A 40,877-nucleotide genomic window follows, 5' to 3' on the forward strand; every position below is an offset into this window, starting at 1 on the left:
GGACCCCCCGGGGTATTTTTGCCAAGATGAAAGGCATGGACGGCGCGGGCTGGCCCGCCTAGAGAGCGCGCATGAGAGAACGCCCTGACATCCTGTGCATCGGGTCCGTCCTGTGGGACATCATCGGACGCACCGATCTGCCCATGGCGGCCGGAAACGACAAGCCCGGTCGCATCACCCGGCTGCCCGGTGGGGTGGCACTGAATATTGCCATGACGCTGGTGGGGCAGGGGCTGCGGCCCTCTCTGCTCAGTGTCGTGGGGGATGATGCGGCGGGCACCGCGTTGCTGGTGGAATGCGCGCGGATGGGGATCGAGGTGGACCATGTGCTGGTCGATCACGATCTGCCGACCGATCAATACATGGCGATCGAGGCGCAGGGGACGCTGCTGGCCGCGCTTGCCGATGCGCAGTCGCTGGAAACCGCAGGCGCGCGGATTCTGGAGCCGTTGGAAAATGGCGGGCTGGCCTCTGTGGATGCGCCATGGGCGGGGCCGATGGCGATTGACGGGAACCTGACGGTTGAGCTTCTGACCCGGATCGCGCAGAGTCCGCTTTTTGCACATGCCGATCTGCGGCTTGCCCCAGCCTCGCCCGGCAAGGCCGAGCGGTTGAGGCCCTTCCTGACCCATCCCGGTGCCACGATCTATGTGAATGCCGAGGAAGCCGGGTTGATTTCAGGTGCCCCGACCGGGTGCGCTGAAACCGGGGCCGAGGCTCTGCTCAAGGCGGGCGCGCGCCGGGTGCTGGTCACCGATGGCGGCAGGCTGGCCGTGGATGCGACGCCGGATCGGACTCTCTCGCTCGCGCCCCCGCAGATTACCCCGCGCCGGATCACCGGGGCAGGGGACACGTTCATGGCGGCCCATATCGCCGCTGAAATCCGCGGTGACACGCCCGAGGCCGCGCTGGCCCACGCGCTGACCACCGCTGCCACCTATGTTGCCGGATAGCCCATGACACCTGATTATCTGACCCTCTCGCCCGACGTGGCTGAGGCCATTGCCGCCAATGCCCCGATCGTGGCGCTGGAAAGCACCATCATCACCCATGGCATGCCCTACCCGCAGAACCTGGAGACCGCCCGCCAGGTCGAGGACGAGGTGCGCGCCGCCGGGGCGGTGCCTGCCACGATTGCGATCCTTGAGGGGCGCTTGCATGTGGGCCTGACGCGTACCGAGCTGGAGGCGCTGGCGCAGGCCAAAGACGTGATGAAGTTGAGCCGCGCCGATCTTGCGGTGGCTCTGGCCACGGGCCGGACCGGGGCTACCACCGTGGCCGCAACGATGATCGCGGCGAATCTGGCGGGAATTGGCGTCTTTGCCACGGGTGGGATCGGCGGCGTTCACAAGGGGGCGGAAGCCAGTTTCGATATCTCCGCCGACCTGATGGAACTGGCGCAGACCGCCGTTACCGTGGTGGCTGCCGGTGCCAAGGCCATTCTCGACATCCCCAAGACGTTGGAGGTTCTGGAAACGCAAGGCGTGCCTGTCATTGCCTTCGGACAGGACGGATTCCCGGCCTTCTGGTCGCGCGAGTCCGGCCTGAGCGCCCCGCTGCGGATGGACAGGGCCGAGGACATCGCCGCCTCTGCGATGATGCGCGCGCGGCTTGGTCTGCCGGGGGGGCAACTGGTGGCGAACCCGATTCCCGAATCCGACGAGATCGCCGCCGAAACCCTCGCCCCCATCATCGCGCAGGCCCAGGCTGAGGCCGATGCACAGGGGATCACCGGCAAATCGGTGACACCCTTCCTGTTGCAGCGGATATTCGAACTGACCGAAGGACGGTCTCTGACGGCCAATATCGCCCTCGTTCTGAACAATGCCCGCCTTGCAGCGGCAATTGCCTGCGCCATGGTCGCGCAGGATTGAAGACACTCTCTTGTTTGGCGTGAAACGCGCCCTTAGTAACAGGGAAGAGAGTTTAACAGGGACGACCGGCAAGAATGGAATTGCCCGAACCGCCACCGCCGCCACGGCGCGGCTGGATATCCTCGCTACAGGCCAGTTTTCTGACCGGCCTCGTGGTGATTGCGCCTATTGGTCTGACAGTCTGGCTGATCTGGTCGATCATCGGCTGGATCGATTCCTGGGTGCTGCCGTTTCTGCCCAATGCCTATAATCCCGCCATCCTGATCCGGGAATATTTCAACATCGACGTCGATATTCGCGGCATCGGCGTTGGCATGTTCCTTCTGTTCACGATCATCGTGGGCTGGATCGCGAAGGGGCTGATCGGGCGGTCGCTGATCCGCACCTCGGAAAGCGTGGTTCTGTCGATTCCCGGTGTGCGGTCGCTCTATTCGGGTCTGAAGCAGATCACCGAAACCGTGTTGGCGCAGTCCAAGGGGTCGTTCGACAAGGCCTGCCTCGTGGAATATCCGCGCAAGGGCATCTGGGCGATCGCCTTCATCTCGACCGATGCGAAGGGCGAGATTGCGGATAGCCACGAAAAGCACATGATATCGGTCTTCCTGCCGACCACGCCGAACCCGACCTCGGGCTTTCTGCTGTTCGTTCCGAAGGAAGATGTGCAGATCCTGAAGATGTCGGTCGAGGACGCCGCGAAGCTGGTGATCTCGGCGGGGCTGGTTTACCCGAGCACCGGCGACAAGGATGGTGACCGGGTTCCGGACGAGGCCGAGATTGTGGAGGTCGAAGGCACGGCTGCCGCTCTGCTGGACAGGCCGCGTGCACCCGAAGCGGACCCGGATCGCCGCACCGAAGACGCCTGACGCGCCTTCTTGCCCCGATTTCGCGGTCGGATGGGGCAGGGGGGTTGCATTCCCCCCGGCTCTGCCTTAATGGCGCGCTTACTTCACAGGCAGAGGCGGGCCCTCGGGGGAGACATCCCTGAACGGTCCACCGGTTGGGTTCAGTCCCTAAACCTCTGCCAAGGCGCAAACCGGAAAAGGATACTAGGACATGGCGCTTCCTGATTTCACCATGCGTCAGCTGCTTGAAGCTGGCGTTCACTTCGGCCACCAGACGCAACGCTGGAACCCCCGCATGGGCGAGTTCATCTATGGCGAGCGCAACGGCATCCACATTCTCGATCTGACCCAGACCGTTCCGATGCTGGACCAGGCGCTGCAGGTCGTGCGCGAAACCGTCGCCAAGGGCGGCAGCATCCTGTTCGTCGGCACCAAGCGTCAGGCCCAAAAGCCCGTCGCCGAAGCGGCAGAGCGTTGCGCGCAGTATTACATGAACCACCGCTGGCTTGGCGGCACGCTGACCAACTGGAAAACCGTGTCGAACTCGATCTCTCGTCTGAAGCAGATCGACGAGGCGATGGAAAACGGTCTGGAAGGTCTGACCAAGAAAGAACGTCTTGGCATGGAACGCGACCAGGCGAAGCTGCAGGCTTCGCTCGGCGGTATCCGTGAAATGGGCGGCCTGCCCGACCTGATCTTCGTCATCGACGTCAAGAAAGAAGACCTGGCCATCGCGGAAGCCAAGAAACTGGGCATCCCGGTCGTGGCCGTGGTCGACACCAACTGCTCGCCCGATGGCGTGGATTACATCATCCCCGGCAACGACGACGCGGCGCGCGCCATCTCGCTCTATTGCGATCTGGTCTCCCGCGCGGCGCTGGACGGCATGACCGCCCAGATGGAAGGCGCAGGCGTTGACCTGGGCGCACTGGAAGAGGGCAATATCGAAGAGGCCATCGCCGCCGAAGCCCCGACCGAGGAAGCCGCTGAAGGCTGATCGCCGTCACGCATCTGATACATGGACCGGCTATGGGCCGGTCCACCCCATACCCCGAATAAAGGAGCAGACCGATGGCAATTACCGCTGCAATGGTCAAAGAGCTGCGCGAAGCCACCGCCGCAGGCATGATGGACGCCAAGAAGGCACTTGTCGAAACCAATGGCGATTTCGACGCTGCCGTTGACTGGCTGCGCACCAAGGGTCTGGCGAAAGCCGCCAAGAAATCCGGTCGCATCGCCGCCGAGGGCCTGGTGGCCGTCGCGGTTGACGGTGGCGTTGGCGTCGCCGTCGAAGTGAACTCGGAAACCGATTTCGTCGGCAAGAACGCCGAGTTCCAGAAAATGGTGGGCGACATCGCCAATGCCGCGACCGGTGTCGCGGATATCGAGGCTCTGGCCGCCGCCGATCTGGGTGGCAAGACCGTTGCCGACACGCTGACCGACAAGATCGCCACCATCGGCGAGAACATGACCCTGCGCCGCATGGCCCGCCTGGAAGGCGACACCGTTGTGACCTATGTCCACAACGCTGCCGCGCCCGGCATGGGCAAGATCGGCGTTCTGGTCGCGATGACCGGTGGCGACGAGGCGCTTGGCAAGCAGGTCGCGATGCATATCGCCGCTGTCAATCCCGCAGCCCTGAACGAAGACGACATGGACCCGGCCGTTGTTGAAAAAGAACGCCAGATCCAGATCGACATCGCCCGTGAATCCGGCAAGCCCGAGCAGGTGATCGAGAAGATGATCGAAGGCCGCATGAAGAAATTCGTGGCCGAGTCGACCCTGCTGAACCAGGCGTTCGTCATCAACCCCGATCTGACCGTCGGTGCCGCTGCAGCCGAGGCTGGCGCAACCGTCACCGGTTTCGTTCGCATCGAAGTGGGCGAAGGCATCGAGAAGAAGGAAGAAGACTTCGCAGCCGAGGTTGCGAAGGCTGCCCAGGGCTAAGGCCCTTGGAAGAGGGGCAGGGGTGTTGGGAGGCGCCCCTGCCACCTACCCAGATTGAAAAAGCGGTGCTGCCAGGGACAAAGGGGCAGCACCGCTTTCTTTTTGTCACCACGCATGCCGGAATGGGGATGGGCAGGCGCGGCCCAGGACGTCGGGGTTATGGCCACCGGGTCTTGGGGTGAACTGGACCGCCAGGCCGGAAATGTTCCTGACGGTCCGATGCTCCTGACCGAAGAAATCTCAGCCATCACTCACGGAACAGGGTTAACTTGACGCAAAGTCAGGCCCCGGAAAAGTAGGGAATCCTTTACCTTTTGGCCAAATACCGCCGATCAGCCTGTCTGAGCACCCGGATCGACGATGAAAATCTGGTTCAGGACCGAGGCTTTGCGCACTGCCTGCGCCGTTGTTTCAACGCCAAGCGACTCCCGCGCGCCGCGCAGATGCTTGTCCACCGTCGCGGCCTTGCGGCCAAGCAACAACGCAATGTCACGCACCGATTTGCCATCGGCCACCAGCTCCAGTACCTCGGACTGGCGCGGCGTCAGGACACGGCTCTGACCGGTTGCGGGAAGCTGGGTGATCGCCAGATGGGCCACCTGGTTGATGATCTCCAGCTCTTCGCCCTTGTCCTGCCACAGCGCATCCACGTCTTGCTGGCTCAGGCCGCTGCGGGCCACCAGCCCGATACCGGCAGCCGATCGCTTGATCGCCATCGGGAAGGACATTGTATAGCCTGCGGAAATTCCGAACCGCTTGTTCAACGCCATCAGTTCCCGCCGTTCAGGGCCGTTCGGGCTGTCGTCGAATTTATCCCACATATGCCGCCAACTAATGGACCCGACATTGCGGGACGCCCATTTCATCATCGGTGCAGCCCGGTACAGGCCGTGGCCGATATAGGCTTCGATATAGTCCGAAGGGTAGTTCGTCAGGATCAGCGCATCCTCGGGATTGCTGAGCGATTTTGCGGACTGAAAGCATGTATAGGCGTAGATGAGACGATCGAAGCCATAGGCGCCCATCTGTTCCGTGTGATATTCCCACAACTCCTCGACAGAGCGCGCCTTCAGATAGGGCTGCAGGCGCTTCATGCCGGTTCACCGTAGCGAAAACGGCGCTTTTGTCTTCTGCATGGTCCCGCCATGTCCTGCAAAGGAAAGCGTAAAGTCTTGCTTGGCATCGTTGTCCCCGAAATCTCTTTCAAGATATGCGCGGCACATCCAAACTGTCGAGGCACAATTTTACGCAAAATCAGGATGTTGCAGAGATATTGCGCTTGGGCATCTCGGGTGTGGCAACCGTGGGACAGTGATCTTGGTGGCTCAAGGGCGGTGCACAAGTCTCAACTGGTTTTTCAACAATTCGTCGTAAGGTGTTGATTATTCGAACGTACTGGGGCAAATAACGGGTTTCCTGGTTGCTGATATATTAACATAATCATGATTACTGGCCATACTGCTTGGTCAGATCTGTCAGGATGAAGCCGAAGTAACAATCACTTAGCCTAGTGCGTAGCCTGCGCCGCGAACCGTCCGTATCGGGTCCCCCTCGCCGTGCGCAGCTTTCAGGGCTTTGCGCAAACGGCCCACATGCACATCGACCGTCCGGCTATCGACATAGATGTCACGGCCCCAGACCCGGTCGAGCAACTGCTCGCGGCTCCAGACGCGGCCCGGCCGTTCCATGAAAGCCGTCAATAGCCGGAACTCCGTCGGACCAAGCGAAACCTGCTGGCCCGCGCGGTAGACGCGGTGTTCTTCCATATCCAGCAGGATATCCTCGAAAGTCAGATGTTCGCCCACGGAGGCCGGTCGCGTCCGGCGCAGCTGCGTGCGCAGCCGGGCCAGCAGTTCAGCCACGGAATAAGGCTTGACCACATAGTCATCCGCGCCGGTTTCCAGGCCGCGCACCCGGTCCACCTCTTCCGACCGGGCAGACAGCATGATCACCGGGATCTTGCGCGTTTCGTCAGAGGCCTTGAGTTGCCTGCACACCTCGATGCCAGAGACATTGGGCAGCATCCAGTCCAGCACGATCACGTCAGGCGGGGTTTCACGCACCATGACCAGTGCTTCGTCCCCTGCCCCCGCGGCCATGACCGCATAGCCCTCGGCGCGGATATTATAGGCCAGCACTTCGCGTTGCGCGGGCTCATCCTCGACAATCAGAACCAGGGGCTCGCCAGCCATCGCTCACTCCTCCTCGACACCCAGATCATGCGAGGATCGGTCGCCCTTCTCCCGCTCATCATCCGGGTATTCGCCGGTCACGAGGTAGATCACCTGCTCGGCGATGGTGGTCACGTGGTCGCCCATCCGTTCGATGTTCTTGGCCATGAAATGCAGGTGCATGCAGGCGGTGATGTTGCGCGGATCTTCCATCATGAAGGTCAGGTATTCGCGGAACAAAGCCGAATACATCTGGTCGACTTCCAGATCCCGCTCGCGCACATCGGCGGCCAGGTCCGGGTCGCGCTGAATATAGGCGTCGAGCGCGTCTTTCAGCATCAGCTCCACCTGCCGGGCCATGCGGCGCAGACCGGCACCAGCGCCGTCGATCTGCTGCATCTGCATGATGACCCCTGCCCGCTTGGCCATGTTCTTGGCGTAGTCGCCAATGCGTTCAAGGCTGGCAGCCAGACGGAAGACGGTCAGAACCGTGCGCAGATCGCCCGCCGTCGGCTGGCGCAGGGCAAGCACCAGTGCGGCCTCTTCGTTCAGGCGCTCTTCCATCTCGTCGATGGCCCGATCACCTTTGCGCACCTTCAGGGCCAGCTCCTCATCGCGGGTTTCCAGAGCCGTGGTGGCATCGACGATGGCCTCTTCGACCAATCCGCCCATCTTCATGATCAGGGCCTGGATCGCCTCCAGGTCACGGTCGAAGGACGCAACGATATGTGATTTGTTTTCCATGGCTTACAGCTCTTTCCTCAACCGATACGACCGGTGATATAGGATTCGGTGCGCGGGTCTTTGGGGTTGGTGAATATCTGGCTCGTGTCGCCGAATTCCACCAGTTCCCCCAGATGGAAGAACGCGGTCTTCTGGCTGACGCGCGCCGCCTGCTGCATCGAGTGGGTCACGATCACCACCGAGAACCGTTCGCGCAACTCGTCGATCAACTCCTCGACCTGCGCCGTTGCAATCGGGTCGAGCGCCGAACAGGGTTCGTCCATCAGCAGAACCTCGGGGCTGGTGGCCACGGCCCGCGCGATGCACAGGCGCTGCTGCTGGCCGCCGGACAGGCCGGTTCCGGGGGCGGTCAGACGGTCCTTGACCTCGTCCCACAGTGCCGCGCGGCGCAGGGATTTTTCAACGATTTCATCGAGTTCCGACTTGTTCCTTGCAAGCCCGTGGATGCGCGGACCGTAAGAGACATTGTCATAGATCGACTTCGGAAACGGGTTGGGTTTCTGGAACACCATCCCCACCTTGGCGCGCAGCTGCACCGGGTCGACCTTGGGGTGATAGATATCCTCGCCATCGAGCAGGATATTCCCGGTCACGCGACAGACATCAATGGTGTCATTCATCCGGTTCAGGCAGCGCAGGAAGGTCGATTTCCCGCAGCCGGAAGGACCGATGAAGGCCGTTACGGTCTTGTCGAGGATGTTCACATCCACGGCCTTGATGGCATGCGTGTCCCCATAGAACACGTCTACCCCGTCGGCCGCAATCTTCAGCTCTTTATCGTCCACGGCACGCTCCACCAATCTCATATCGTTCATGTCATCCATCCCCGGACTACCAGCGGCGTTCAAAGCGGCGGCGCAGGATTACGGCCATCGCATTCATGAAAAGCAGGAACACAAGCAGCACGATTGTCGCCCCCGAGGCCCGTTCCACAAAAGCCGGGTCCGAACGCTGTGTCCAGTTATAGACCTGCACCGGCAGCGCCGATGTCGGGTCGAAGAAGCCTTCCGGCGGCGCATCCGGGAATTCGCGGACGAAGGCCACCATTCCGATAAGCAGCAGCGGCGCGGTTTCCCCTAGCGCCTGCGCCAGCCCGATGATGGTGCCCGTCAGAATGCCCGGCGCGGCCAGCGGCAGCACATGGTGGAACACCGACTGCATCTTCGATGCCCCGAGACCAAGTGCGGCATCGCGGATCGAGGGCGGAACGGCCCGAAGGCTCGCGCGGGTTGCGATAATGATCGTGGGCAGGGTCATCAGGGTCAGCACAAGGCCGCCCACGATGGGGGCCGATTGCGGCAGACCCGCGAAGTTGATGAAGATCGCCAGCCCCAGGATGCCGAACACGATGGACGGAACCGCGGCGAGGTTCGAGATATTGACCTCGATCGCGTCGGTGAAGCGGTTCTGCGGTGCGAATTCCTCCAGGTAGATCGAGGCGGCCACGCCAATCGGCAGCGCCAGCACCAGCACCACGATCATCATGTAGAAAGAGCCAAGGATCGCGATGCCAAGCCCGGCGGCCTCGGGGCGTTGGTCTGAAGCATCCGGCCCGGTGATGAAGGCCCAGTTGAAGCGGGTTTCGATCAGTCCCGCCTCGGCCATACGCTCGGCCAGCAGCAATTGCGCAGGGCTGACATTGCTGTCGCGCTCGGCGCTTTCCAGCGTCACGCGGCCCTTGAAATATCCGTCGATCCGGCCCCCGGCCAGCATCTCCATCGTCACGGTCTGGCCCACGATCTCGGGATTGGCGAGCACGAGGGCACGCACCTGTGCGGGCGCTTCCTGGCTGATCATCGCCATCAGGTCGCGGGGCGTGACACCCTCCATCGAGATCCCCTGCCCTTGCAGATGCTGTTGCAGCGCCTGCGCCAGCAGCGGCGCGTAGCCGAAGGTCGTGACACGGGCCATTTCCGCCGGATCGCGGTTGCCCGCCGGGTCAAGCCGCGCTTCGGTCAGTTCCACGGGGATGGTGATGTATGTCTGACGAAAGGCGCTGGCACCGTTGCTGACAATCGAGATCACCAGCAGGATCAGGGCCAGAACCCCGACCGTGATCGCGGCAAAGCCGTAGGCGCGGAACCGGGTCTCGCTGCGATTGCGGCGCTTGACGCGGTCCGACGTCGCGTAGAGCGAGCTTTTCGGCGGCACGGGGGTGGAAGCGTCGGTCATTCGTACTGTTCCCGGTATTTGCGCACGATATAGAGGGCGAGGATATTGAGCCCGAGCGTAATGGCGAAGAGCGTCAGGCCAAGGGCGAAGGCGACCAGCGCCTCGGGGCTGGAAAAGTCGGTGTCGCCGGTCAGCTGACCCACGATTTTCACGGTCACGGTGGTCATCGCCTCAAACGGGTTGAGGCTGAGCGTCGCCGCCGCCCCTGCCCCCATCACCACGATCATGGTTTCGCCAATGGCGCGGCTGGCAGCCAGCAGGATCGCGCCGACGATGCCAGGCAGCGCGGCGGGCAGGATCACCTGTTTCACGGTTTCCGACTGGGTCGCGCCAAGCCCGTAGCTGCCGTCGCGCAAGCTTTGCGGCACCGCGTTGATGATATCGTCAGACAGCGACGACACGAACGGGATCAGCATGATGCCCATGACGATCCCCGCCGTCATGACGGAAGAGGACGAAGTGCCAAGCCCGAGCGGTTCCGCGAAGTAGTCCCGCAGCATCGGGCCCACGGTGATCAGCGCGAAGAGACCGTAGACGATGGTGGGGATGCCCGCGAGCACCTCGATCATCGGCTTGGCAATGCCGCGCATCCTGCGGCCTGCATATTCTGCCAGGTATATGGCCGAGAACAGCCCGACAGGGACAGCCACCAGAAGCGCGATGAAAGTGATGTAAAGCGTGCCCCAGAGAAGCGGCAACAGGCCAAGGTGAGAGCCGCCTTCGAAAGACGGGATCCATTCGGTCCCGAAGAAGAATTCACGCGCGGGATAGAGGTGGAAGAAATCCCGCGTCTCCAACACCATCGACAGCACGATCCCGACCGTGGTCAGGATGGCGATGGTGGACGCGAGGATCAGGATCGACAGAACCGCGCGTTCCACCGTGTTGCGGGCGCGGAAATCCTTGTGAGTGCGGCTATAGGCATAGCCAAGGCCGAGCGCGGCAAGGATCAGAACCGCCGCCGCCATGACAGTGTTTCCGGCGCTCTGTAGCGCGCGATAGCGCTGTGCGGCGGCCAGAACATCGGCATTCACATCGTCCCCGAGGGCCACGCCGATACTGGCAAGCGTCTCTCGGATATTGGTGAATTCGGTGCGGATCATCCGCGCTTCTTCGCGGCTCAACGCCCCCTGCTCTACCGCGCGGTCCAGGCCATCGGCCACGCGCCGGACATCGGACATGATCAGGCTGAGCTCGCCTGACTCCATGATGTCATTGTCCGGGATCAACTGCGTTACCTGCCGCTGGATGACAGTGGGTTGCACCAGAAGCCAGACCACCAGCACCAGAAGCGCGGGCACAACGGCAGTCAGAAAGACGTTCATGCCGTAGTAGTTGGGCAGGGAATGCAGGATGCGAATATCGCCCCCCGCGCTGCTGACCGCGCGTTTGCGGCCCAGAACATAGCCTGCGGCGCCAAGCGCCAGAACGGCCAGGATGATCCAGATCAGGGGCATATCGGGTCTTTCAGATCCGTTCAGTCAGAAAACGGGGCGGCCTTATGGTTCAGGCCGCCCCGCAGATGGGTCAGGCGATTACATGTCGCCCATGGTCACACGCTCGCGCACGATGCGCTGCGTCTCGGCCAGTTCCGGGTCGGACACCAGGCCATAGGCGGCCAGCGGACCCCAGGGGCCTGCAATGTCGTCAGAGATGAAGAAATCCGCGTATTCCTGCAGGCCGGGGATCACGTCCAGATGGGCTGCCTTGATGTAGAAGAACAGCGGACGCGACACCGGGTATTCGCCCGACGCGATGGATTCGGTCGAGGGAACGATGCCGTTCATGGTGGCAACCTGCAGAACCGCAGTGTTGTTCTGGTAGAAGCTCAGACCGAACACGCCGATGCCTTCGGGGTTGGCAGAGATACGGGCCAGGGTCTCGGTATAGTCGCCGTCGATATCGACAGACACACCGTCACCGCGGATCGCCATGCAGGCCTCTTCGGCTGCATCTTCGTCGCCGCCGTTGATTTCCATGATCGCTTCCATCGCGCCGCTGTCTTCGCAGCCCTGAAGGATCACATTTTCGTCGAAGACCTCACGGGTGCCGTGGCGGGTGCCGGGGATGAAGGCCGCGATATCCTGGTCGGGAAGCTCTGCACGGACTTCGTTCCAGTTGGTGTTCGGGTTGGCAACCATGGCACCGTCAACGGGCAGTTCGGCGGCCAGCGCCAGGTACCAGTCGGCAGGGGTGAATTCGAAGGAGTTGCCGTTGATGTCGGAGGCGAAGACGATGCCGTCATAGCCGATGCGGACCTCGATGATGTCGGTCACGCCGTTGGCGGCACAGGTTTCGATCTCGGAAGGACGGATCGAGCGCGATGAGTTTGCGATATCGGTGGTGTTTTCGCCAACGCCTTCACAGAAACGGCGCAGACCGGTCGAAGAGCCGCCCGATTCAACGACCGGGGTCGGGAAGTCGAAGTTTTCGCCGAAGGCTTCAGCCACGATGGTGGCGTAGGGCAGAACGGTCGAGGAGCCGGCGATCTGGACGTTGTCGCGGCCCTGGGCAGATGCGACGGTGGCGGACATTGCGGCCAGCGCGAGTGCGGACACGGTCAGCTTTGCGAAAGACATGGTGGATTTCTCCGTTTGGTTATCCTGTCGGAACGCGGTTGGTCGCGCTCTCAGGGGGCCGTCTATCGAGGGCGCGCTATGCTTTTGTGACAGTTGCGTAACGGTTTTATGACAGTGCGGGTGGCGCAGGATTTTACGGGTGGGCATAAATGAATAAACTCAATGCCTTGCCCTTCCGGGCCGCAAAAAAGACTGCTGTTAAAGTCATTGCCGCCCGGTTTTTTCGAAGCGGACGGACCCCTGGGCCACCCTGCCCCGCGTGATTGCAGCCAGGGGGCAGAATCGATTCTCTTGCAAAGCACCGCCATCATCGTCAGAACCGCCCGCAACACGAGCGGAAGGGCAGTCCAATGGGTAATTTCGAACGCTATCTGACCGTCTGGGTCGCTTTGGCCATGGTTGGCGGCATCTTTCTGGGGCTTGTCGCGCCATCGCTGGTCTTTGCGGTCTCGGTGGCAGAGGTTGCCTCGGTCAACCTCGTGGTTGCGGTGCTGATCTGGGCGATGGTCTATCCGATGATGGTGGGCGTCGATCCATCCTCGCTGAAAGGCGTCGCGCGCCAGCCCACGGGGCTGATCATCACCCTTGCGGTCAACTGGCTGATCAAACCCTTCACCATGGCGGCCCTTGCCGTTCTGTTCTTCGAGACCATCTTCGCCCCCTGGATCAGCCCCGAGGATGCCAGCCAGTACATCGCGGGCCTCATCCTGCTTGGCGCCGCGCCCTGTACGGCCATGGTCTTCGTCTGGTCGCAACTGACCAAGGGCGATGAGACCTACACGCTGGTGCAGGTCAGCGTGAATGACGTGATCATGGTCTTCGCCTTCGCCCCGATCGTGGCCTTCCTGCTTGGGGTCACCGACATTGCCGTGCCGTGGCAGACGCTGCTTTTATCGGTGGTGCTCTATGTGGTGCTGCCGCTGGTCGCCGGGCTGATCACCCGCGCGCGGCTTGGGTCCCCTGCGGCCATTGAGCTTTTCAAGGAACAGGTGAAGCCCTGGTCGGTTCTGGGGCTGATCGTGACCGTCGTCATTCTCTTCGCGCTTCAGGGACAGACGATCCTGGACCGGCCCCTGATCATCGCCCTGATCGCGGTGCCGATCCTGTTGCAAAGCTATGGCATCTTTGCGCTGGCCTATGGCGCGGCATATGTCATGAAAGTCCCGCACCGCGTCGCCGCCCCCTGCGCCATGATCGGCACGTCGAATTTCTTCGAACTGGCCGTGGCGGTGGCCATCAGCCTCTTCGGCCTGCAATCGGGCGCGGCGCTGGCCACGGTGGTGGGCGTGCTGGTCGAGGTGCCGGTGATGCTGTCGCTGGTTGCCTTCGCGAACCGAACGCGCAACCGGTTCGGATGACTACCGGGGCAGCACCACGGTAAATGTACTGCCCACGCCCTTGTCAGAACTGATGCGCAGCCGCCCGCGATGGCGGTTCACGATATGCTTGACGATAGCCAGCCCCAGTCCGGTGCCGCCCATTTCCCGGCTTCGGTGTGAATCGATGCGGTAGAACCGTTCCGTCAGGCGCGGCAGGTGCAGCGGGTCGATTCCATCGCCCCGGTCGATCACCTCGGCGCGCACCACCGGCCCGCGCATGGACCCCCTGCCCTCGCCGGTTTCCATCCGTACCGTAACCGGTCTCCCCTTGCCCCCGTATTTCAGGGCGTTCTCGGCAAGGTTGGTGAAAACCTGCGTAAGCTGGTCCCGGTCGCCCCGGATTCGGTAGTCACCCGGCTCGGACACCAGCTCCAACGCGCTGCCCTGATCCTCGGCCTGCGGGCGCAGCGTGGTCAGCACGCCCGAGATCACATCGCGCAGGTCCACCTCATCCGAAGGGCGCACCCGTTCCTCCGCCTCAACCCGAGACAGAGACAGCAAATCCCCCACCAGACGGTTCATCCTCAGGGCCTGCTGCTCCATGATCTCAAGGAACCGGTCACGGGCCTCGGCGTCATCTCGGGCCGGGCCGCGCAGGGTTTCGACGAATCCCAGAACGGCCGTCAGGGGCGAGCGGAGTTCATGGCTTACATTGGCCACGAAATCGCGGCGCATCTCTTCGGCCTCGCGCAGATGGGTGATATCGGTGAAATGCAAAATCACCCCGGCCTGTCCCGCATCCGTTTCCGCAATCGGAGAGATCATCACCCGAAACTGGGTTTCCCCGGTCTGGTCGGACTTGATGTAGCGGGTCTCCGACGGGCGGTTGCCGCGCAGAACGAGGTCGATTTCCCCAAGCAAGGCGGGCTGGCGCAGGGCGGTGACATAGCTGCGCCCCCTGATCCACGCGCCGAACAGCGCTTCGCCAGCCGGATTGCTCAGCTCGATCATGCCGCCGGAGCCGATGAACAGCATCGGGTCGGGCACGGCGTTCAGGGCTGCGGACAGCGTGTTTCGGGCCATGTTGAGAACCTTCCGAAGGAATCAAGGCCCGCCTAGCGCTTGCCGACCCGATTCGACAACAGGCGCGGTGTCAGCCTGCTGCGGCCGCCGCCGCACATCCCGCCGCGAAATCGGCTTTCAGAATCTCGATATCCTCGATCCCGACGGACACCCGGAAAAAGCCTTCCGTGATGCCGATGGCTTCGCGCTCCGCGACAGGCACCAGCCGGTGGGATGACGTCGCCGAATGGCTGACCGTGGTGCCCACATCGCCGAGCGTGGGCGCAAAGGCCATGTCGGGCATGGCCCGGATCATGGCATTGGCGGCAGCGCGCCCGCCCTCGATCTCGAAGCTGACCATGTTGCCGAACTGGCCCCGCAGCAGATGCGCGGCGCGGGCGTGGTCGGGGTGATCGGCCCGGCCCGGATATACGACGCGTTTCACACCCGGCAGGCTGGACAGGTAATCGGCCAGCAGCGCGGCATTCTCCTGCGATTTCTCGTAACGCAGGTCGAAGGTGTAGATCCCGCGTTCGGCCAGCCAGCAATCATGCGGGCTCGGCGTCGCGCCCATGGTGATCCAGAAAACCTTCATCTTTTCCGTCAGTTCCGGGTCTTTCGCGGACACATAGCCAAGCGTCACATCCGCGTGACCGGCCAGCAGCTTGGTCACCGAATGGATGACGATATCGGCGCCGTGATCATAGGGCCGGTAGGCCGTCGGCGTTGTAAACGTGTTGTCGACCGCCAGCAGGATGCCCTTGTCGCGGCAGAGCGCGGCGATGCCCTCCATATCCGCGATGGCAAGCGTGGGATTGGCCATGACCTCGACAAGGATCATCTTGGTTTCAGGCCGGATCGCGGCAGTGACGGCCTCCACATCGCCGGTATCGACCAGCGTCGTGGCGATACCGAAGCGCGGCAGGTCCTGCGTCATCATGCGAAGCGACCGGCCATAAAGCTGATCGCCCCCGATCACATGGTCGCCCTGGCCGAGCAGCCCCATCAGCGCGGTGCCAACGGCAGCCATGCCAGAGGCGCAGATGATGCCCCCCTGCCCGCCTTCCAGCATGTCGATCTTTGCAGCCAGCAGATCGGCATTCGGATGGCCCTCTCGGCTATAGGTATAGCCATGTTCCTTGCCCTCGTACTGGCCCTCCAACTGGTCGGGGCTTTCCGAGGAATAGACGACGGAGGGTTGGATCGGCGTCACCACAGGGCGGCTGACGCCGGGTTCCAGTGGCATGCGGCGCACGAGCGTTTTGGGCAGGTTGGATCCGTCGGTCATGGGCTGGCCTTTCATGGTCTGGAAGCAAGACTGACCTAAATTCACTCCGCAGGAAACGTCAAGCCCGACACATTGGTCGGGCTTGACGAGTTTGTGCGAAAGTAGGTCAGCAACCCTTACGGGCGCGTCGTGCCATCCCCGGTGACCAGGTATTTGAACGAGGTCAGCTGCTCTGCCCCGACTGGCCCGCGCGCATGCATCTTGCCGGTGGCAATCCCGATCTCACCGCCCATGCCGAACTCGCCGCCATCGGCGAATTGAGTCGAGGCATTGCGCATCAGGATCGCGCTGTCGAGCCGCTGGAAGAAGCGGGCGGCCGCCTCGTCATCCTCGGTCAGGATGCTTTCCGTATGGCTCGATCCGTAGCGCCGGATATGGTCAATCGCCGCGTCGATGTCGTCCACCACCTTCGCCGCGATGATCATGTCGAGGAATTCCTTGCCGTAATCCTCATCGCTCGCCGCCGTCACGCCTTCGATGGATTGAAGGGTTTCATCCCCGCGCACCTCGACACCGGCGTTCACAAGCGCGCGCACCACGCCCTGCCCGATCGTGTCCAGCACGTCACGATGGATCAGCAGGCATTCCGCAGCGCCGCAGATGCCGGTGCGCCTTGTCTTGGCATTCAGCACCACATCAAGCGCCTTCACCGGGTCGGCGTCCTTGTCGATATAGACGTGGCAAATGCCCTCCAGATGGGCGAAGACAGGCACCCGCGCCTCGCGCTGGACAAGCCCTACCAGCCCCTTGCCGCCGCGCGGCACGATCACGTCGACCGTATCGGTCATGGTCAGCAGTTCCTTGACGGCGGCCCGGTCCCGCGTCGGCACCAGTTGCACCGCATCCTCGGGCAGACCCGCCGCGCGCAGCCCGTCCTTCAGGCAATCGGTCAGCAGGCCGGAGCTGTGGAAGCTCTCTGACCCACCCCTCAGGATCACCGCATTGCCCGACTTGAGGCACAGCGCGCCCGCATCCGCCGTCACATTGGGGCGGCTTTCGTAGATCACACCGATGACGCCGAGCGGCGTACGCACGCGTTGGATATGCAGGCCCGAGGGCATGTCCCATTCCGAGATCACGGCACCCACGGGGTCGGTTTGCGCAGCGACCGCGCGCAGGCCGTTAACGATCCCCTCGATCCGCGCCTCGTCCAGCATCAACCGATCCAGCATGGCCGCCGAAAGGCCCTTGTCGCGGCCAAACGCCATGTCCTTCTCATTGGCGGAAATGATCTCCGCCCGCCGCGCCCACACGGCATCCGCCGCTGCGGTCAGGGCCTGCGATTTCTGCTCGGCTGGGGCGAAGGCCAACTCCGCAGCCGCCGCTTTCGCGCGGGCACCCATCTCGACCATGAGGGCGGGGATGTTGGACTGGTCGGTCATGTCAGCCTCCGTTGAGGGGTTGGTTAAGAATGCGTTTATCAGGAAGTGGCGTTACAGCGCCATATCGTCGCGATGGATAAGCGCCGCACGGCCCGGATAGCCCAGAATTGGCTCGATCTCATCCGACCGGTGTCCGGCAATGGCGGTCGCTTCTTCGGATGTGTAGCGGATAAGGCCAAGCCCGAGTCGCGCCCCGTCGGGGCCTTCCACGGCCACGGGATCGCCACGCAGGAACTGGCCCGAGACCTTCGTCACTCCGGCAGGCAGCAGCGATTTCCCCCGGCCAAGCGCCGCGACCGCTCCGGCATCCACGCGGACAGAGCCCCTGGCCTTCATCGCCGCAATCCAGTGCTTGCGCGCGGTCTGCGGATCCTGTGTTGCCGTGAACCAGGTTGCGTTTGCGCCTTTATTCAACGCAGACAAGGGGTTGAGAACCGATCCTTCCGTGATCGCCATGGCGCAGCCAGCCGCCGTAGCGGTGCGCGCGGCCATCAGTTTCGTCTTCATACCGCCCTTGGACAGCCCCGAACCGGCATCGCCTGCCATTGCCTCGATCTCGGGCGTGATCTGGGCAATCACGTCATAGCGCGTGGCGTTCGGGTCATCCTTGGGATTGCCGGAGTAAAACCCGTCCACATCGGACAGCAGCACCAGCTGATCGGCCCCCACCATCGCGGCCATATTCGCAGCCAGCCGGTCATTGTCGCCATAGCGGATTTCGTCGGTGGCGATGGTGTCGTTCTCATTCACAATGGGCAGCACGCCAAGGCCAAGCAGCGTGGCCATCGTGTTGCGGGTATTCAGGTAGCGGCGGCGGTCGGCGCTGTCTTCCAGCGTGACGAGGATCTGTGCGGTGGAAATGCCGTGGGGGGCCATTGCCTCTTCATAGGCGCGGGCAAGCCGGATCTGACCGACGGCAGCCGCAGCCTGTGCCTGTTCCAGCGCCAAAACCCCCCGCCCCAGACCAAGGACAGACCGGCCTAGCGCGATGGAGCCGGAGGAGACCAGAACCACATCGACACCCCGCGCCTTGATCGTTGCCACGTCGGCGGCCAGCGAATGCAGCCAGTCCGTGCGCAACGCGCCGGTGTCCTTGTCGACCAGCAGGGCCGAACCGATCTTGACCACCAGACGCCGCGCGTCCGACAGGCTTACGGCTCCCATTTCGCGGGTGCCTCCTGTGCACCTTTTTTCTCGCGCAGGCGGCCTGCGTCGATCTTGCTGCGCAGGGCACGCAGCACATCGGTCACACCCATCTGGGCGACGCCCGACATGGTCATGACGGGACCGGCAGCAGCCTCCAGCGCGGCTTTCTTCTCGGCCAGTTCTTCTTCATCCAGCGCGTCGATCTTGTTCAGAACGGTGATGCGTGGCTTGTCGGCCAGACCCGCCCCGTATTGTTCGACCTCGTGAATGATCGTCTGGTAGTCCTCGACCACATCCTCCGCAGTGCCATCGACCAGATGCAGCAGCACCGCGCAGCGTTCCACATGGCCAAGGAAGAGATCACCCAACCCCCTGCCCTCATGCGCGCCTTCGATGAGGCCGGGAATATCAGCGACCACGAATTCCACCCCGTCCACGCCGACAACGCCCAGATTGGGATGCAGGGTGGTAAAGGGATAATCCGCGATCTTGGGCCGGGCGTTGGATGTCGCGGCGAGGAAGGTGGACTTGCCCGCATTTGGCAAACCCAAGAGGCCCACATCCGCGATCAGCTTCAGCCGCAGCCAGATGGTGCGTTCAATCGCAGGCTGGCCGGAATTGGCGCGGCGCGGCGCCTGGTTGGTGGAGCTTTTGAAATGCAGGTTGCCGAAACCGCCATTGCCGCCACGTGCCAGCACCACGCGCTGACCCAGTTCAGTGAGGTCCGCGATAACGGTCTCCTCATCCTCCTCCAGCACCTCGGTGCCGACGGGAACCCGCAGGATGATATCGTCGCCATCCTTGCCAGTGCGCTGGTTGCCCATGCCGGGCTGGCCGTTCTTGGCAAAGAAATGCTGCTGGTAGCGGAAGTCGATAAGCGTGTTTAGCCCGTCGACGGTTTCCACCACGACATCGCCGCCACGACCGCCATCGCCGCCATCCGGGCCGCCATATTCGATGAATTTTTCGCGCCGGAAGGACACGCAGCCGTTTCCGCCCGCGCCCGAGCGGATGTAAACCTTGGCTAGATCGAGGAATTTCATGATGTCGGTTCCCCGCGGGGTCGTCCCGCATGGTCAGAGGGATTAGAGGGAACCGGGCCGGGGCTCAAGCCCCGGCACGCGCCCTCAGCTGAGTTTGCGCAAATAGGTCCAGGTTGGCACCTTGGCATTGCGCGCGACGGAAAACGCCTCGGCATCGCCCAGATAGCTGAACTTGGCATTGGTCAGAACGCGGGCAGAGCCCGGATTGTCCTGGAACACGCTGGCGAAGATCGTGTCGCTCATCAGCGGGTTGGCCCCGACCAATGCCTTCACAGCCTCGGAGGCCAGGCCGGTGTTCCACATCGTCGGCGCGACCCAATAGCTGATTTCGGACTGGTTCCGATCCATCTGCTGAAGGGAAATCACGCCCATCAGTTCGGACCCGCCCTGTTCGGTGGCATCCATGGCCCAGACATGTTCACGCCGGTCCTCGCGTTGCGCCTTGGCGACCAGCGCCTCGGCCGCGCCCGGTGGCAGCGGGTGCGGGATCGAAGTGGTCTGCTCGGCCACCCGGCGATCGGACGCGTACATGTTTAACAGCCCGGCATCCGAGGTCCGCAAGGGCCGCAGCACGAAGCGCGGGGTATCGACGGCGGTCTGTTGAACGATCGTCTCCTGTTTCATTCTGCTCCTCCTCAGAACAGTGGTCTTTTCGGGGTCGGGCCCGCCACCTGCCCCTTTCACTTGGGGCCTTCGGTCGGGCACCTCAAGGCCATGGCCCCGAAAAGTGAAAGGGGGACCGGCCCTGATGCCGATCCCCCTTTAAGTCTTGCAAAAGGTCCGGCGTTACTCGGCGGCTTCCGCCTCCGGCAGTACGGAGATAAAGGTGCGGCCCTTCAGTCCCTTGTGGAACTTCACGGCGCCGTCGACGGTTGCAAAGATGGTGTGATCCTTGCCCATGCCGACGCCCTCGCCCGGCCACCACTTGGTGCCACGCTGGCGCGCGATGATGTTGCCCGGAATGACGGCTTCGCCACCGAACTTCTTGATGCCGAGACGGCGACCGGCAGAGTCGCGACCGTTACGGGAGCTACCGCCTGCTTTTTTATGTGCCATGGGTGTCTCTCCTTATTCTGCGATTTTGGCTTGAGCCTGAGCGACCCAGCCTTCGCGTTCGATGCGGCCCTTGAACGACAGTTTTTCGTCCATGGCTGCGATGTCGTCAGCATTCCACGCGGCGATCTGAGCGAAGGTGGTCACGCCAGCTTCGTGCAGTTTCTTTTCCAGCGCGGGGCCGACACCGGACAGCTGCTTGAGGTCGTCGGCGCCGGTTGCAGCGGCTGCTGCGGGGGCGGCTTCGGCCTTGGCGGCTTTCTTGGCGGGCTTGGCGGCGGGGGCTGCGTCTGCTGCGGTCGAGACCGAGCCTGCGCCCACGGCTGCTTTCACACCGGTTGCATCCGCGCCAGAGGCGAGAATGTCGGTGATCCGCACGAGGGTCAGCTTCTGGCGGTGGCCCTTGGTCCGCTTCGAGCTGTGCTTACGGCGACGCTTGACGAAGTGGATGAGCTTTTCGCCCTTGATCTGGTCGATAACGGTGGCCTGAACGGCAGCACCGGCAACGGTCGGCGCGCCCAGAACGGTGTTTTCGCCACCGAGCATGAGAACGTCGTTGAATTGGATGGTTTCGCCAGCATCGGCAGCCAGTTTCTCGACGCGCAGAACGTCACCGGACTGAACCTTGTACTGCTTGCCACCGGTCTTGAGGACCGCAAACATAGGCATCTTCCTTTTTCTCCCGCGCCCTGTGGCCCCCGCTTCGGGTGTTCCTGCGACCGGTGTCGCGCCTCGGACAGCGTGCCCCGCTTCGGGACATCGGTTGTAAATAGCAAGCGCCGCCCGAGTCGTCATGGGCGGCGAATGAGGCCTGCTGATGCCTGAGGCTGCGGGTGAAGTCAAGCGACAAAGGCCGAATTTGCAGCTTATCCGCCGTCATCCTCCGCTGGCGCATGACCGGCGGCAACCGCCTGCCCCAGACGGTACATGCTCTGCCTGTAGGCTTCACGATATCCGGCCTGAAATGCGTCCTCGAACGCCTGCGCCCAGGGCTGTTCGGCCCGCGTCACCCATTCATCCACTTCATCGCTTGTAAAGCCATCTGTCACCAGAAAGAACATCTGCCGATAGGATAGGGTCACATCGTCTTGGATATCGTCAAAATAGGTTTCCCAGTCGGCCATGTAGGCGTTCAGATCGGCCGAAACCGACGCCGGAAGTTCGGTCTGATTCAGGGGGGCATCGTTCAGGCCCAGGTAATAGGCCTGCTCTGACGCCCGCAGAAAGGTGAAATGCGTCTCGATCGAGCCCCGCAGGTCCAGAACCCTGTCTGCGGCGATGACCCGCGGATCATTGGTCAGCTCTGCCCCGGCGAACGCCCCTTGCAGGTTCTCGGCTTCGGCCAGGCGGGTCGAGATCGTCTGGCCGATCTCGGTCAGGCGTTGTCCGAACGGTGTTTGCAGCGCCGCAATCGCTGTCTCCATATCCTCGGGCGAAAACGGCACGGTCACAAAGCCGCGCCGGAAATCGGCGGCGATCTGCGCCGGATCGGTGGCTGCCTCCATGGCGTCTGTCCAGGCCGCAGGGATCGCCTCCGGATAGAGACCGCCCCCGGTGCCCTGCCATTCCGACAATGCGGCCCCTCGAAGACTGGCGAGGTTCGCTTGGAACCCGGCCGCGTCGAACAAGGCATCGACCAGTTCGGCGTCAGGGCCTTGATCCTGCGCGGCCGCAGGCACGGACAGGCACAGCAATGCGCAGAGTGAAATCCGGGCAAACATACCAACCTCCTTTAGAAATCCGATCCGTCGAGAATAGACCAAATCCTAAAGCAAAGCGGGCCCCAAGACCACCTGTCAGGTCGGCTCGCCCGTCATGAACAGCGCTGCGGCATTCCCCAGACGATAGCTCATCTCGGAAAACACCGCGTCATAGCCCGCGAAAACGGTCGAGTTGTAGAGCTGCCCGGCATCGGATTCCGAGAACGCGATATAGGCTTCCAGCTCCTCATCCGTCAGGTCGGCATAGGCCATCAACTGGAAGGAATAGAGCCACAGGATCGTGTCCTCGCGGATATCGGGTTCCGATTGCCAGACCTGGGTCAGGATCATGTCCTCGGGGATCGGGCGTTCATAGGCACCGCCATCGGACATGCCGCGCAGAAAGGCGAAATTGGCGTTCAGCGCGCCCATCACGTTGAAGTCCACGAACCCGTTCACCTCGGTGAAGCGGTCCAGCAGTTCAAGCCGCGGATTCGCCTCGGCAAGGTGCTGGAAATAGACCTCGTTCGCGGCATCTTCCACGGCCTGATCGGTGATGGCTTCCCACGCGGTCAGTTCGCCTTCGACAATCCGTTCACCAAGATCGGAGGAGAAAAAGGCCGTGATCTCCGCCGCGCGATCCTCGGCGAGACGGTCTTCGGGAAAGCCCTCGTAGAAATACGCGCGCAAGGTGTCAGGGGCATACAGCCTGTCGACAACGCTGCCCCATGCCGCACCACCGCGCCCGGGGAACAGGTCATCCTCCAGCCCGCGCCCGTCGCGCACCCCTGCCTGCACCATGATATTGATGCTCTGTTCCATGCCGATCGCGTCCAGCATGGCCAGCGTGTCCTCTCGCAACGGGGGTGCGGACTGGGCCAGGGCCGGGCCCGCGCCGATGACAAGAGACACAGAGAGGCAAATCGCACGCAGCATGAACGGTCCTTTCGCTGGAAACCCGTATTGGTCCTGTGCAGGACAATGGGGGGCACCGCGCGGGATTTCCAGCCATGCCCCGGACAAATCCGCTTGATCGGCGGGAAACCGTCACTTCCCCCCTTGCACGCCCGGAAAGGACCGTCTAAATCCCCGCCTCACGACCCCTGATAAAGCGCGGAGAGGTGCCGGAGTGGTCGAACGGGGCGGTCTCGAAAACCGTTGTGGGCGCAAGTCCACCCAGGGTTCGAATCCCTGTCTCTCCGCCATGATTCCCTAGGATTGCCTCTGCAAATCAAAGCGTTACAGGCCAGTTGCTCCGGGCGCTTGATACTCTACCCACTCCCCGCACACGCCGCGCCCCAGGATTTTGACGGACAAACGGCCCCGCATTCGCTCACGAAGACGTGATCGCGTATCACACCCGGCGACGGCCTGCGGGTCAGTTCGCAGGCTCAAAACCATCGCGGTCCAGCGTGCAAAGTTCGTCTGCCTCTAACGCTGTGTCCATGGGAACGTCGTAGAGGCGGCAGTATTGGCCCCGGCTAGCGTGAAGGCAACCGCTGCAACCGGCCACCAAGGCTTCATGGTCGCCCTTGGCATGAATTCGATCGTGGCAGTCGCCGCACAGCGCGACAAGTTCAAACAGGAATTCATGGCCCCAATGCTCATAGCTTAGGTGATGAACTTCCTTCGCAGGCGATAGTCTACACCCTTCGCAAAGCCCGTTCGCCCGCTCCATCACGCGTTGGCGTCGGTCGCGCCATTCCGGCGACGCAAGATAGGCGTTGTGGGCTTGGATGTAGTAGCTGTCGCCCTTTTCCTTGGCCTTCCATCGCCGCAACTGAACTTCGACGTATTTTAGGTCAATCTTTTCTCTAGCCGCTTTCCGCGTAGCCAAGTAGGCGTCGTGCATAGCATCATCGAAGTCGGGCAGTTCGTCGGCGTTTGGCGGCGCTTTCAAGGCGTTGCCCACACGAAGCCCACAATCCAAGCATTGCATTCGTGTGACGGGGTGCCCGCCCTTATTCGTGCCATGCCGCAGTTCTTGGCTTTCGTGGTCGCATTCCTTTTGCGAATGGTCCGAAAACTCTTTCGCCCATCGTTGGGCCAAATCCATGTCGATAGTTAATTGCTTGCCGTTGCGCGGGTCTGTTAGCCGCATATTCTTCTCCTGCCTTCTTCCAAGCTTGAAGCTAGACGATTGCGATGTTTCGTGCCGCAAAAAAAAGCCGCCCCCCGTATTCCACAAAACGAACGAAGGATTTCCGAACCTTCCCCCGGAGGAGCTCTGACTCACGTCGATCCGTCGCCTGAACCCGTCAAAGGTGTCAATGGTGCGTCGATCTTCGCGGGCAAATCGGACATTATCGGCGTGTCATCTCGCATTTCTACCATACCGCTCGGTTTCAACTCGAAATCCGCAATGAAGAATGCGTTGGAATACATGACCAGCAAAGAATAGCGCCGGTTTCCGTCCGGTGTCGTTCCAAAACCACGAGGCGATTGATAGCGAGCCTCAAACATCGCCCTCAGGTTCTTGTCGTTATTTGCCCCGGCGCCAAGTTGACTGATCAAATACGGCGCATCAAGAGAGTTGACCACATAGAACGGTCCCTCCTTGCCGCGCACGAAGAAACAGAAGAAATGGAGGTACTCCAGAGCGTTCTCGTCCGTTAGTGCAATGTTCCCTGCTCCGTTGAACTGATGAATACCCGGTGATGTGCCATTGAGCCAAACAACATCCTCGCCCTTTCTCAGCGCGTAGATGAAAAGATTCGAAGGCACCCAACTGGGATTCTTGAACATGAGGAACGCGCAATCCGGATAGAACGACAATGTCTGCGCCTTTATGGTCAATCCATCGCCGAAATCGAGCTGTGGCAACGCCATGCGCAGCGCTTCTGGAACCCCATTCTCGTAGTCCTGCCAGCCCGAATATCGGGGATGAAAGAAATCCAGGGCTGGTGTCACTTTCTGAACATTCTCCAAGATCTGCCCTTTCCTTTGCTGTCACCATTCTTCTGAAGCTTGAGTACCGCAGCCTGCAGGGTATCGGGAACGAAATCGGCCGGCATCCGTCCCCAATTGTCCGGGAACGTGCCTTCTGGCAGGGACTTTAACAGTTGTCGGATCTTCGACAGATCGCCCGCCGCCAGAACGCTCCGGTAGTCGGGGGTAGGCGCTGGAGGAGATGCCGCTTTACCTGAGCTGGCAGCTTTGGCCGATGCACCGGCAACTGCGTCTGCGCGGTTGGCTCTGATGAAGTCGCTTGCACGCGCCATCACGTCGCGTCCCCAATCGTCCGTCTCCTTGGGATCGGCGCCTTCGGCCAGCATGCGGTCGAACAACGCAAGATTCCCCATCTGTGCGGCGCGGAGCATGATAATGGTCCGGGCTTTGAGGGGGTCGGGGCAGCGGGCGATGCAGGTCGAAAGGACGGAAAACTCCGGGTCAAAGGCATTCATCAGATTGGGCGCTTTGACGTCGCTCAGGACGGCGGCCAGGCTAGTGGCCTGTTCCAAGCTGACAGTTTCCGGCAAGGGGTTTGTGGCTGCCCTGATCAGGCCCGCGTGCTGATATTGCCATGCCGCAGGAAGGATCGCGGCTCCGGGCGCTTTTGGCCAGGGGGCAACCTTACCTGCGTCGATCAAGGCCAGGATGTCGTCGCCGAGACCGAGTTTGATCAGTTCGATCACCGGAACACTGTGTTCAGCCCCGGGCTGAAACAGGATGTCGAGGTATCGCGCATCTGCCAACATCTCTTTGATGAGAGCCGCGCGATCGGATTGGGCCTGCACGTCTTTTTCGCTTTTGGCCTTGGCGAACGACTTGATTGCCGAATGCAGCGGTGTGTCCGTTCCCGCCGGGATCGCGGCAGGCGCGAAGTTGGGATGCTCCGCCAGCAACGCCTGGATACCCGCGTGATGGCGGGCCATCTCAAATGCCGTTTTGCCCTTCCCGTCGGCAAGGCCGACATCGAGCTTCGGGCTCTTCAGAAGGGTTCGAAGCGTATTGCGCGTTTCGTCTGCCACGAAGCGCGGGGCCGGGCCGCCATGCCTTGCCAGCCAGTCCAGGGCAAAATGCAGCGCCGCACGACCTTTGGAGTCCTCTGCTTCGGACTGCTCGTTCGGGTTGACGCCGGCCTTGAGCAGGAAGTCAACGGCGCTTGGTTGCAAGGCACCTGCCGCTCGCATGAGAGGGCCGACCCCATCGGGCCCCTTGTCCAGGCAGGAGGCCCCGGAAGGACGTTGCAGGATCGACAGCATCCGCCCCGTGTGGCCGTTTGACGCCGAGAAGTCGAAGGCCGTCAGACCCTGATCCGACCGTCGCGTCACGTCGCAACGCTCAAGGCAATACTCGAAAACAGCCGCATCACCGCCCATTGCCGCGCCCATCAGGGAGTCGAGGTTGTGGAGAGACGGCGCATCGTGCCGGAAACCGTGTTGCTCGAGCTTCAGGATATAGTCGAGCCGACCGCAGCGGGCGGCCGAATAGAGCGGGTCCATCCGTTGTTCCGGAGCCTTTTGCGGATCAGTCTTCCCAAGAAGCAGGCCGAAGACGGCATCGTTGCCGCCCCAGATTGCGGAATCTATCGACGTGAAACCGGCATTGTCCGGCAGGTGTGGGTCGGCGTTCCTCTCAAGCAGAAATGCCACCGTTTCATGACAGTTCCATGCGGCGTTCGCGAGGGGCGTCCGTTTGTCGTCGCGCTGCAGATTGACACTGTCGGGTGCCTTGTCGAGCATTCGACGTAGCTGATCTATCATGCCGTAGTTGGCGGCAATGTGGATGTAGCGGCTGCCTGTTTCGCTGCTCTCGACCGGAAGATCCGCCTCATCGGAGGTTGCAAACACGGCCATCACGAAATCGCGTTCGCGCTGATCCTCGTCGGCAAGGATCGCTGACGTCACGGCCCAATCAACGGCACGAAGCGAAAGATAACTGGCCGCCAGTGCAACGTCCTCTTCCGTAGCGGCCTGAATGTCGGGCCGTCCGTTCCGGTCCCACTCTTCGGCACGTTGCAACAGCAAGCCCTGACGCAGGATGCTTTTCGCTTCCTTCCGAAACCAGGCCGCTGCAAAGGGCCATCTGTGAATGACAGCCTGATGCGTCAGACGGTAGCCGCCGGGGGTTGGCACGATAAGACGGCGCTGCAGAAACGCCGCCTGCCGGTTGGCGGTGATGTAGAACGGTCGTGCTGGCACGGAGTTGAGTACAAGCCGCCCGGTCTGTGCATCGCCACCATCCTCGCCGGGGACAACCGAAATGAAGGGGCGCAGGAATGCGCCCAGGTCGGCTTCCGTGCCACCGTCCGTCTCGGCCCAAGCCTGATCTGCCAGGTTCTTGATTTCTTCGGTTATGCTGAGCGGGAAGGGCTCAATATCGTTCAAGGTTATGGCGGCTCCGCCTTCGCCGAAAACCCGCTTGGCTGATTTCGCAGCAAGTTCCGGCGTGCGGCACACGTGATCGAACAGGCTGTAGAGCTTCAGCGCCAACAGCGGCAAGGACGATGCTCCCGCACCGCCCGCGTCGCTTTCGCCTTCGGGATGCGTGTGGAACTCCGACAACAACCGCTCCACGACCTCATCGTGGAGAATGAAGCCCGCATCGGCGAAGGGGGCCGTGACGATCGCGCGGACGAAGTCTTCGTCATCGTCTGCCAGGCTGATTTCACTGGCACCGTGATAGACCGTGCCAACCATGTGCGTGTCGTAGATTGCCCGGCGGCTGTCTTCCAACGTGATCGCCAATGGAAAGGCGCGGCTGTCCGCAAGTTCCGCCAAGAGCGACAGCAGAGCGCGCCACCAATCGGCCTCAAGATCGTTGGCGATGTTGTCGACGATTTCCTCGAACTGATCAATCGCCACAAATATACGCCGCTCTTGAGGCAGGGAACGCTCGATCCACTCCAATGCCGCTGCGCGGGCGCGCTCGGCATCGGCAATCACGATCAGCGGATGATCCACTCTTCCGAGGTCCAGCCGATCGGCCAGCATTTCGCAAAAGGCCCGGATCGGTGTGCCCTCGACATGGCCGACCGGCAGGTCGGTGGGTCGAAAGATCAAATGCTCGTAGCCAGCTTCGGACGCCAGGGAAGCCACCCGAGCGTTGAGAAACGATGACTTGCCCACCCCGCTCGGGCCGCTGATCGACAGGATGGAACGGTGTGTCAGCAGCCAGCGACGGGCCTCGTCGGTTTGCCTGTCACGCCCGAAGAACTGTTGCGCGTTCTCGGGAAGGTAGTGATCGAGGCGCCGGTAGGGGTTGGGTATCTGCGACGCGGGGATACCGAAGATGTCTCGCACGAATGGCAGGGCCCAACCGTCATCGTGCTGGATCTGCTCCAGTCCGTATGCCTGGATTCCAACCTCGTTGAGCCAGTCCAGAAGCGTATCCACCTCGGTTTCACGCGGGTGGTTCCCGGTCCCGTGCAGCACCAGAAGCGGTCGCTTGGCAAGCCATGTTTCCAGTATGAGTCGTGTTTCCAAGGTGATCGGGATTTGGCCGGACCTGATCGCGCTGCGACGATCCCTTCGCTCCATGCCGTCGGCGACGAAGAACCGACCGCCCGCATCCCCGTCGGCAAGCAGGCCCTGATCGTCCAGTCGATCCTCGAACTGACCGCCACAGGGGATGGGCTCTGACAAGGACGTACCGATCCGCACGAGGCTCGCCGCGTGACTGGGGCCCGTCGCCTGGTTGAACCCGGCCCACATGCCGGTCAGCGCATGGCTGCGACCTTGCGGGGTGCGCAGATCGAACCTGTTGAAGTCCCAAGCCTGCGGGGCCAGCTCGTATCCGGGCCCGATCCGATCGAGCGCCGATCGCAGGTGGTTTGCGCACTTCTCCCACCATTCGGCTCCATCCTCGTACCAGGCCAGGACCACGGTGTTCTCGGATCGGAGCGAAAACGTGCCGTCCGAGAGCGGGTCTGCCTGCTTGCCGAATTCGGGAGCCAGCCCAATCCTGATGCGTTGGATTTCTTTTTGGATTTCGATGAGGATTTCGGTTAGCCGCCTCTCCATTTCTGGCAGGTCGTTTTGAAGCGTATTGGCAAGCTGCGAGTCACCGGTCAGCTCGGCCAACTCTTCGCGCTGGTTTGCCAGCAGCTCTTTCAGCTCATCGTTCTGGAATGTCGTCAGTGCCGCAAGCAGGGTCGGACCGGACTTGGGATACTTTTCCGGATTCTGCATGAAGCTTGCAAGCATATCGAGCACCCGCTCAGGGAAATCCCGAGAGGCGCCCTTGCCCACGCGGTATCCGTCGCGTGCAAGCGTTTTGACGATTTGGGGGATGTGATCCGGCTGCCTTCCGGTCAAATCAGAGATGACCGACGTGAATCCGATACCCAGATCGTCAAGCTCTTTGCTGTCGAGCCCTATTGCAAGGTGTTTGCCCAGCAATGAAATGAAGGCTTCCAAATGGGCGTCGATCGGGCTTTCGCCGAGGTCGCGTTTCCTGCTTTCGTCGAGCGCCCGGTCCGCTTCGTTCTCGAGTTCCTCGCGCAGCAGCCGCGCAAATTCCGGTAGGCCCGCATTGAACTCGTTTCCACCATAGGTTTCTGCCACGTTCAACGCATGCTTGAGCAGATCGCGAGTCGCTTCGACCCAAGCAAGGCGGAATGTACGCTTGACGACGTGATTTTCCGGAACACCTGAGCAAACGAAAAGACGGGAAATCAGGCGGTCGAAGACGCGCTTGCGCAGTCCCGGACTATAGCTTTCTACCAATGCCGCCGCCGCGGGGATGCCGGGCAGAATCGAACTCAGTGAAATTGCCACAACACCCGAATCCCCATGTATTCTCTAAATGAAAAGAGGTTAAGGTCATTTCGATTTTGCTTCAACCAAGGCAAACGCGGTCTGACTGTCCACCCATCAACCGTCTGGCACAGTTCGTTTGGCCCCGGAAATCCGCCCTGCGTCCGCAAATGAAAACTGCCGACCAGGGGGGGGCCGGTCGGCAGCAGGGTTTCAAACCCTCAAGGCAGGTTCAGAAGAAGCCGAGCTTGTTGGGGTTGTAGCTGACCAGCATGTTCTTGGTCTGCTGGTAATGGTCCAGCATCATCTTGTGGGTCTCGCGCCCGATGCCCGACTGCTTGTAGCCGCCGAAGGCCGCGTGGGCCGGATAAGCGTGGTAGTTGTTCACCCAGACACGGCCCGCCTCGATATCGCGGCCGAAGCGGTAGGCGCGGGTGCCGTCGCGGGTCCAGACCCCGGCGCCGAGCCCATACATGGTGTCATTGGCGATTGCGAGCGCCTCTTCCTCGGTCTTGAAGGTGGTCACCGACACGACCGGGCCAAAGATCTCCTCCTGGAAAACGCGCATCTTGTTATGGCCCTTGAGGATCGTGGGCTGGATGTAGAAGCCGTCGGCCAGATCCCCGTTGAACCGTGCCGCGTCGCCGCCGGTCAGCACTTCCGCGCCTTCTTCGACGCCGATGGTCAGGTAGGACAGGATCTTGTCCTGCTGTTCCTGGCTTGCCTGTGCGCCGACCATGGTCTCCATCTCACGCGGGTCGCCCTGCTTGATCGCTTTCACGCGTTCGATGCAGCGGGCGATGAATTCCTCGTAGATGTCTTCCTGGATCAGTGCGCGGCTCGGGCAGGTGCAGACCTCGCCCTGGTTGAAGGCGAAAAGGACGAAGCCTTCCACCGCCTTGTCGAGAAACGCGTCATCTTCCGCCATCACGTCGGAAAAGAAGATGTTGGGCGACTTGCCGCCCAGTTCCAGCGTGACCGGGATCAGGTTGACCGTCGCGGCCTCCATGATCTTGCGGCCGGTCTCGGTCGAGCCGGTGAAGGCGATCTTGGCGATGCGCGGGCTGCGGGCCAGAGCTGCGCCGACCTCAGCGCCGTAGCCGTTCACGATGTTCAGAACACCGGCGGGCAGCAGGTCGGCGATGCATTCTACCAGCACCATGATCGCGGCGGGGGTCTGTTCGGCGGGTTTCAGCACGATGCAGTTGCCGGCGGCCAGCGCGGGCGCCAGTTTCCACGCGGCCATCAGGACCGAGAAGTTCCACGGGATGATCTGGCCCACGACGCCGAGCGGTTCGTGGAAGTGATAGGCCACGGTGTCGTTGTCGATCTCGCTCATATTGCCTTCCTGACTACGCAGGACCCCGGCGAAATAGCGGAAGTGATCGACGGTCAGGGGGATGTCCGCCGCCGTGGTTTCGCGGATCGGCTTGCCATTGTCCCAGGTTTCGGCGGTGGCAATGAGGTCGAGGTTTTCCTCGATCCGGTCGGCGATCTTCAGCAGCAGGTTGGAGCGTTCGGTGGCCGAGGTCTTGCCCCAGGCGTCTTTCGCGGCATGGGCGGCGTCCAGCGCAAGCTCCACGTCTTCGGCGGTGGAGCGGGCCACTTCGCAGACCTTCGCGCCGGTGATCGGTGTGATGTTGTCGAAATACTGGCCCTTCACGGGCGCGACGAATTTGCCGCCAATGAAGTTGTCGTAACGGGTTTTGAAGGGCGAGGTGTAGCCGCCCGAGACTTGCGTCATTTCATTCATGAGAGTTCCTCCAATCGTCCCGGTCCTCCGCCGGGAATGGAAGAAATCTGCAAATCTGACCGGGCACTGTCATCCGGAGGGCAGCAGCCGGTGTCTCGCACCTGTCTCACTCCTGAGACAGGTCAGCCCGTGTTTTCCCCGATCCCGAGCCGTTTCATCCGCCGATAAAGCGTCGCACGGCCCACGCCGAGGGCGCGGGCGGCCTGAGAGACATTGCCACCGGCCCGCGACAGGGCCCGAATCACGGCGGCGCGTTCTGCCTTTTCAAACCCTGAAGGTCCGTCGTCCCGCCCGAAGATATCCGAGGCGGGGACTGACCGGATCGGACCCGATGCGCCAAGCCCGAACGCCTTGCGCGCGCCGCGCGTGGCCCCAAGCACGATATCGTCACGGTCCACCGCCAGCAGCATCGCCGCCTCGCTGTCATCATTATCGGCCACGATAATCCTGGCCTTGGGGAAGGCAGCGCGGAAACTGTCCACCTCGATCTGGCGCGCCGTCTGCGCCACCTGCGCGGCGATGAGCCGGTTGAACGCCTCGGTCTGATCGGCGCGGGCGGAGGAGACATCGAGCGCCCCGATCAACTCCCCTTCCGGCCCGAAAATGGGCGCGTCGATGCAGCTCATGCCGGTGTTGCGGGCGTGGAAATGCTCGTCCCGGTGGATGATGACACGCCGGGTTTCGGCGATGCAGGTGCCGATGCCATTGGTGCCTTCCGAGGCTTCTGACCAGTCCGATCCCGGCGTCAGCCCCCAGGCATCGAACACCGACTGGTCGCCATCGGCTGCGCGAAGGTCCAGCACCACTCCTTCCGCGTCGGTCAACAGCACACCGCAGCCGGAACTGCCGACAAGCTGGTAGAGCGTATCGAGCTTGGGCGTCGCGATGCGCCGCATCGCCTCGGCCTTTTCCCGCCGCTGCGCGAGCTCCGTATCGGTGATCCGTTGCACCCCGTCGCGCTGGCCGGGGTCGAGCCCATGATGATCGAGCGACCGACGCCAGGAGGCCGCCAGCCGCGACCGCGCCGCCGCGCCCGGGTCGCTTGCCGTTTCGACAACGCGGGTGATGTGATGATCGGCCTTGGCCATGATGCTCCTCCCTGGGGCATCCTAGGGCAAAGCGTTGCGGGTGGGAACAGGATCGCTCAGACCCTGCCTGTCAGCGATACAAGCAACAGACGTGCACGGCGGGCAAATTCGCTTCCAGCCAAGGCGCCGTCTGCCACGCGGAGAGGATTGGTGTGCGCAGCTTTCAGGATCGGCTCCGCCTGCCAGAAGGCATAAAGCGCAGGTCTGGCAGCGGCATGGATGGCGGATTGCGCAGCCTTGCCGCGCCGAAAACGCGTCAGTGCCCGGTCCGCCAGGGCCTTCACGCCCTCCGGCCTGCCATCGAGCAGCGGCACCCTGCCCCGCGCTTCCAGTTCCGGCACGGCGCGCAGAAACCCCGCAACGCCGCCACCCCAGGCGATATCGCGAACGGCGGTTTCCGCTTGATCCGCTGCGCCAAGCGCACGGGCCGCAACCCAGGCAAGGTTACCGGCGGTTGCGTCTATGTAGCGGTCGAAATGCGCCTCGTCCTCAAAGGCATCGCGGTAGATATCCCACCGGCGCGCGGCAATCAGCTCATCCAGCAGCGCGGCGTTTCCGGGATGGATGGCCTGTGCCAACGGCTCCACCACCTCATGGGCGCGGGGTGGTTTGCCCTGCCCGATCTCTTCCATCACATCGCGCCAGAATTGCAGACGCATCTCGGCAATCATCGGCTCGGACGCGACCCATGGTGCGCGGGCAACCTCAAGGTTGAACGCGTAGAGCGGGAAGAGCACGGCGCGTGCGTCCGGCGGCGCGGCCATGGTGGCCAGAAACCGGTCGGGATCACCGCGTTCCACCAGCTCCGCGCAGGACTGAAGACTCATGCCGCCGGTGCCCCGTCGCGCACCAGTTTCCAGGTAACCGCGTCGAGCAGCGCCTCGAAGCTTGCATCCACTATATTGGGCGACACGCCGACGGTGGACCAGCGCCGCCCGCTGCTGTCCTGGCTGTCGATGGTCACGCGGGTCACGGCCTCGGTCCCGCCCTGGGTGATACGCACCTTGAAATCCACCAGCTTGATATCGTCGATATAGGATTGGTAGGGGCCGAGATCCTTGGCCAGCGCCTTGGAGAGCGCATTGACCGGCCCGCGATCGGCGCCGGTCTCATCCATGCTTTCGCTGACCGACAGCATCTTGCTGTCCCCGATCTTCACCACCACGACGGCCTCTGACAGGCTGACCATGCGGTTGTACTTGTTCTTGCGCCGCTCGACGGTGACCTTGTAGCGCTTCACCTCGAAGAAGCTCGGCAACTGCCCGAGCGCCCGACGCGCCAGCAGCTCGAAACTGGCCTGCGCGGTGTCGTAGGAATAGCCCTCCGCCTCGCGCGCCTTGATCTCCTCAAGGATGGTGCCAAGCGCCGGATGGCCCTTTTCAACGGTCAGCCCGGCCTCGGCCAAGCGGCGGATCAGGTTCGACTGCCCGGCCTGGTTCGACATCGGGATGATGCGGGCGTTTCCAACCGTGGCAGGGTCGATATGTTCGTAGGTCGTGGGATCCTTCAGGATCGCGCTGGCATGAAGCCCGGCCTTGTGCGCAAAGGCGGAACTGCCCACATAGGGCGCCTGCCGCATAGGCACGCGGTTGAGGATATCATCAAGCGTGCGGCTGATCTTGGTCAGTCCGGTCAGCGCATCGAGCGTGATGCCGGTCTCGTATCGGCTGGCATAGGGTTCCTTGAGCAGCAGCGTCGGGATGAGCGTGGTGAGGTTCGCGTTGCCGCAGCGTTCGCCAAGCCCATTCAATGTCCCCTGAATTTGCCGCGCACCCGCTTCAACGGCGGCAAGGCTACCGGCTACAGCGGTTTCGGTGTCGTTATGGGTGTGGATACCGAGCCGCTCGCCCGGGACGCCAGCGGCGATCACCTCGCCGGTGATGCGCCCGATTTCTTCCGGCAATGTGCCGCCATTGGTATCGCATAGCACGATCCAACGCGCGCCATTGTCCAGCGCGGCCCTCAGGCAGTCCAGCGCATAGACGGGGTTGGCCTTGTACCCATCGAAGAAATGTTCCGCATCGAAGAGCGCCTCGCGCCCCTGAGCCACCAGGTGCGCCACGGACTTCGCGATGTTGTCCAGGTTTTCCGGCAAGGTGATGCCAAGCGCGGTGTCCACGTGGAAATCATGGGTCTTGCCGACGAGGCAGACCGCCCCGGTGCCCGCGTTCAGGACGCCCGCCAGAACCTCGTCATTCTCGGCCGACCGGCCCGCGCGCTTGGTCATGCCGAAGGCGGTCATGGTGGCGCGGGTCCGGGGGGCTGCGTCGAAGAAGGCGCTGTCGGTGGGGTTGGCGCCGGGCCAGCCGCCCTCGATGTAATCCACGCCGAGCCGGTCGAGCAGGGTCGCGATGGTCTGTTTCTCGGCGGTGGAGAACTGCACGCCCTGCGTCTGCTGCCCGTCGCGCAGCGTGGTGTCGTAGATGTAGAGGCGGGATCTGGTCATTTGGTGCCTCCGCAGGAAAAATCTTCTGGAAGATTTTTCTGGCTGCCATCGAAGGAAAAATCTTCCAGAAGATTTTTCGGATCGGAAGAATTTTCCGGAAAATTCTTCATGCCAGCCCCTCCAGCTTCGTCGCGTCGAATTTGGGGGTCGGAACCAGCTCCACGCCCGCCTTGGACATTCGAACCTCTACCCCTGCGTCGATCAGTACGGTCTTGAGCCGATCGACTTCGGAGAAATCTTTCGACTCCATGGCACTGGCGCGTGCGTCCAGAAGCGCTTCTTGCAGTGGAACTAGCACAGAGAATGCCTCTACGTCACGATAGGCGCCGTCTTTCCAGTCGTTGCCAATTCCGAGAAGTTTCAGTGCAGTAAAGAGTTCTTCACTTCGGCCTTCACGCGCTAACTTATGAAGCACCGAAATTGCGAGAGGCGTGTTTAGGTCGTCTGCCAGCGCATCGACCACTTCGAGTGGTACACGCCTAGCTAGACTCTCCACTCCGTCGAGTTGCTCCCGCCACTTTCGCAGCGTCTTCTCCGCATCCTCGGCCTTCTTCGCGGTCCAGTCCATCGGTTTGCCGTAATGGGTCTGTAGGAACACAAACCGGATCACCTCGCCCGGAATGCCCTGTTCCAGCAGGTCATGCACGGTGAAGAAATTGCCCAGTGACTTGGACATTTTCTTGCCCTCGACCTGCAGCATCTCGTTGTGCAGCCAATAGCGCGCGAAGCCGCCCTCGGGATGGGCGCAGCAGCTTTGGGCGATTTCGTTTTCATGATGCGGAAACATCAGGTCGTTGCCGCCGCCGTGAATGTCGAAGGTTTCGCCAAGCAATTCATAGGCCATGGCGGAGCACTCGATATGCCAGCCGGGCCGCCCTCGGCCCCAGGGGCTGTCCCAGCCCGGCAGATCGTCGGACGAGGGCTTCCACAACACGAAATCCATCGGATCGCGCTTGTAGGGGGCCACTTCCACCCGGGCACCCGCAATCATGTCATCGACCGACCGGCCCGAGAGGCGGCCATAGTCCGGGTAGCTTTTCACCGAGAAGAGCACATGCCCCTCGGCGGCATAGGCATGGCCCTTGGCGATCAGCTCTTCGATCATTGCCACCATCTGCCCGATATATTGCGTGGCGCGCGGCATCTGGTTCGGCTCCAGCACGCCCAAAGCGGCCATGTCGTCGAGATACCATTGCGTGGTTTCGGCGGTGATGTCGCTGATCGGTCGCCCGGTTTCGGCGGCCTTGGCGTTGATCTTGTCATCCACGTCGGTGAAATTGCGCACATAGGTGACATGATCGGCCCCGTAGACATGGCGCAAAAGCCGGTAGGCCACGTCGAAAGACACCGCCGCCCGCGCATTGCCCATATGGGCGCGGTCATAGACCGTGGGGCCACAGACATACATGCGCACGTTGCTGGCATCGAGAGGCTCGAAAACCTCTTTCCTTCGGGTGCGGGTGTTGTGAAACCTGATCGTAGTCATGCCTGTTCCTCACGAGGGGCGCTCGCGGGCGGGCCTATCAACTTCTGTATTGTTTTGGAAGCAACGAACGGTCCGCCCTGACGATGTCAGCCGGTAATAATGCAGCAGATGATGCAGAGCGTTGCGTTCATGGCGGCGACCCTAGCCCGCTTCCGCCGCGCTGCCAAGCCCTTCCGGCAAACTGCCGGGACCGGCGTTGACAAGGCGGAGATGGCATGCGCCTCTCGGGGCCTTGGAATCACGATCAGACGGACAGGTGCGGCGATGCGGCAATCACGGCGGATTTCGACGTTGAACGGGGATGGCGACGATGGCTGGGGCCTGTTCATAGAGGCGCGCCGGATGATCGCCGCGGGTGTTGACGTGACCGAGCTGACCATCGGCGAACATGACATCCGCACCGACGCCCAGATCCTTGAGGCGATGCATGCCTCGGCTGCGGGCGGCAACACGGGCTACGCCATGATCCCCGGCATCGACGCGCTGCGCGACAAGGTGGCGGCGCGGGTGACGGAGCGGTCAGGCCTGAAGACGACGCGCGACAATGTGATGATCACACCGGGCGGTCAGGCCGCGCTCTTCATGGCCCATCACGCCGCCTGCGACGAGGGCGACCGGGCGCTTTTCATCGACCCCTACTACGCCACCTACCCCGGCACGATCCGGTCCGTGGGCGCGGTGCCGGTGGCGGTGAAGGCGCGCTCGGCCCATGGCTTCCAGCCCGATCCAGGCGAAATCGCCAAATCCGCACCGGGGGCGAGGTCACTGCTGATCAACTCGCCCAACAACCCAACGGGCGCGGTTTATGGCGCGGAAACCATGGCCGGGATCGCCCGCGTGGTGCAGGAGCATGACCTGTGGCTCATCTCCGACGAGGTCTATGACACGCAGGTCTGGGACGGGCCGCATATCAGCCCGCGCACCCTGCCCGGTATGGCGGACCGCACCATGCAGATCGGGTCGCTCTCGAAAAGCCACGCGATGACCGGATCGCGCTGCGGCTGGATCGTGGCGCCCGAGGAGGTGACGGAAAACCTGATCCAGCTGGCCACCAACACCAATTACGGAGTCGCGGGCTTCGTGCAGTCGGCGGGTCTTTTCGCGCTGGAACTGGGTGAGGATTTCGAGGCGCGCATCGCCGAGCCTTTCCGCCGTCGCCGCGGGCTGGTGCTCGATCTGGTGGCAGGGCAGCAGGTGGTGCGCGCGATCCCGGCGCAGGGGGCGATGTATGCGATGCTGGATATCCGCGCCACCGGCCTCAGCGGCGAGGACTTCGCCTTTGCCCTGCTGAAACAGCACCATATCGCGGTGATGCCCGGCGAAAGCTTCGGTCAGGCGGCGGCGGGGCATATCCGCGTGGCCCTGACGGTCGCGGACGACAGGCTTCGCGAGGCGGTGGCGACCTTGCTGGACTTCGCCCGCGAACGGGCCGGGGCGCTGCAGGATTGACGCCCGAAAACCGGCGTCACGGGCGGGCGGAATCGGATAGGGTCGCGTCATGACCCTTTTCGACCTGCCCGACCCCGACACGCTCTATGCCGCGCTTCTGGCCAAGGACCCGGCCTATGACGGGCGCGCCTATGTGGCGGTGCGCTCCACGGGCATTTTCTGCCGCTTCACCTGCCCCGCGCGGAAGCCGCTAAGAAAGAACTGCGCCTTCCACCCCACGGCAGGCGCCTGTCTGGAGGCGGGGTTTCGCCCCTGCAAACGCTGCCACCCCCTGAACCAGAGCGGCGATCCTCTGGTGGAAACCCTGCTGGCCGCGCTCGACCGCGCCCCTGCCCGCCGCTGGCGCGAGGCCGACCTGGTGGCCATGGGTTACGATCCGTCCACCGTACGCCGCGCTTTCAAACGCCATTTCGGGATGAGCTTTCTCGACATGGCCCGCCAGCGGCGCTTGCGTGAAGGCTTCACCGCGCTTGGCGATACCGGCAGCGTGACCGAAGCGCAGCTTGATGCCGGGTTCGAGAGCCCCTCCGCCTTCCGCGCCGGGTTCGCCCGGCTTCTGGGGATTGCGCCGGGCAGCCTGAGGGCGGGCGCGCGACTGCAGGCGGATTGGATCGACACGGCGCTTGGGCCCATGGTGGCGGTCAGCGATGAACGGGCGCTCTACCTGCTGGAATTTGCCGATCGCAAGGCCCTGCCGACCGAGTTGAAGGCCCTGTGGCGGGACGCGAAAGGCGATCTGGGGCTTGGCCGCCCTGCCCCGACCGAGCGTGCGGCGCAGGAGCTGGCGGCCTTCATGGAGGGGCAAAACGCCCTCTTCACCGTGCCGCTTGCCCCCGGCGGCACGCCCTTCCAGCGGCAGGTCTGGGACGCGCTGCAGCGCATTCCGGCGGGCGAAACCCGCAGCTATTCCGACCTCGCCACCCGGATCGGCCGCCCCGAGGCCACCCGCGCCGTTGCCCGCGCCAATGGGGCCAATCGCATCGCGATCCTGATCCCCTGCCACCGGGTGATCGGCGCCGATGGCAGCCTGACGGGCTATGGCGGCGGGCTCTGGCGCAAGCGGCGGCTAATCGATATCGAACGTCACTACACCGGGGTTGCGAAATTCGCTTAACATGATAAGCAATTCTGGTGAAGGGAGATGCCGCCATGAACCACGACGATCTGCCGAAATGGTCCGCCAGGGCCGCCGCATGGGCGCAGGACTATCACGCCACGCTGCGCGAGAGGCCCGTGCGCCCCGACGTGACACCGGGCTCGATCCGCGAGGCGCTGCCGGCTGAGGCACCGGAAACGGCGGAACCGATGGACGACATCTTCGCCGATTTCGAACGCATCGTGCCCGGCGCCATGACCCATTGGCAGCACCCGCGGTTCTTCGCCTATTTCCCGTCGAACGCCTCGCCCGCCTCGATGCTGGCCGAGCAGCTGGCCAACGCGATCAGCGCGCAATGCATGCTGTGGCAGACCTCGCCCGCCGCAACCGAGATCGAGGAACGGATGGTGCAATGGCTGCGCGCGGGGCTTGGCCTGCCCGAGGGGTTCACCGGCACGATCCATGACAGCGCGACCACCGCGACCCTGTCGGCGGTGCTGACCATGCGCGAACGGGCGCTCGATTGGCGCGGGCTGACCGAAGGCTTGTCGGGTCAGCCCCGCCTGCGCGTCTATGCCTCGGCCCAGACCCATAGTTCGGTGGACAAGGCGGTGCGGCTTTCAGGGATCGGGCAGGAAAACCTGGTGAAGATCCCCACGCGGGACGACCTGTCGATGGACCCGGACGCGCTGGCCAAGACCGTTGCCGAGGACCGGGCGGCGGGGCTGGTGCCCGCCGGTGTCATCTTCTGCGCGGGCGGCACATCGGTCGGGGCTTTCGACGATATCGCCGCCTGCCTGCCCGTTGCGCAGGCCGAGGGGCTTTATACCCATGTGGACGCAGCATGGGCCGGGTCGGCGATGATCTGCGCGGAATTCCGGCCCCTCTGGGCGGGGGCCGAGGGCTGCGACTCGATCGTCTTCAACCCCCATAAATGGCTCGGCGTGCAGTTCGACTGCTCCGTCCAGTTCCTGCGCGATCCGGCCCCGCAGATCCGCACGCTCGGGCTGCGCCCCGACTACCTGGAGACGCTGGAAAGCAGCGAGATCACCGATTTCAACGAATGGACCGTGCCGCTTGGCCGCCGCTTCCGGGCGCTGAAACTGTGGTTCGTGCTGCGTGCCTACGGGCTGGAGGGGTTGCGGACCCGCCTGCGCAATCACGTGGCCTGGGTGGCGGAACTGGCGGAGCGTGTGGCGGCGATCCCGGGGCTGGAGATCGTGACAGACCCCCGGCTGGCGCTCTTTTCCTTCGCGCATCGCGACGGGGATGCGGCAACCGAGGCACTGATCCAGAAGGTCAACGCCGATGGCCGCGTCTACCTGACCCAGACCCGCCACGAGGGCCGCTTCGTCATCCGCATGACGGCGGGCAGTTTCGATTGCACCCGCGAGGATGTGATGATGGTCGAAACTGTCCTGCGGGAAATGCTTGGATAGGGGGATTTCGCCGTGGCTTCGCCACGTCGATCCGGGGGGGGGGGGGGGGGGGGGGGGGGGGGGGGGGGGGGGGGGGGGGGGGGGGGGGGGGGGGGGGG

General features: G+C 62.8%; 34 protein-coding genes and 1 tRNA gene. 10 read left to right on the plus strand and 25 right to left on the minus strand.

The features are described from left to right. Nucleotides 1-71 precede the first annotated feature (71 nt). The 5 genes from RBB16_RS16330 (at nt 72) to tsf (ending at nt 4,663) form a co-directional block, all read left to right on the plus strand. Complete coding sequence (locus RBB16_RS16330) at nt 72-953, plus strand: PfkB family carbohydrate kinase (RefSeq protein WP_306047170.1); 882 nt, start codon at nt 72-74, stop codon at nt 951-953. A gap of 3 nt (nt 954-956) precedes the next feature. After that, on the plus strand, nt 957-1,874 hold the full coding sequence (locus RBB16_RS16335) for a pseudouridine-5'-phosphate glycosidase (protein ID WP_306047171.1): 918 nt from the start codon (nt 957-959) through the stop codon (nt 1,872-1,874). 74 nt (nt 1,875-1,948) lie between these two features. Further along, a complete protein-coding gene (locus RBB16_RS16340) occupies nt 1,949-2,737 on the plus strand; it encodes a DUF502 domain-containing protein (RefSeq protein WP_306047172.1) in 789 nt (262 codons plus the stop codon). A gap of 190 nt (nt 2,738-2,927) precedes the next feature. Then, nucleotides 2,928-3,713 (plus strand): 30S ribosomal protein S2, encoded by a 786-nt coding sequence (gene rpsB / locus RBB16_RS16345; RefSeq protein WP_306047173.1) that lies wholly within the window; start codon nt 2,928-2,930, stop codon nt 3,711-3,713. A gap of 74 nt (nt 3,714-3,787) precedes the next feature. Further along, nucleotides 3,788-4,663: a translation elongation factor Ts gene (gene tsf, locus RBB16_RS16350; protein ID WP_071689888.1), complete on the plus strand. Its 876-nt coding sequence runs from the start codon at nt 3,788-3,790 to the stop codon at nt 4,661-4,663. Between the two features lie 332 nt (nt 4,664-4,995). Here tsf and RBB16_RS16355 read toward each other — a convergent pair whose 3' ends face one another. The 7 genes from RBB16_RS16355 to RBB16_RS16385 all read right to left on the minus strand — a co-directional run bounded on the left by RBB16_RS16355 (nt 4,996) and on the right by RBB16_RS16385 (nt 12,329). Further along, nucleotides 4,996-5,757, minus strand: coding sequence for a LuxR family transcriptional regulator (locus tag RBB16_RS16355; RefSeq protein WP_306047174.1), 762 nt, complete (start codon nt 5,755-5,757; stop codon nt 4,996-4,998). Nucleotides 5,758-6,165: 408 nt separating this feature from the next. After that, complete coding sequence (gene phoB / locus RBB16_RS16360; RefSeq protein ID WP_306047175.1) at nt 6,166-6,855, minus strand: phosphate regulon transcriptional regulator PhoB; 690 nt, start codon at nt 6,853-6,855, stop codon at nt 6,166-6,168. A 3-nt stretch (nt 6,856-6,858) separates the two neighbouring features. After that, complete coding sequence (gene phoU, locus RBB16_RS16365) at nt 6,859-7,578, minus strand: phosphate signaling complex protein PhoU (protein ID WP_071689885.1); 720 nt, start codon at nt 7,576-7,578, stop codon at nt 6,859-6,861. Nucleotides 7,579-7,595: 17 nt separating this feature from the next. Further along, nucleotides 7,596-8,393 carry a phosphate ABC transporter ATP-binding protein PstB gene (gene pstB / locus RBB16_RS16370; RefSeq protein ID WP_071689908.1) on the minus strand — a complete coding sequence of 266 codons (798 nt, stop codon included), beginning with the start codon at nt 8,391-8,393 and terminating at the stop codon, nt 7,596-7,598. A gap of 16 nt (nt 8,394-8,409) precedes the next feature. Then, nucleotides 8,410-9,750 (minus strand): phosphate ABC transporter permease PstA, encoded by a 1,341-nt coding sequence (gene pstA / locus RBB16_RS16375; RefSeq protein ID WP_071689884.1) that lies wholly within the window; start codon nt 9,748-9,750, stop codon nt 8,410-8,412. Beyond that, nucleotides 9,747-11,207 carry a phosphate ABC transporter permease subunit PstC gene (pstC, locus tag RBB16_RS16380; protein ID WP_306047176.1) on the minus strand — a complete coding sequence of 487 codons (1,461 nt, stop codon included), beginning with the start codon at nt 11,205-11,207 and terminating at the stop codon, nt 9,747-9,749. Before pstC ends, pstA begins: the two co-directional genes overlap by 4 nt. Nucleotides 11,208-11,285: 78 nt before the next feature. After that, nucleotides 11,286-12,329 carry a substrate-binding domain-containing protein gene (locus RBB16_RS16385; RefSeq protein ID WP_306047177.1) on the minus strand — a complete coding sequence of 348 codons (1,044 nt, stop codon included), beginning with the start codon at nt 12,327-12,329 and terminating at the stop codon, nt 11,286-11,288. Nucleotides 12,330-12,679: 350 nt separating this feature from the next. Here RBB16_RS16385 and arsB point away from each other — a divergent pair, with 350 nt between their 5' ends. Beyond that, nucleotides 12,680-13,687, plus strand: a complete 1,008-nt coding sequence (gene arsB, locus RBB16_RS16390; RefSeq protein WP_071689881.1) for an ACR3 family arsenite efflux transporter — start codon at nt 12,680-12,682, stop codon at nt 13,685-13,687. Here arsB and RBB16_RS16395 read toward each other — a convergent pair whose 3' ends face one another. From RBB16_RS16395 to RBB16_RS16440, 10 genes are all read right to left on the minus strand, one after another. Beyond that, nucleotides 13,688-14,731, minus strand: a complete 1,044-nt coding sequence (locus tag RBB16_RS16395; RefSeq protein WP_306047178.1) for a cell wall metabolism sensor histidine kinase WalK — start codon at nt 14,729-14,731, stop codon at nt 13,688-13,690. A gap of 70 nt (nt 14,732-14,801) precedes the next feature. After that, entirely contained in the window at nt 14,802-15,998 is a 1,197-nt protein-coding gene (locus RBB16_RS16400) for an aminotransferase class I/II-fold pyridoxal phosphate-dependent enzyme (RefSeq protein WP_306047179.1), read from the minus strand. Between the two features lie 116 nt (nt 15,999-16,114). Further along, entirely contained in the window at nt 16,115-17,419 is a 1,305-nt protein-coding gene (locus RBB16_RS16405; protein ID WP_306047195.1) for a glutamate-5-semialdehyde dehydrogenase, read from the minus strand. 12 nt (nt 17,420-17,431) lie between these two features. Beyond that, the gene (proB, locus tag RBB16_RS16410) at nt 17,432-18,544 is read right to left on the minus strand and encodes a glutamate 5-kinase (RefSeq protein WP_306047180.1); all 1,113 of its coding nucleotides are present in this window, start codon (nt 18,542-18,544) and stop codon (nt 17,432-17,434) included. After that, nucleotides 18,532-19,569 carry a GTPase ObgE gene (gene obgE, locus RBB16_RS16415; protein WP_071689871.1) on the minus strand — a complete coding sequence of 346 codons (1,038 nt, stop codon included), beginning with the start codon at nt 19,567-19,569 and terminating at the stop codon, nt 18,532-18,534. The genes proB and obgE overlap by 13 nt, the downstream gene beginning before the upstream one ends. Before the next feature lie 84 nt (nt 19,570-19,653). After that, nucleotides 19,654-20,193 (minus strand): GNAT family N-acetyltransferase, encoded by a 540-nt coding sequence (locus RBB16_RS16420; RefSeq protein ID WP_306047181.1) that lies wholly within the window; start codon nt 20,191-20,193, stop codon nt 19,654-19,656. Nucleotides 20,194-20,355: 162 nt separating this feature from the next. Continuing rightward, on the minus strand, nt 20,356-20,625 hold the full coding sequence (gene rpmA / locus RBB16_RS16425) for a 50S ribosomal protein L27 (RefSeq protein ID WP_071689869.1): 270 nt from the start codon (nt 20,623-20,625) through the stop codon (nt 20,356-20,358). Nucleotides 20,626-20,637: 12 nt separating this feature from the next. Further along, nucleotides 20,638-21,285: a 50S ribosomal protein L21 gene (locus RBB16_RS16430; protein WP_071689868.1), complete on the minus strand. Its 648-nt coding sequence runs from the start codon at nt 21,283-21,285 to the stop codon at nt 20,638-20,640. A gap of 203 nt (nt 21,286-21,488) precedes the next feature. After that, entirely contained in the window at nt 21,489-22,343 is an 855-nt protein-coding gene (locus RBB16_RS16435) for a hypothetical protein (RefSeq protein WP_306047182.1), read from the minus strand. Nucleotides 22,344-22,418: 75 nt separating this feature from the next. After that, a complete protein-coding gene (locus RBB16_RS16440) occupies nt 22,419-23,258 on the minus strand; it encodes a hypothetical protein (RefSeq protein ID WP_306047183.1) in 840 nt (279 codons plus the stop codon). Nucleotides 23,259-23,437: 179 nt separating this feature from the next. Here RBB16_RS16440 and RBB16_RS16445 point away from each other — a divergent pair. Continuing rightward, nucleotides 23,438-23,527 (plus strand) — tRNA-Ser (locus RBB16_RS16445). Nucleotides 23,528-23,700: 173 nt separating this feature from the next. On the opposite strand, the gene RBB16_RS16450 is transcribed toward RBB16_RS16445, so the two are convergent. From RBB16_RS16450 to cysS, 8 genes are all read right to left on the minus strand, one after another. Beyond that, nucleotides 23,701-24,423 carry a hypothetical protein gene (locus RBB16_RS16450; protein ID WP_306047184.1) on the minus strand — a complete coding sequence of 241 codons (723 nt, stop codon included), beginning with the start codon at nt 24,421-24,423 and terminating at the stop codon, nt 23,701-23,703. Nucleotides 24,424-24,554: 131 nt separating this feature from the next. Continuing rightward, nucleotides 24,555-25,250 carry a hypothetical protein gene (locus RBB16_RS16455; RefSeq protein WP_306047185.1) on the minus strand — a complete coding sequence of 232 codons (696 nt, stop codon included), beginning with the start codon at nt 25,248-25,250 and terminating at the stop codon, nt 24,555-24,557. After that, nucleotides 25,229-30,043, minus strand: a complete 4,815-nt coding sequence (locus RBB16_RS16460; protein WP_306047186.1) for an ankyrin repeat domain-containing protein — start codon at nt 30,041-30,043, stop codon at nt 25,229-25,231. The genes RBB16_RS16455 and RBB16_RS16460 overlap by 22 nt, the downstream gene beginning before the upstream one ends. A 211-nt stretch (nt 30,044-30,254) precedes the next feature. Next, on the minus strand, nt 30,255-31,775 hold the full coding sequence (locus tag RBB16_RS16465; RefSeq protein ID WP_306047187.1) for an aldehyde dehydrogenase family protein: 1,521 nt from the start codon (nt 31,773-31,775) through the stop codon (nt 30,255-30,257). A 122-nt stretch (nt 31,776-31,897) separates the two neighbouring features. Next, on the minus strand, nt 31,898-32,863 hold the full coding sequence (locus RBB16_RS16470; protein ID WP_306047188.1) for a GAF domain-containing protein: 966 nt from the start codon (nt 32,861-32,863) through the stop codon (nt 31,898-31,900). A gap of 56 nt (nt 32,864-32,919) precedes the next feature. Next, complete coding sequence (locus RBB16_RS16475; RefSeq protein WP_306047189.1) at nt 32,920-33,690, minus strand: squalene/phytoene synthase family protein; 771 nt, start codon at nt 33,688-33,690, stop codon at nt 32,920-32,922. Continuing rightward, nucleotides 33,687-35,309 (minus strand): citramalate synthase, encoded by a 1,623-nt coding sequence (gene cimA, locus RBB16_RS16480; protein ID WP_306047190.1) that lies wholly within the window; start codon nt 35,307-35,309, stop codon nt 33,687-33,689. The genes RBB16_RS16475 and cimA overlap by 4 nt, the downstream gene beginning before the upstream one ends. A gap of 106 nt (nt 35,310-35,415) precedes the next feature. Continuing rightward, nucleotides 35,416-36,795, minus strand: a complete 1,380-nt coding sequence (gene cysS, locus RBB16_RS16485; protein WP_306047191.1) for a cysteine--tRNA ligase — start codon at nt 36,793-36,795, stop codon at nt 35,416-35,418. A 264-nt stretch (nt 36,796-37,059) separates the two neighbouring features. On the opposite strand from cysS, the gene RBB16_RS16490 reads away from it, so the two are divergent. The 3 genes from RBB16_RS16490 to RBB16_RS16500 are packed head-to-tail and all read left to right on the plus strand — an operon-like array spanning nt 37,060 to nt 40,779. Continuing rightward, nucleotides 37,060-38,244 (plus strand): pyridoxal phosphate-dependent aminotransferase, encoded by a 1,185-nt coding sequence (locus tag RBB16_RS16490; protein WP_306047192.1) that lies wholly within the window; start codon nt 37,060-37,062, stop codon nt 38,242-38,244. 49 nt (nt 38,245-38,293) lie between these two features. Then, the gene (locus RBB16_RS16495; protein WP_306047193.1) at nt 38,294-39,358 is read left to right on the plus strand and encodes a trifunctional transcriptional activator/DNA repair protein Ada/methylated-DNA--[protein]-cysteine S-methyltransferase; all 1,065 of its coding nucleotides are present in this window, start codon (nt 38,294-38,296) and stop codon (nt 39,356-39,358) included. A gap of 35 nt (nt 39,359-39,393) precedes the next feature. Next, nucleotides 39,394-40,779, plus strand: a complete 1,386-nt coding sequence (locus RBB16_RS16500) for a pyridoxal-dependent decarboxylase (protein ID WP_306047194.1) — start codon at nt 39,394-39,396, stop codon at nt 40,777-40,779. The last annotated feature ends 98 nt before the right edge of the window (nt 40,780-40,877 follow it).

Source organism: Nioella sp. MMSF_3534 (assembly GCF_030732985.1).
In the GTDB taxonomy this organism is placed as follows: Bacteria; Pseudomonadota; Alphaproteobacteria; order Rhodobacterales; family Rhodobacteraceae; genus Nioella.

Bases quoted from the DNA above. Each gene is read 5' to 3' on its own strand.
- RBB16_RS16330 (WP_306047170.1), top strand. From the start codon at position 72: ATGAGAGAACGCCCTGACATCCTGTGCATCGGGTCCGTCCTGTGGGAC.
- RBB16_RS16335 (WP_306047171.1), top strand. From the start codon at position 957: ATGACACCTGATTATCTGACCCTCTCGCCCGACGTGGCTGAGGCCATT.
- RBB16_RS16340 (WP_306047172.1), top strand. From the start codon at position 1,949: ATGGAATTGCCCGAACCGCCACCGCCGCCACGGCGCGGCTGGATATCC.
- rpsB (WP_306047173.1), top strand. From the start codon at position 2,928: ATGGCGCTTCCTGATTTCACCATGCGTCAGCTGCTTGAAGCTGGCGTT.
- tsf (WP_071689888.1), top strand. From the start codon at position 3,788: ATGGCAATTACCGCTGCAATGGTCAAAGAGCTGCGCGAAGCCACCGCC.
- RBB16_RS16355 (WP_306047174.1), bottom strand. From the start codon at position 5,757: ATGAAGCGCCTGCAGCCCTATCTGAAGGCGCGCTCTGTCGAGGAGTTG.
- phoB (WP_306047175.1), bottom strand. From the start codon at position 6,855: ATGGCTGGCGAGCCCCTGGTTCTGATTGTCGAGGATGAGCCCGCGCAA.
- phoU (WP_071689885.1), bottom strand. From the start codon at position 7,578: ATGGAAAACAAATCACATATCGTTGCGTCCTTCGACCGTGACCTGGAG.
- pstB (WP_071689908.1), bottom strand. From the start codon at position 8,393: ATGAACGATATGAGATTGGTGGAGCGTGCCGTGGACGATAAAGAGCTG.
- pstA (WP_071689884.1), bottom strand. From the start codon at position 9,750: ATGACCGACGCTTCCACCCCCGTGCCGCCGAAAAGCTCGCTCTACGCG.
- pstC (WP_306047176.1), bottom strand. From the start codon at position 11,207: ATGCCCCTGATCTGGATCATCCTGGCCGTTCTGGCGCTTGGCGCCGCA.
- RBB16_RS16385 (WP_306047177.1), bottom strand. From the start codon at position 12,329: ATGTCTTTCGCAAAGCTGACCGTGTCCGCACTCGCGCTGGCCGCAATG.
- arsB (WP_071689881.1), top strand. From the start codon at position 12,680: ATGGGTAATTTCGAACGCTATCTGACCGTCTGGGTCGCTTTGGCCATG.
- RBB16_RS16395 (WP_306047178.1), bottom strand. From the start codon at position 14,731: ATGGCCCGAAACACGCTGTCCGCAGCCCTGAACGCCGTGCCCGACCCG.
- RBB16_RS16400 (WP_306047179.1), bottom strand. From the start codon at position 15,998: ATGACCGACGGATCCAACCTGCCCAAAACGCTCGTGCGCCGCATGCCA.
- proB (WP_306047180.1), bottom strand. From the start codon at position 18,544: ATGGGAGCCGTAAGCCTGTCGGACGCGCGGCGTCTGGTGGTCAAGATC.
- obgE (WP_071689871.1), bottom strand. From the start codon at position 19,569: ATGAAATTCCTCGATCTAGCCAAGGTTTACATCCGCTCGGGCGCGGGC.
- RBB16_RS16420 (WP_306047181.1), bottom strand. From the start codon at position 20,193: ATGAAACAGGAGACGATCGTTCAACAGACCGCCGTCGATACCCCGCGC.
- rpmA (WP_071689869.1), bottom strand. From the start codon at position 20,625: ATGGCACATAAAAAAGCAGGCGGTAGCTCCCGTAACGGTCGCGACTCT.
- RBB16_RS16430 (WP_071689868.1), bottom strand. From the start codon at position 21,285: ATGTTTGCGGTCCTCAAGACCGGTGGCAAGCAGTACAAGGTTCAGTCC.
- RBB16_RS16435 (WP_306047182.1), bottom strand. From the start codon at position 22,343: ATGTTTGCCCGGATTTCACTCTGCGCATTGCTGTGCCTGTCCGTGCCT.
- RBB16_RS16440 (WP_306047183.1), bottom strand. From the start codon at position 23,258: ATGCTGCGTGCGATTTGCCTCTCTGTGTCTCTTGTCATCGGCGCGGGC.
- RBB16_RS16450 (WP_306047184.1), bottom strand. From the start codon at position 24,423: ATGCGGCTAACAGACCCGCGCAACGGCAAGCAATTAACTATCGACATG.
- RBB16_RS16465 (WP_306047187.1), bottom strand. From the start codon at position 31,775: ATGAATGAAATGACGCAAGTCTCGGGCGGCTACACCTCGCCCTTCAAA.
- RBB16_RS16470 (WP_306047188.1), bottom strand. From the start codon at position 32,863: ATGGCCAAGGCCGATCATCACATCACCCGCGTTGTCGAAACGGCAAGC.
- RBB16_RS16475 (WP_306047189.1), bottom strand. From the start codon at position 33,690: ATGAGTCTTCAGTCCTGCGCGGAGCTGGTGGAACGCGGTGATCCCGAC.
- cimA (WP_306047190.1), bottom strand. From the start codon at position 35,309: ATGACCAGATCCCGCCTCTACATCTACGACACCACGCTGCGCGACGGG.
- cysS (WP_306047191.1), bottom strand. From the start codon at position 36,795: ATGACTACGATCAGGTTTCACAACACCCGCACCCGAAGGAAAGAGGTT.
- RBB16_RS16490 (WP_306047192.1), top strand. From the start codon at position 37,060: ATGCGGCAATCACGGCGGATTTCGACGTTGAACGGGGATGGCGACGAT.
- RBB16_RS16495 (WP_306047193.1), top strand. From the start codon at position 38,294: ATGACCCTTTTCGACCTGCCCGACCCCGACACGCTCTATGCCGCGCTT.
- RBB16_RS16500 (WP_306047194.1), top strand. From the start codon at position 39,394: ATGAACCACGACGATCTGCCGAAATGGTCCGCCAGGGCCGCCGCATGG.